Origin of the sequence: Pseudomonas sp. B16120 (genome assembly GCF_044218845.1) — a bacterium.
GTDB classification, from domain to species: Bacteria; Pseudomonadota; Gammaproteobacteria; order Pseudomonadales; family Pseudomonadaceae; genus Aquipseudomonas; species Aquipseudomonas paracarnis.
Genome location: NZ_CP162588.1, coordinates 2,736,233 through 2,793,271 on the forward strand (window position 1 = coordinate 2,736,233; position 57,039 = coordinate 2,793,271).

Genomic DNA, 57,039 nt, shown 5'->3' on the forward strand with positions numbered 1-57,039 from the left:
GTGCGCCAACTGGCCGAGGGTGTGGTTGCCACTGGGCATTCGCTGATGCCATTGCTGAGCGCCCTGCAAAAAAATTGCAGCCCCAGTGCCCGTGAATACGTGCATTACGGCGCTACCACCCAAGACATACAGGACACCGCCCAGTCCCTGGAGATGCGCGATGTGCTTGATGCGATGGACCAGGCCCTGGAGACTTTGCTGGGTAAGTTGTCGACCCTGGCCGATGCGCACCGTGACTCGCTGATGGTCGCCAGGACCCACTCGATTCCCGCCTTGCCGACCACCTTCGGGCTGAAGGTCGCTGGCTGGATCGATGAGCTGTTGCGCCACCAGCAGCGCTTGGCCGAAGCCCGCCAGCGTGTACTGGTGGTGCAACTGTTCGGCGGGGTCGGCACCATGGCGGCGTTCGGCCCGGACGCCATGCCGATGCTGGAGCGTTTTGCCCAGCGGTTGTCGCTGCAAGTGCCCCTGACGGGCTGGCATGTGTCCCGTGACCGCGTTGCGGAGTTCGTCAGCACCCTGGCCATGGTTACCGCTTCGTTGGCCCGCGTAGCCGATGAAATCCGTACGCTCAATCGCTGGGAAATCGCTGAAGTGGAAGTGGGCTGGAGCGACCAGCAGATCGGCAGCAGCACCATGCCGCACAAACGCAACCCCGAAGGCTGCGAGCAGGTGGTGGTGTTGGCGCGGCTGGCCAAGGCCCAGGTCATGCTCGCGCTGGACGCGATGATTCTTGAGCATGAGCGCGATTACCGCGGTACGCGGCTGGAGTGGTGCGCGGTCGCGGACGTTTCCCACTATGCATTGATGGCGCTCTCGATTCTGACCGAGACCATCGACGGGCTCACCGTGAATGTGCAGAAGATGGAAGGCACCGCCCAGGCGTATGGCGATGCCATCTGCACCGAAGCGGTGGTGTTCGAAATGGCGCGCAAGCTGGGCAAGAGCAGCGCCTACCAGATCATCTTCGAAGTATCCCAGGCCAGCCAGCGCAATCACGTGTCGATCCGCGAGGCAATCGAGGCCGATGCGCGGGTGCTTGCTGTCATGAGTGACGGCGCCCTGGCACGGCTGTTCGAGCCCAGGACCCACCTGGGCATGTCCGAGCGCATCGTTGACAACGTGCTGGCCAAACTCGCCGGCCATTGATCCCTTAACAGACTTGCAAATTCATCAAGGAGCGACAGATGTCCAACGTTATGGAAGTTGATAAAGCCAAGGTCCAACAGTTCTCGGCGCGGATCATGGAGGATTACGGCAACACGCTGCGCGGTGCCATGCTCTACATCGGCGACCAACTCGGCTTGTTCAAGGCATTGGCCGACGGCCAGGCGGTGACCCTGGAAGAGTTGGCGCACAAGACTGGCTACAACGCGCGTTACTTGCGCGAATGGCTGGGCAGCATGGCCACCGGCAATTATGTGACCTACGACGCGCAAACCCGCCGCTACCAGATGCCGGCTGAATTTGTGCCGGTGCTGGCCGATGAAGACTCGCCGTATTTCGCCGGCGGCATCATTCAGCTGAGCGTGCCGTTCGTGAGCATGGCGCCCAAGGTCATCGAAGCCTTCCGCCATGGTGGTGGCTGCGCTGAAGAGGCGTTCCCGCTGGAAACCTGGAAAGGCATGGAGCGCATGACCATGCCCTGGTACAAGCATTACCTGGTCCAGCACTGGATTCCATCCCTGGATGGCGTCGAAGAGAAGCTCAAGACCGGCGGCAGTGTCCTGGATTTTGGCTGCGGTGCGGGCCTGGCGGCGATCACCATGGCCAAGGCCTATCCTGAGGCGCGCATTGTCGGCTGCGATTTCCACCTGCCTTCCATCGAGTTGGCGCGGGCCAACGCCGAGGCGGCCGGCGTGGGTGACCGGGTGCAATTCGAGGTGAACGACTCCGATGCCTTGCGCGGCCAGCAATTCGACTTCGTGACCACCTTTGTGGTGATCCACGATGCCACCGACCCTCAGCAGATGCTCAAGGATTTGCGCGCCGCCACGGCCGAAGACGGTACCTACCTGATGGTGGAGCTCAACCTGTCCGAGGAACTGCACGAGAACATGAACCTGTTCGGGCGCGTCATGTACCCGCAGAGCACCCTCTATTGCATGACCTGTTCGCTGTCCCACGGTGGGGCAGGGCTGGGGGCGTTCATGGGCGAGAAGCGTGCCCGCCAGATGGCTGAGGCAGCCGGGTTCAGCCGCTTTCGTAAAGTGCCTTCGCAGTGGCCACCGATGCCGGCGCTGTTCGAACTCAAGCCTTGATAGAAAGCATCCGCGAGTCGCTTTGCGCAGTAAGGCAATTTAATGGCCCCTTTGTAACAAAATCCTCGCCAAAATCACTTTTATTTTCAGGTGGTTAGGTGAGGATGCAAATGCGCTCTGTGGGAATGATGCTGATTGCCTGCTCCCTGGCCGGCGGCGCGACTGTCGCGCAGGCCAGGGAATTGCGCGAGGGTGACAAGTACATGTGCAGTTGGGGCGCAGGCACGGCCGCCAGGGCCCAGGAACTCAAGTTATCCGGCGTTTCGCTGTACGCGGCCCGGCAGAAGATCCAGACCCTCAAGTTCAGCAAATCGTGGATGCGCATGATGGCCATGGGGATCACCGAGCAGACCTATGACAGCCGCTCAAGGCTCAAGCCCGAGGCGATTCGTCAGAGCTTTTATCAGGATTGCCTGCGCTACAAGGTGGCGCGCAAGTAATTCGTAGCCCCGCACCAGCCGTAGGGCCTTTACAAATCCACGACAAACCCCGTGTGAGTATTTGCATACAATTGCGCACTTCTTCTATGGAGGCCGGTATGCAAGTGCTGATTCGAACGGCGACGCCTGATGACGTCGACACGCTGTGCGCGATTCGCACCTCGGTGGTGCAAAACCACCTGAGCCTTGAACAGATGGCTGGCCTGGGGATTACCCCGCAGGTATTGAGCGACACGTTGCGCGCAGCACCTTGTGGCTGGATCGCGGAAGTGGACGGCCAGGCGGCGGGGTTTTCCATGGTCGACCTGGATGAAGGTGAAGTGTTCGCGATGTTCGTGCTGCCATCCCACGAGAAGCTTGGCCTGGGCCGTCAACTGATGGCGGTGGCCGAGGCGGCCCTGTTTGAGCGCCACGACACGGCGTACCTGGTGACTGATGGGCGTGATGAGATCCGGGCCAATGGGTTCTATCAGCGCCTGGGCTGGTCTGTCGTGGGCCCGGTCGATGGAGATGATGTGCGTTATGAAAAGAGCAGGGCGCCATAAGGCCATGAATGCCCCAGCGCCTTCATCGTCCAACAGCTTGCGCTACTTCGCGGCGGGCGTGCTGGTTGTCGCAGTGTTACTGGGGTTCTATTTTGTTCAGCTCAACGCCAAGGTCGACCGCCAACGTGAAGAAGCCGCTGAACGTTTGGCGCTGTGTCGTCACCTGGAGGCTGTGGTGGGCGCCACCGCTTCGAGTCGTGAGGCCCTTCAAGAAACGTGCAAGCAATTAAGTGAACAATTACTTAAAAGTACGGCACCGGATTAATAACCCTTTTTTATACGTGGGTTTATAACCGTTACTTGCACCAAAAAGTAGCACGACTGCCGCCTTCCACCTTAAAAAACATGTGGTTATTGAATGACTTACGACGCTTTCAATCCGACGAAAGGATTAAAATAATCTTGTTACATGTTTTTACAATCGCTACTATAGCCGGGCGTTCACCTCCCACGGTTTATGCATTTTTAAATCCCAAGTTTCCATCAGCTACTTGGGATTTTTTTTGCCCGCGATTTAATCTCGGCCTGTCGTTCATGGCCGGTTACGCCCGACAAAGTGAGGGCTGGTTAACACTGTTGCATTAAATGTCCGGTGGCCGGCAAAACCTTATCTATGCTGCTTGCATCGCCTCAATCGGGTAGAACCCAGGGACGGGGGGCTGATCATGATTTCCATCACCGAATTCAACCGCATCATGGCTTCAGGCTTCCTGCCGCTTGCGTGTGAGTGCTGCCTTAACAGCGACGGCTCACTGCGCATCAGCGTGTTCGAGCCTGCGTCCGGTCGTGTCGACTTGCTGCTGACCCGCGTATCGCCCGAGGGCCTGGACAGCATCCGTGCCATCGCCAACCTGATTGGTGAGTTGCGTGCCGAGATAAAGGCCGGGCGCCGCGGGTTCGCGGCGGTGGGTTAGCGGCTGTCCAGGGCGTCAGAGGCGCCGCAGGAAGGATTTGACGATGTGGCGGGTGGCGTCTGTGGTGTCCAGCTCGTCCAGGGCGCTGTAGGCATACCACTGGCAATCGACAATCTCATTGCACGGCCGTGCCTCGTCGATATTGACCACCGAGGCCTCAAACACATGGTGGACGGTGTCGCGGGCCTTGAGCTCTTGCAGGTACAGCAAGCCGTCCACGTTTAACCCGGTTTCTTCTTCCAGTTCGCGTTCCGCCGCGCCGACAGGGCGCTCGTGCGCTTCGACTTTCCCGCCGGGCAATGCCCATTTTGATCTGGCCTTGCGCACGAAGAGGATATGCCCCTCATGTTCGCAAATGACGGTTGCCCTAATTTTCATCGAATGTGCCCCCGCGCCGAATGAGTGTCATAAAAGTGTAATGCAATTGTCATGCTAAGTGGTTATGGCGCGCCAGGGCCGGTATGTGGATACTGCCCGATTGACGAATACGACCGAGGACATTAGATGAAGACCATACGCTGGGGCATGATCGGCTGTGGCAGTGTCACTGAATTGAAGAGTGGACCGGCTTTCTATAAAGCGCCAGGTTCGGCCTTGGTCGCCGTGATGGGGCGGCGTGCCGAGGCGGTGCGCGATTACGCGGCGCGCCATGGTATTGCCCGTTGTTATACCGATGCCCAGGCCTTGATCGACGACCCCGAGGTGGATGCGGTCTACATCGCCACGCCACCCGACAGCCATCTTGAATACGCCTTGAGGGTGGCGGCGGCGGGCAAGCATTGCTGCGTCGAAAAGCCGATGTCGCTGAATGCTGAACAGAGCGCGTTGATGCAGCGCACATTCGAGCGCGCCGGGCTGCATCTGTTTGTCTCCTACTACCGGCGTTCATTGCCACGCTTTCAGCAAGTGCGCACCTGGCTGCAGGAAGGCCGTATCGGTGAGTTGCGTCACCTGACCTGGACCTTGTGCAAACCCGCTGCCGTTACAGACACCGACGCCAGCAATTGGCGCACCGACCCGGCCATTGCCGGTGGCGGCTACTTTGCCGACCTGGCCAGCCATGGGTTCGACCTGTTCCAGTACCTGGCCGGGGACATCGTCGAGGTCTCAGGCTTTTCCGCACGACAGGCAGGACGCTACGCGGCAGAAGACGCAGTGACGGCCTGCTGGACATTTGCCAGCGGTGCATTGGGCATGGGCTGCTGGAATTTTGTGGCGGACCGCCGCGAAGACCGGGTCGAACTGATCGGCAGTCGCGGCCGTATTCAATTTTCGGTGTTCGACGACCAGCCGCTGCGTCTTGAAGGCGAGACCACCGAGGTGTTAGAGGTGCCGTGTCACACCCATATTCAATGGCACCATGTCCTGAACATGAACGCGCATATTCGTGGCGAGGCCGAGCATCCGTCGCTGGCCATCGAAGCGCTGAAGACCGATATCATCCTGGACAAGGTGTTACACCGTTATTCCCAGCATCCCTAGTCGTGGCAATAGCGTAAGGCTTCACTCTTTTAAAGGAATACCGGGATGAAATACTGGATGGTGGTGTGGCTGCTGATCGCCACCGCGACAACGGCGGCGCCACGCAGCCAAGGGCAGTCGGGCGAGTTTGATTTCTATGTGCTGTCGTTATCGTGGTCACCCACGTTTTGCCTGACGCACCCAGGCAACGAGCAATGCTCGGGTAAGGGCTACGGCTTTGTGCTGCATGGCTTGTGGCCGCAATACGCGCGGGGAGGGTGGCCGGCGTCCTGTACGCCGCAGACGCGCTTGAGCGAGGTAGAAATGGACAAGGGCGCTGCGCTGTTTCCCACCCGCGCGCTGCTCAAGCATGAGTGGGCCACGCATGGTACCTGCAGTGGGCTCGAACCGTTGGAATATCTGGAGAAGACCGATGTAGCGCTCGGTGCGGTCGCCATCCCGCAGCAGTTGCAACCGTTTAATACGCCGCCGTCATTGCCGGCCAGTGAGATCGAGGCGCTGTTTCGCGCGAGCAACCCGCGTATGGGTAACCACGGGATGGCGGTGATCTGCAAGGGAAAGGTGTTGTCGGAGGTACGGGTGTGCCTGACCAAGGACCTGGCCTTTGCCGGTTGCCCGCGCAGTGTGAAAAGCCAATGCCGTGGGGGCGGTATTCGTATTCCCGCGCAGCGTTGAGCCGTGCAATCGCCTAGAACTCGCCGGAATACTTCACCGCAGCTGCAGCGCGCGAGGGGACATTCAGGCTGCGCAACAATGACGACACATGGATACGTACGGTAAACGGCGAGATATTCAGGGCCTTGGCAATTTCCTTGTTGGTCTTGCCCTGGGCAATCAGGCGCAGCACTTCCTGCTGGCGGGTGGTGAGGGTGTGGGTGTCGAGGGGCAGCAGGCCTGAAGGGGCGAATTTGACCAGCACTTCGCCTTCGCGGATCGCCAGCAGGGCCTGGCCGATCTCGTCCGGGGCGATGTTCTTGCCGATAAAACCGTCGGCGCCCAAGGCCATGACCTGTTCGATCAGCGCGGGGTCATCGACCATCGACACCAGGACCAAGGTGGTGCGCTTCAGTTGCTGGCGCAGTTCGGCCAGTTGGCTGATGCAGGTCAGGCCGGGAAAGCGCAAATCGAGGATCAAGGTATCGACCTCGCCCGCTTCGCGCAGCAACGCATTCACGGTGGCCAGGTCGCCGGCCTCCTGCACCACCGCGCCCGGCAGCAGGCGCTGCACGGTGCGCGTCATGCCTTCGCGAAACATGGGGTGGTCGTCGGCGATGATGATTCGGCCGGTCATGGCGAGCTCCTTCCTGGGGCAAGGTTGTGTCGAGGCATGCTAATTTATTTACCGCCGATGTAGGAGCGAGCTTGCTCGTGAAGCACGCACAGGCACCGCGTACTCCCAGGTCAAACGCGTTATCGTTGACGTTTTTCGCGAGCAAGCTCGCTCCTTCAGATGATAGGTCAAGGATATGACGATGAGCCCCGAGACTAACTCCGAACTCGATCAGGCTAACCTGCGCATCGTGGTGGCCAGCATCGCTATCGTTTACATCGGCGTGCTGGGCTTTTTGCCTGGGCAGTCGCTGGACACCTATCTGCCGGTGATCCTGTATATCTTGCTGTTCCTGCTGGCGTCCATCGTGCTTCGCCAAGTGATCGCACGCTGGCCCGGGCATTATCCGGCGCGGCGGATCTTTGGCATGATCCACGACTACACGGGCACTTCGTTCGGCCTGGTGGTAGGCGGTGAGGCGGCATTGCCGCTGTATGCGGTGATGGTCTGGGTGAACCTGGGCAACGGCATGCGCTACGGTTCGCGCTACCTGGCAATTGCGACGGGGCTGGCGTTGCTGGCGCTGTTGATCGTGTACCAACTCACGCCGCTGTGGCAGGCACAACCATTCATGGTGCTGATGCTGATGATCACCAGCACGGTGATCCCGGTGTATGCCCATATCCTGTTGGAGCGCACGCGCAAGGCCTCCGAGCAGGCGATCGCCGCCAACCTGGAAAAATCCCGTTTTCTCGCCCAGGCCAGCCATGACCTGCGCCAGCCGATCCACTCCATTGGCCTGTTTACCGCCTGCCTGCGCGAAGCCCGTTTGGGCGAGGACGAACAGCGCTTGGTGGACAATATCGACCGCTCGCTGCTTAACGTCTCGCAATTGTTCCGCTCGATTCTCGACCTCTACACCCTCGACAACGGGCGCCTGTTGCCCAAATACCAAGTGATCCACCTGGGCGACTTCCTTGCCGACCTCGTGCGCCAGAACGCCGAGGCTGCTCGCTGGGCGGGCGTGGAGCTGCGCCTGCGCCCCTGTGCCCACTGGGTGCTGGTTGATCCGGCCATGCTGGCGACCATGGTGCAGAACCTGCTCTCCAATTGCTTCAAGTACGGGGCGCAACGACCGGTGCTGATTGGCGTGCGCATGCGTGATGACGGCGTGGTGGTGCAGGTGCACGACCAGGGGCGGGGGATTGCCAAGGAGCATCTGTCAAAGGTCTTCGAAGAGTTTTATCGCGTGCGCCAACTGCGTGACAAGGACGTCGAAGGTGTGGGCCTTGGGCTGTCCATCGTCAAGCGCCTGGGGCAATTGATGGGGTTGCAGGTGAGCCTGCGTTCGCGGGTCGGCCATGGCACCTCAGTAAGCCTGCATGGCCTAGCCTTGGCCACCGCGCCGCGTCAACCGGCCTTGCGCGACGATGCACGCCAAGCCGGGCTGCTCACCGGCCTTAAGGTGTGCCTGGTGGAAGATGACTACAACGTGCTGCTCGCCACCCAGGCCCTGCTGGAGCGCTGGGGGTGCCAAGTGCAGGCCGAGTCCACGGGGCAGGGTTTGGTCAGTGACTGCGACATCATCGTTGCCGACTATGACCTGGGCAACCACGCCACCGGCATCGAATGCATCGACCAGTTACGCCAGCAACGCGGCTGGGCGGTGCCAGCGCTGATCCTTACCGGGCACGACGTGGAGAAAATCCAGGCCGCGTTGCATGATCGTCAGATCGCTATTTTGTCCAAACCGGTACGCCCTGCGGAACTGCGCGGCACTCTGCGAGCGCTCAGCCAGGAAAATATTACTGCATGAACGGCGTCAACCCATTGCCTTTGGCGCCCTTGGGCATGCAGTAGGCCGCGGGCTTCATCAGGCCGAAGCTGGCAATCGCGAACGCGCCGCCGCTGGCACCACTGGGTACGGAGCAGTTGTACTCGCCGGAGGCTGTGTTAGCGACGTAGTAGGTGGTCATGGAGTCGCTGCGCACATTGGAGATACGTTTTACCGGCTCGCCCAGATTGGTTTCCGACAGCTTCTTGAGATGATCTTCGGTGGGCTTGATATTGCTGCAACCGGCGACGCCGATGATCAAGGCGCCCAGCAGGGCAAAGCGAGTGACAGGGGAGTAGAGTTTCATGGTGCTTCTTCCTTGGGGTTGTTTTGGTTTTTCCAACGCGCAACGAACCCGCGCGCACGGAATGCGCGGTGTGGGTGAGAACGTTGGAAGTGCCGCGGAATATAGCGCTGCCGTGAGGTAGGGTCGATTAGCACAAATGGGCTAATGGCAGTTTGAGGTCACGGAAGGAGCTTGCGATGCTGGAGATAAAACGTGCCACGCCGGACGACGCCGAGCGTGCGTTTGAGATTCGTCACGAGGCCATTCGCGGCCAATGCATTGGCGCCTATAGCGCTGAACAAATGGCGCTCTGGACCCGAGGTCGCGCCAGTGATGGCTACGGCGCGCTGATGGAAAAACAGTTCTACATGGGATGGTTCAATGGCAAACCAGTCGTCACTGGCATGCTGGATCTTGCCAGCCATGAAATCGGAGCCTTGTTTGTATTGCCCCTATTCAGCGGGCGAGGGTTTGGCAAAGTGATGCTTGCTCACTTGGAGCGTATGGCGCAGCAGCGGGCGATTGAACAGGTTGTGCTGGATGCGACACTGAACGCGGTGAGTTTTTATAGAGCGTGCGGGTATGTGGGCGATGAGCAGGCGGTGTACCGCTCGCCGTCCGGGTTGGTGCTGGCGTGTGTACCGATGGTGAAGCGGTTGCGGGTTATGAGTCCCGTTTGAATGCAGCGCGCAATTGCTCGATCACAGGCTCTATTCCTGGCCCTTGAATCGGCGGCGGGGTGAGGCTCTCGCCAAACTCGCGCCATACGAACAGGGTCAGTTCAGCGCCATCGGTCATGGGTTCGAGGGGGGGCGTCCCGAAAGCGTTCAGCGAGCGATAGCGTTCGTCCCGCCAGAACGCTTGCTCTACCCAGTCATAGACGGGAATGCAATGAAAATGCAGCGGTAAGCCCGGCATATGGCCGTAACGGCTGATATACAGCCATTTTGGCTGGAGCTGGGTTTGCATCACCCGCTGGATATTGGCGAGCAGGCCGCCCAGTTCGGCCAGTGCGGCTTCAGGCATGTCGGGGAGGGCGTCAATCGGCGCCCTGGCGCCCAGCATCAAGTAACCGGGCAGCTTCGAGGTCAGGTGGTGGTTGAGCTGCCAGTGCTCGGTCTGGTGAAGGATAAAGGCTGGGTTGATTTGCATGCGCACGGGTCCCTGTGGGTTGGAGTGGCAGGATACCAAGGGTGAGGCGGTGTCATCCCCTCCAAGTGGCCACGCGCTGTACCTGTGGCGAGGGCGCTTGCTCCCGTGACGCCCCACGGTCCAAATGTGGGAGCTGGCTTGCCTGCGAAAGCGGTGGTTCAGTTAAAGATGCAGTGGCTGACACGCCGCCTTCGCGGGCAAGCCCGCTCCCACTGGGGACCGGTGCCAGGCGTAGATCCTTTGGGCGATGCATGACCAATGTGGAAGCCAGCTCCCATAGTTTGATCGTGGGGGCATCCATCAGATCAGCGTTCGTTTCTGAAGCGCCCAGGGGCATTTTGTTCAATACGCTCATCGCCCGGCGCGTTACCGTGATCTCAACATCGTTGGCATCACACAAGGAACTGTAATGAGCTTGATCCTCTCCATGGCCGCTTTTGCCCTTGCCACGTCCATCACGCCCGGCCCCGTCAATGTGGTTGCTTTAAGTGCCGGCGCGCGTTTCGGTTTTGTCGCCAGCCAGAAACATGTGTTGGGCGCCGCCGTAGGTTTCACCTTGTTGTTGATACTGATCGGCCTGGGGCTGCATGAAGTGCTGGTGCGCTGGCCGATACTGATCCAATTGATCCGCTGGGGCGGAGTCGCGTTCCTGTTGTACATGGCGTGGAAACTCGCCGTGGACGATGGTCGGCTGGACGCTGACGGTACCGACACCGCGCCGTCGATGCTGTATGGCGCGATCATGCAGTGGCTCAACCCGAAAGCCTGGCTGGCGTGTGTGGCAGGCATGGGGTTGTTTGTGGCTGATGGCGATGCGGCGCAGGTGTGGTTGTTTGCCGCGCTTTACCTGGTGATCTGCTACCTGTCGGTGGCGTGCTGGGTGTATGCGGGGACGTTTTTACGCCGCTACTTGAACAACCCCAAAGGTGTACGGCTGTTCAACCGCTCAATGGCCGCGTTGCTGGTGGCCAGTGTGGGTTATTTGCTGATGGCTTGAGGTTCTCGCGGTATTGCCCCGGCGTGGCCGCGAAGTGTTGTTTGAAGGTGCGCTGGAAGTGCGCCTGGTCGGCAAAGCCCGCGGCCAGGGCGACGTCGGCAATCAGTGCGCCATTGCGCAGTTGGCTGCGGGCAAACTGGATGCGTCGGTTGACCATGAAGGCGTGGGGCGTCAAGCCGTAATACTGCTTGAACGCGCGGATCAGGTAAGACGGCGACAGGTCGGCCGCCTGGCAGATGTCTTCGAGTTTCAAGGCCAGAGTGCAGTAAGCGCGGATGTAGTCGGCGGCGCGTTCGAGTTTGTGGTTGACCTCGCGTACCGGTGCCAACGAAGGGTTCAGACGCTGTTGCACCTCGGTGAAGTAACTCACCAGCGTGCTCTGTTTTTGCAGCAGTTCGGCCTGTTCATCCACTAGCGTGCGGTACAGGTCGAGCAAGCCGTGGTACAGCGTGGTGTCGCGGGTATGGGGCGTGTCGAATGGCCGGTAGCCCTGGTCGGTACTGAACCCCAGCTGGTATTGCAGGTCGGTCAGCCAGGGCGTGTCCAGGTACAGCATGTGGTAGGACCAGGGCTGGTCATGGATGGGGTTGCACGCATGCACATCGCCTGGGTTCATCAGCACCACGGTGCCGGCGCTGATTTCGAAGGTGCGCGTGCCGTAGTGGTAATAGCTGCAGCCGGTGGTGATCGCACCGATGGAAAAATGCTCATGGGCGTGCCGGGTGTAGGTGACCTTGCGCCCGTCGGCGATGGTGCGCGCTTCGATGAACGGCAGGCGTTCGTCGCGCCAGAAGCGCGGCGTGTCTGCGGGACGGGCGATTGGGCTGAGCGACATGGCGTTATTTCTCCTGCATTTGCACCCGCGTGCCGTCAGGCCGGCACCAAAAAAGCCGCCTTGAGCAACTGCCGGGTATAGGCATGTTGCGGGTCAGCAAAAATAGCCTGGGCATCGCCTTGCTCCACCACCTGGCCTTGCTTGACCACCATCAACTGGTGACTCAGCGCCTTCACCACTGCCAGGTCATGGCTGATAAACAGGTAGGTCAGGTTGTACTTGGCCTGCAAACCGCGCAGCAACTCTACCACCTGGCGCTGTACCGTGCGGTCCAGGGCCGAGGTGGGTTCGTCCAGCAGGATCAGGCGCGGCTTGAGCACCAGCGCTCGGGCGATAGCGATGCGTTGGCGCTGGCCGCCGGAAAATTCATGGGGGTAGCGATGCCGGGATTCGGGGTCCAGGCCCACTTCCTTGAGCGCCGCGATAATCGCCGCTTCCTGTTCGGCGGGCGTGCCCATCTTGTGGATACGCAGGCCTTCGCCAACGATCTCGCTGACGCACATGCGCGGGCTCAGGCTGCCGAACGGGTCCTGGAACACCACCTGCATTTCCCGGCGCAACGGGCGCACCTGCTGTTGGCTGAGGCGGTCCAGTTGCTGGCCTTCGAAGCGAATCCCGCCCTGGCTGCCGATCAGGCGCAAAATTGCCAGGCCCAAGGTGGACTTGCCCGAGCCACTTTCGCCAACGATGCCCAGGGTTTGGCCCTGGGGCAGGCTGAAGTTGATGCCGTCCACAGCCTTGACGTAATCGACGGTATTGCGCAAAAAGCCTTTCTTGATCGGAAACCAGACTTTCAGGTCGTCCACTTCCAGCAGCGGAGGGCCGACATCATTGTTGGCTGGCCCACCACTGGGCTCCGCCGCGAGCAATTCCTGGGTGTAGGGATGCTGGGGCGACTGGAACAGTGTCTCGCAATCGGCCTGTTCAACGATGCAACCTTGCTGCATCACACACACACGATGGGCGATGCGCCGTACCAGGTTGAGGTCGTGGCTGATCAGCAGCAGGGCCATGCCCAGCCGCGCCTGCAGCTCCTTGAGCAATTCCAGGATCTTCAACTGCACGGTGACATCCAGCGCCGTGGTCGGCTCGTCGGCAATCAACAACTCCGGCTCGTTGGCCAGGGCCATGGCGATCATCACCCGCTGGCGCTGGCCGCCGGACAGCTCATGGGGCAGGGCCTTGAGGCGTTTGTGCGGTTCGGGGATACCCACCAGCTCCAGCAATTCCAACGTGCGCTGGGTGGCGACCGTGCCGGTCAGGCCCTTGTGCAGGCCGAGCACCTCGTTGATCTGTTTTTCGATGGAGTGCAGCGGGTTCAACGAGGTCATCGGCTCCTGGAAGATCATCGCAATCCGATTGCCGCGTATATGCCGCAGGGTCTTCTCTTTAAGCGTCAACAGGTCTTGCCCTGAATACTCGATAGTGCCCGACGGATGCCTGGCCAATGGGTAGGGCAGCAGGCGCAGGATCGAATGGGCGGTGACCGATTTGCCCGAACCGCTTTCACCCACCAGCGCCAGGGTTTCGCCGCGCTTAATGTCGAAGCTGACGTGGTTGACCACCCGGTGGTGGTGCTCGCCGGTGACGAATTCGACACTGAGGTCGCGGATTTCGATCAGATTGTCCGGATTCATCTCATTTCCTCGGGTCGAACGCATCGCGAGCGGACTCGCCGATAAACACCAGCAGGCTCAACATGATCGCCAGCACCGCAAAGGCACTCATGCCCAGCCACGGCGCTTGCAGGTTGGACTTGCCTTGGGCCACCAGCTCACCCAGCGACGGCGAACCTGCCGGCAGCCCGAAGCCGAGAAAGTCCAGGGCGGTGAGGGTGCCAATGGCGCCGGTGAGGATGAAGGGCAGGAAGGTCATGGTCGAGACCATCGCATTGGGCAGGATGTGACGAAACATGATCGCGCCGTTCTGCATGCCCAGCGCCCGCGCCGCGCGCACGTACTCCAGGTTGCGCCCGCGCAGGAACTCGGCGCGCACCACATCCACCAGGCTCATCCAGGAAAACAGCAGCATGATCCCCAGCAGCCACCAGAAGTTGGGTTGCACGAAGCTGGCCAGGATGATCAGCAGGTAGAGCACCGGCAAGCCGGACCAGATCTCCAGGAAACGTTGCCCGGCCAGGTCGACCCAGCCGCCATAAAAGCCCTGCAAGGCGCCGGCAATCACGCCGATGATCGAGCTGAGTATGGTCAGGGTCAGGGCGAAGAGCACCGATACACGAAAGCCGTAGATCACCCGCGCGAGCACATCGCGCCCCTGGTCATCGGTGCCCAGCAGGTTGACCGAGGACGGCGGCGCCGGGGCCGGGACTTTCAGGTCGTAATTGATGCTCTGGTAGCTGAACGGAATCGGCGCCCACAAGGTCCAGGCGTCCTTGGCCTTGAGCAGTTCCTGGATATACGGGCTCTTGTAGTTGGCTTCCAGCGGGAATTCACCGCCGAAGGTAGTCTCCGGGTAGCGCTTGAGCGCCGGGAAGTACCAGCCGCCGTCGAAGTGCACCGCCAGGGGCTTGTCGTTGGCGATCAACTCGGCGCCCAGGCTCAGCACGAACAGCACCAGAAACAGCCACAGCGACCACCAGCCACGCTTGTTGGCCTTGAACCGCTCGAACCGGCGGCGATTGAGGGGGGACAGGTTCATCTCAATGCTCCCGGCTGGCAAAGTCGATTCGCGGATCGACCAGGGTGTAGGTGAGGTCGCCGATCAGTTTCACGATCAGCCCCAGCAGGGTGAAGATAAACAGCGTGCCGAACACCACTGGGTAGTCACGGTTGATCGCCGCTTCAAAGCTCATCAGGCCCAGGCCGTCGAGGGAGAAGATCACCTCCACCAACAACGAGCCGGTAAAGAAGATGCCAATGAAGGCCGAAGGGAAACCGGCGATCACCAGCAGCATGGCGTTGCGGAACACGTGGCCATACAGCACGCGGCGGTTGGTCAGGCCCTTGGCCTTGGCGGTGACCACGTACTGCTTGTTGATCTCGTCGAGAAAGCTGTTCTTGGTCAGCAGGGTCATGGTCGCGAAGTTGCCGATCACCAGGGCGGTGACGGGCAGCGCCAGGTGCCAGAAGTAATCGAGGATCTTGGCGCCCCAGCTCAACTCCTCGAAGTTGTTGGAGGTGAGCCCGCGCAAGGGGAACCAGTCGAAATAACTACCACCGGCAAACACCACGATCAGCAGAATCGCAAACAGGAATGCCGGTATCGCGTAGCCGACGATGATCGCCGAGCTGGTCCACACATCGAAATGGCTGCCGTGGCGCGTGGCCTTGGCGATCCCCAGGGGGATGGACACCAGGTACATGATCAGGGTGCTCCACAACCCGAGGGAAATGGACACCGGCATCTTCTCCTTGATCAGGTCGATGACCTTGGCGTCCCGGAAAAAGCTGTCACCGAAGTCCAGCTGGGCGTAGTTCTTGACCATGATCCACAAGCGTTCCGGCGCCGATTTGTCGAAGCCGTACATCTTTTCGATTTCCTTGATCAGCGCCGGGTCCAGGCCCTGGGCGCCACGGTAGCTGGAACCGGCCACCGCAACTTCGGCCCCGCCGCCAGCAATGCGGCTGGTGGCGCCGTCGAAGCCTTCGAGTTTGGCGATCATTTGCTCCACCGGGCCGCCGGGAGCGGCCTGGATGATGACAAAGTTGATCAGCAAGATCCCGAACAGCGTGGGGATGATCAGCAACAGGCGGCGAACAATATAGGCCAGCATTCAATCGCCTCCGCTCGCCGCATCGGCGTTCTGCGTGGTGTCGAGGGATACCGCCGGTTTGACGTCGGGTTTAGCCCACCAGGTGGCGGTGCCGACGTCGTAGCGTGGCGAGACCTTGGGGTGGCCCAGGTGGTCCCAGTACGCCACGCGGAAGGTCTTGATGTGCCAGTTGGGTATCACGTAGTAGCCGAACTGCAGCACGCGATCCAGCGCCCTGGCGTGGGCGATCAGGCTTTGCCGCGAACCGGCGTCGATCAACTCTTCCACCAACTGGTCGACGGCGGGGTCCTTGAGGCCCATGTAGTTGCGGCTGCCGGGCTTGTCGGCGCTGGAGGATTTCCAGAACTCGCGCTGCTCGTTACCCGGCGAGGTGGATTGCGGGAAGCTGCCCACCAGCATGTCGAAGTCGCGGGAGCGCAGGCGGTTGACGAACTGCGAGACGTCCACCCGACGAATCACCAGGTCGATGCCCAGGTCCGCCAGGTTGCGCTTGAACGGCAGCAGGATGCGCTCGAACTCGGTCTGGGCCAGCAGGAACTCGATGGTCACCGGTTTGCCGGTATTGTCGACCATTTTGTCGTCAACGATCTTCCAGCCCGCTTCTTGCAGCAGTTGGTAGGCCTCGCGCTGTTGGGTGCGAATCATGCCGCTGCCGTCGGTGTGGGACGGTTCGAATGCCTGGGTGAAGACTTCGCCAGGGATCTTGTCGCGCAGCGGCTCGAGAATCGCCAGCTCGTCCGGACCGGGTAGGCCGGTGGCGGCCATTTCCGAGTTTTCGAAATAGCTGCGGGTACGGGTGTAGGCACCGTTGAACAGCTGTTTGTTGCTCCATTCGAAATCCAGCAACAGGCTGATGGCCTTGCGCACCCGCACGTCCTGGAACATCGGCTTGCGCATGTTGAACACGAAGCCCTGCATGCCGGTGGGGTTGCCGTTGGGGATTTCTTCCTTGATCAAACGGCCTTCTTTCACCGCTGGAATATTGTAGGCATTGGCCCAGTTCTTGGCGCTGAACTCCAACCAGTAGTCGAACTGCCCGGCCTTCAAGGCTTCCAGGGAGACGGTGCTGTCGCGGTAGTAATCGGTGATGCGGGTATCGAAGTTGTAGAAGCCCTTATTGACCGGCAGGTCCTTGGCCCAATAATCCTTGACCCGCTCGTAGCGAATCATACGGCCTGGCTTGACCTCCGCCACTTGGTAAGGCCCGCTGCCCAAGGGGACTTCTAGATTGCCCTTGGAAAAATCCCGGGTCGCCCACCAGTGTTTAGGCAGCACTGGCAACTGCCCCAGGATCAGCGGCAATTCGCGGTTGTTGGTGCGCTTGAACTTGAACAGCACGCGCAACGGGTCTTCAGCCACGACTTCATCGACGTCGGCGTAGTAGTTGCGGTACAGCGGGTTGCCTTCCTTGATCAGGGTCTGGAAGGTGAACACCACGTCTTCAGCGCGGATCGGGTGGCCATCATGGAAGCGCGCTTCGGGGCGCAGGTAGAAGCGCACCCAGCTGTTGTCCGGGGCTTTTTCGATTTTGCCAGCCACCAGGCCGTATTCGGTGATGGGTTCGTCCAGGCTTTGCATGGCCAAGGTGTCGTAGATCAGCGGCAGGTTGTCTGCCGGCACGCCCTTGCTGATATAGGGGTTGAGGCTGTCGAAGCCGCCCATGGCCGATTCGCGGAAGGTCCCGCCCTTGGGTGCGTCGGGGTTTACGTAGTCAAAATGCTTGAAGTCGGCGGGGTACTTGGGGGGCTCGTTGTAGAGGGTCAGCGCATGTTGCGGCGCGGCGTGCGCCGCGGTGCACAGCAACAGGCTAGCGAGCAGGGTAGTACGCAAGGACATCATTGGGCTTTCTCCGAAGCTTTCAGCCACCACGCGCTCAGGCCCAGGCTGTAGGGCGGCGTGGTGACGAAGGCGAACCGGTTGCGGTACGCCAGGCGATGATAGTTGAGGTACCAGTTGGGAATGCTGTAGTGCTGCCACAGCAGCACCCGGTCCAGGGCGCGGCCGGCAGCCAGTTGTTCGTCGCGGGTCTGCGCCGCCAGCAGTTGGTCCAGCAGGTGGTCGACCACCGGGTTGGCGATACCGGCGTAATTCTTGCTGCCCTTGATTGCGGCCTGGCTGGAGTGGAAGTACTGCCACTGCTCAAGACCGGGGCTCAAGGTCTGGTTGAGAGTCATCAGAATCATGTCGAAATCGAATTGATCGAGGCGCTGTTTGTACTGTGCGCGGTCAACGGTGCGCAAGCGGGCGTCGATGCCGATGCGGGTCAGATTTTCGACATAAGGTTGCAGGATGCGCTCAAGGTTCGGGTTGACCAACAGGATTTCCAGGCGCAGCGGTTGCCCGCCCTTGTCCAGCAGGCGCTGCCCCGACAGTTTCCAGCCGGCCTCGCTGAGCAGGGCCAGGGCCTGGCGCAGGGTTTCGCGGGGAATGCCACGGCCATCGGTGTGCGGCAGGCTGAACGGTTGGGTAAACAGCGCGGCCGGCAGTTGGTCGCGGTAGGGCGAGAGCATCAACCACTCATGGCCCACGGGCAGACCGGTGGCCGAGAATTCACTGTTGGGGTAATAGCTCACCGAACGCTTGTAGGCGCTGCTGAACAGCGTGCGGTTGGTCCATTCAAAATCGAACATCAACCCCAGGGCTTCACGCACCTTGGCCTGGCTGAACGCCGGTCGCCGGGTATTCATGAACAGGCCCTGGCTCTGGGTGGGGATCTGATGGGCGATCTGCGCCTTGATCACATCGCCGCGGTTGACCGCCGGGAAGTTGTAACCGGTGGCCCAGTTCTTGGCCTGATGCTCGATATAAATATCGAATTCACCGGCCTTGAAGGCTTCAAAGGCCACGTCGCTGTCGCGATAGAATTCCACTTCAACCTTGTCGTAGTTATAGAAACCCTGGTTGACCGGCAGGTCTTTGCCCCAGTAATCCTTGACCCGTTCAAACACCAGTTGCCGCCCAGGCGCAACCTTGGTGATGCGATAAGGCCCACTGCCCAGGGGCGGCTCGAAGGTGGTGGCCTTGAAATCACGGTTTTTCCAATAGTGCTGGGGCAGCACCGGCAACTCGCCCAGGCGCAGGATCAGCAAGGGGTTGCCGGCGCGCTTGAACACAAAGCGGATACGGTGAGGGTTGAGGATATCGACCCGTGCCACTTCTTGCAGATTGGTGCGGTACTGCGGGTGGCCTTCGGTCAGTAGGGTGCGATAGGAGAACGCCACGTCATCGGCTGTGATCGGCTTGCCGTCGTGAAAGCGTGCTTCGGGGCGCAGGTTGAACACCACCCAACTGCGGTCCTCGCTGTATTCCACCGACTGGGCAATCAGGCCATAACTGGAGGTGGGTTCATCGCCCGACGGCGCGTATTGCCCGGTGCCCACCATCAAGGGCTCATTGAGCTCGTTGACGCCGTACTGCAGGAAGTTGGCGGTGGAAACCGGGCTTGAACCCTTGAAGGTGTAGGGGTTGAGCGTATCGAAGGTGCCAAATGCCATCACCCGCAGCGTCCCGCCTTTGGGCGCTGCAGGGTTTACCCAATCGTAATGGGTGAATTTGGCCGGGTACTTGAGTGTGCCGAACTGCGCATAACCGTGGCTCTCGGTGATCGTCGCGTTCGCCGCAAAGCTCAAGGCCAGGCTTATTAGTAGAAGGAGGGGACGCTTCAAGTCAGAGATCCGATCCAGGCGGCTTGGGCTTTATGATCGGTACAGTAACAGCTTGTTCCGGTTGGAAAAAGGCTGTCGGGAAGGCCATGTTGCGCACTGCGAGCTATTGGACGGTGTGAAGGTCAAATGTGGGAGCTGGCTTGCCTGCGATAGCATCACTGCGGTCTGACTGATAGACCGAGGTGCCTGCATCGCAGGCAAGCCAGCTCCCACACAAGCCAGCTCTCCCCGAGGTATTAGCGCGGCCCGGAAACCACCAGCATCTGCCCTGGCTTCAATGCCTGGCCGGTGCGCGGGTTCCAACGCTTGAGGTGTTGCATCTCAACGTTGAAGCGCTTGGCCACCATGTACAGCGAGTCACCTTTCTTGACCTTGTACTGCACCGGTTTTTTCGCCGCGACTTTACGCGTGTCCTGCATCACCAGGGTCTGGCCGACCTTGAGCGCCTGGCCGTTGAGCTTGTTCCAGCGCTGCAGGTCATGCACGTCAACCTTGTTGGCCTTGGCGATCAGCGTGAGGTTATCGCCACTGCGTACCTTGTAGCTGCGGGTACGCCCGGCAACCGCCTTGGTCTCGACTTCGTCGAACACCGGCTTCTTGGGGCGCATGCTCAGCAATTCTTCCGGCTTCATCGTCGAAAGGGTGCTGGTCAGCAGTTGGGCCTTGGAGGTTGGTACCAGCAGATGCTGGGGGCCATCCAGAGTGGTGCGTTGTTTCAAGGCCGGGTTGAGCTGGAACAGTTCGTCTTCGTCGATCTCGGCCAGCGCGGCAACCCGTGACAGGTCCATGCTTTGCTTGACTTCAACTACTTCGAAGTACGGTGTGTTGGCAATCGGGTTCAGGTTGACGCCATAGGCCTCGGGCGCCAGTACCACCTGGGACAAGGCCAGGAATTTGGGCACATAGTCCTTGGTTTCCTGAGGCAGGGGCAGGTTCCAGTAGTCAGTGGGCAGGCCGAGCTTTTCGTTGCGCTCGATTGCCCGGCTGACCGTGCCTTCGCCGGCGTTATAGGCCGCCAGGGCCAGCAGCCAGTCGCCGTTGAACATGTCATGCAGACGCGTCAGATAGTCCAGGGCGGCGGTGGTGGAGGCGGTGATGTCGCGGCGGCCATCGTAGGCGCGGGTCTGGCGCAGGTTGAAGTAGCGCCCGGTGGAGGGAATGAACTGCCACAAGCCGACCGCATCGCTGCGCGAATAGGCCATTGGGTTGTAGGCACTTTCAATCACTGGCAGCAGCGCCAGTTCCAGGGGCATGTTGCGTTCTTCAAGGCGTTCGACGATGTAATGAATGTAGAGGCTGCCGCGTTCGCCGGCATTCTCCAGAAAGGAGGGGTTACTGGCGAACCACAGGCGCTGTTGCTCGATGCGCGGGTTGACGCCGACACCGTCCTGCAATTGAAAGCCCCGACGCATGCGTTCCCAGACGTCCTGGGGTACTTCGGGGCTGGGCTTCTCTGATAGCCAAATAGGTTTTTGCTTGATCTTGGCAGCAAGATTCGGTTTGGGTTGCACGGTGGATTGTGCAGCGTAATTGGTCGATTGGCAGCCCGCCAGAGTCGCGGAAACGGCCACCGCCACGGCTTGAGCCAGGCGGGTCAATGCGTCTGAAGAAATGGATTTACGAATAGATGACGACATTGGCTGGAAGTAAGTTCCGGGCAAAAATGTCGGGCGATTCTAGAAAGCGCTTTGGTTCCGGTCAACCATTCAGAAATTACGTATCAGATTGCATCTGGTTAGAACTTATCTTTCCAAGCCCTCAAGCTAGCAAACACCTCGGCCCCAGAGCGGTTGTCGCGGCCGTTCCGTTCGTCCGCTTTTTGTTTAACGGATGTTTCAGCGGTGCGCAGAAAAGGGTTAGTACGTTTTTCCAGGGCCAGGTTGGATGGCAGCGTCATCTGGCCACGGGCGCGAAGTTGGGCGACATTTTCCACCCGTTCGGCGATGTCGGCGTTGTGCGGTTCCACGGCCTGGGCAAATTTCAAGTTACTTTGCGTGTATTCGTGGGTGCAGTACACCTGCGTATCGGCGGGCAGGGCGGCCAGGCGTTCCAGAGAGTTGTACATCTGTTCGGGTGTGCCTTCGAACAGGCGACCGCAACCCGCGGCGAACAAGGTATCGCCACACAGCAATACGCCCTGGTGGTAAAAGGCGATGTGGCCGAGGGTGTGGCCAGGCACGGCGTACACGTCGAAGTCCCAGCCCAGCACGCTGATACGGTCGTTATCCTGCAAGGCCACATCCCGCGCCGGGATCTTTTCGTTGGCCGGGCCGTAGACCGTGGCGCCGGTGACAGTTTTCAGTTGCTCCACACCGCCCACATGATCATGGTGATGATGGGTGACCAGAATGTCGCTGAGGCGCCACTCGGCATTCTGCTTGAGCCAGGCCAGTACTGGCGCGGCATCGCCGGGGTCGACCACGGCGCAGCGCAGGGTCGTGGGGTCTTGTAACAACCAGATGTAGTTGTCGGTGAAGGCGGGTAGGGCACTGATCTGTATCATTCTTCGATTCGCCAAGCTGAACACATTGGTGCATCTTAGAACGTCTAGGCGAGTTGGAGAATGCAATGACTGATAAAGCGTTCGCCCAGGCCGATCCTGAGTGGCTGGCCCTGATCAGCGCCGCCCGCGAATGGTTGTCCGGGCCGATTGGGCAGTTTTTGCTGGAAGAAGAGCGGCGCATGCTCGAAGACGAGCTGGGCCGGTTCTTTGGGGGCTACCTGGTGCATTACGGGCCGTCGGCCGACACGCCGCCCTCGGCACCGCAGGTGCAACGCAATGTACGCCTGGGCGCGCCATTGCCAGGTGTGGAAATCGTCTGCGAGGAACAGGCCTGGCCGTTGAGCGAACACGCCGCCGATGTGGTGGTGTTGCAGCATGGCCTGGATTTCTGCCTGTCGCCCCACGGTTTGTTGCGCGAAGCGGCAAGCAGCGTGCGCCCTGGTGGCCATTTACTGATTGTCGGCATCAACCCCTGGAGCAGTTGGGGCCTGCGCCGTGTGTTCGCCCATGACGGACTGCGTCAGGCGCGTTGCATCGCGCCATCACGGGTGGGCGACTGGCTCAACCTGCTGGGCTTCGCGCTGGAGAAACGCCGCTTCGGGTGCTATCGTCCGCCGCTTGCGACGGCCAAGTGGCAGGGCCGCCTGGCCGGTTGGGAACGCCGCGCAGGGGCCTGGCAGCTGTCGGGTGGTGGCTTCTATTTGCTGGTTGCACGCAAGATCGTGGTCGGGCTGCGACCGGTGCAACAAGTGCGCCGCGAGCCGATCGGCAAGCTCGTGCCGATGCCGTTGGCCAAGGTCAACCGCGAACAACGCGAACCGTAAAACCTCTTTTTGATTTCAGGCCGAATAACCGATGACCGATAGCGTAGAACTCTTCACCGATGGCGCCTGCAAGGGCAACCCCGGCCCGGGCGGCTGGGGCGCCTTGCTAGTGTGCAAGGGCGTGGAGAAGGAATTGTGGGGCGGCGAAGCCAATACCACCAATAACCGCATGGAACTGATGGGCGCGATTCGCGGCCTCGAAGAACTCAAGCGGCGCTGCAACGTACTCCTGGTGACCGACTCGCAGTACGTGATGAAGGGCATCAACGAGTGGATGGTCAACTGGAAAAAACGTGGCTGGAAGACAGCGGCCAAGGAGCCGGTCAAGAACGCCGACCTGTGGCAATTGCTCGATGAACAGTGCAACCGTCACGACATCACCTGGAAATGGGTACGCGGGCACATTGGGCACCCTGGCAACGAGCGCGCCGACCAGTTGGCCAACCGTGGCGTGGATGAAGTGCGCGGCTACAAGCAGAGCTGAGTCAGCGACACCGCAGCGGCCGCTCGAGCCGCTGCTTCACCGCCGCCATCGCGTGTGGCGAATCTACCAGCACGGCATTGAGCTTCAGGCAGGCAGACGTTGGCCTGATCACAAACATCCCGTGATTGTTGTCGCTTACAGAGCCAGGATCGCACGGGCGAGTTGTTCGTCCGTGTATCGCAGATCCACTCTCGTCTGGCGAATATGCCGCAAGGCTGACTCTAGTTGAGCACCGCGTATTGCACCTTCGCTTGCGACAAACGAGGCGGCATCGGCCTTGGCTGCCAGCACAATCTTGTCGTCCTTGAAGCTGCTGCTGGTGCCGCCCGTGGCACTCATCGACAGGCTCACCAAGGCGTCAGTGGTCATCACGAAACTGGTGGCTTGCGCACCGGCAGCGCTGAACAGGCAGGGGATGAACAGCCATTTCAGGTTGAACATGAGTCAGGGAATTCAGTATCTGGAGGAGGCGCGCAGGTTAGCGATGAGGGGCGTAGCAATCCGCAGCAAGTTTGCGAAATCTTGTAAATAACTGTTGGGTGTCCACCGGTGGCTGGGTGCCATGGGCGCTTCGTTTACAGAGCGTGCTAATATCCCGCCCCTTGAACTGTACCGAACCGTTGAGAGCTGAACCCTGATGGCCATCCGATCTGTTGTACTCGATACCGAAACCACCGGCATGCCGGTGACCGATGGTCACCGGATCATCGAAATCGGCTGTGTCGAATTGATGGGGCGCCGCCTGACCGGCCGCCACTTCCACGTCTACCTGCAACCGGACCGCGACAGTGATGAGGGCGCGATTGGCGTCCACGGCATCACCGACGAATTCCTCAAGGGCAAGCCGCGCTTCGCCGAAGTGGCCGATGAGTTCTTCGAATTCATTAATGGCGCCCAGTTGATCATCCATAACGCGGCGTTCGACATCGGCTTCATCAATAACGAATTTGCCCTGATGGGGCAGACCGACCGTGCGGACATCTCCCAGCACTGTACGATCCTCGATACCTTGATGATGGCCCGCGAGCGTCACCCGGGCCAACGCAACAGTCTCGATGCCTTGTGCAAGCGCTATGGCGTCGACAACTCCGGCCGTGAACTCCACGGCGCCTTGCTCGACTCCGAGATCCTGGCCGACGTTTACCTGACCATGACCGGCGGGCAGACCAGCCTGTCCCTGGCCGGTAATGCGTCAGATGGCAGCGGTTCGGCGGAAGGCTCGGGCAACCGCCCTTCGGAAATCCGCCGCTTGCCAGCTGATCGCAAACCGACGCCGATCATCCGTGCCAGCGAGCAGGACCTGGCCGAGCATGCGGCACGCTTGGAAGCGATCGCCAAGGCAGCCGGTGCGCCGGCGTTGTGGACTCAACTCACTCAGCAATAACCGCTCATGTAGGAGGAGCAGGCTTGCAGTCATGGGTACTTACACAGTTGCATCTGTGGCGAGGGAGCTTGCTCCCGTGGCGGCCTGCCAGCCAATACCTATCTACCTGACGCTGCGCGATCAAACTGTGGGAGCTGGCTTGCCTGCGATAGCGGCCTGCCAGCCAACGCCTATCGACCTGACGCCCCGCGATCAAATTGTGGGAGCGGGCTTGCTCGCGAATGCGGCCTGACAGTCAACACGGTTGGATTGGGTACATCTCCATTCCTGCGGTGACGGCCACTTAGCGTTGCGCTCTGACAGCGGGTCACTTTGGAAAAGCCGGAATGCCGGCCCAGCCCACCCACATTTGGATTGCGGAGCCTCAGGTAGATAAGTGTCGGCTGGCAGGCCGCATTCGCAGGCAAGCCAGCTCCCACAGTTTGATCGCGGGGTGTGAGGCAGGTATGGCCCGGCAGGCGGGCCGTCACGGGAGCAAGCTCCCTCGCGACTTATGTAGATACCTCTCGACCACCTGTGAAATCTTCATTCGCCACATCTGCTTCCAGCTTCTACCCTTTGTGCAAAGCCTCCGGAGTAAGAGTGCTCATGTACAAAGACCTGAAGTTCCCCGTTCTGATCGTGCACCGTGACATCAAGGCCGACACCGTTGCCGGTGACCGGGTTCGAGGCATCGCCAGGGAGTTGGAACAGGAGGGCTTCAGTATTTTTTCTGCGGTGGACTACGCCGAGGGGCGGCTAGTGGCCGCTACCCATCACGGCCTGGCCTGCATGCTGATCGCCGCCGAAGGCGCTGGGGAAAACACCCATCTGTTGCAAAACATGGTTGAGCTGATTCGCCTGGCGCGTCTGCGTGCACCCAACCTGCCGATCTTTGCGTTGGGCGAGCAAGTCACCTTGGAAAACGCGCCCGCCGATGCCATGAGCGAGCTCAACCAACTGCGCGGCATCCTATATCTGTTCGAAGACACCGTGCCGTTTCTGGCGCGCCAGGTCGCCCGCGCCGCACGCACTTACCTGGATGGCCTGTTGCCGCCGTTCTTCAAGGCGCTGGTGCAACACACCGCCGACTCCAATTATTCCTGGCACACCCCCGGTCATGGCGGTGGCGTGGCCTATCGCAAAAGCCCGGTGGGGCAGGCCTTTCATCAGTTCTTTGGGGAAAACACCCTGCGCTCTGACTTGTCGGTGTCGGTGCCCGAACTGGGCTCGCTGCTCGATCACACCGGGCCTTTGGCCGAAGCCGAGGCCCGCGCCGCGCGCAACTTTGGCGCCGACCATACGTTCTTCGTGATCAACGGCACGTCCACCGCCAACAAGATCGTCTGGCATTCCATGGTGGGGCGCGATGACCTGGTGCTAGTGGACCGCAATTGCCACAAGTCGGTGTTGCATTCGATCATCATGACCGGCGCGATCCCGCTGTACCTGTGCCCGGAGCGCAACGAGCTGGGGATCATCGGCCCTATCCCCCTGAGCGAATTCAGCCCTGAGTCGATCCGCGCCAAGATCGACGCCAGCCCCTTGACCCGTGGGCGACCACCGAAAGTGAAATTGGCGGTGGTGACCAACTCCACCTATGACGGCCTGTGTTACAACGCCGAACTGATCAAGCAGCAACTAGGCAACAGTGTCGAGGTGCTGCACTTTGATGAGGCCTGGTATGCCTATGCTGCCTTTCACGAGTTCTTCGCCGGGCGTTATGGCATGGGTACCTCGCGCACGCCGGACAGCCCCTTGGTGTTCACCACCCACAGTACGCATAAATTGCTGGCCGCATTCAGCCAGGCGTCGATGATCCACGTGCAGGACGGCGGCGCACGGCAACTGGACCGTGACCGCTTCAATGAAGCCTTCATGATGCATATCTCCACCTCGCCGCAATACAGCATCATCGCGTCGCTGGATGTGGCCTCGGCAATGATGGAGGGCCCGGCCGGACGCTCGCTGCTTCAGGAAATGTTCGACGAGGCCTTGAGTTTTCGTCGCGCCCTGGCCAACTTGCGCCAGCATATCGCGGCCGAAGACTGGTGGTTTTCCATCTGGCAGCCACCCTCGGTCGCGGGCATCGACCGGGTCGCCACAGCGGATTGGTTGTTGCACCCTGGGGATGAGTGGCATGGCTTTGGCGACGTGGTAGAGGACTACGTGCTGCTGGACCCGATCAAAGTCACGCTGGTGATGCCTGGCCTCAACGCCGGTGGGGCCTTGAGCGAGTGTGGGATTCCCGCTGCAGTGGTCAGCAAGTTCCTCTGGGAGCGCGGGCTGGTGGTGGAGAAGACTGGGCTGTATTCGTTTCTCGTGCTGTTTTCCATGGGCATTACCAAAGGTAAATGGAGCACCTTGCTCACCGAGCTGCTGGAGTTCAAGCGTAGCTACGATGCCAATGTCAGCCTGGCCAGTTGCTTGCCGTCGGTGTATGCCCAAGGCCCGGTGCGTTATCAAGGCCTGGGGCTGCGCGACCTTTGCGACCAGTTGCACAGCTGTTACCGTAGTAATGCCACAGCCAGGCACCTCAAACGTATGTATACGGTATTGCCGCAAATCGCGATGAAACCCGCCGATGCCTACGACCAACTGGTCAGGGGCGAGGTGGAGGCGGTCTGCATCGATGCCTTGGCCGGACGCATCGCCGCCGTGATGCTGGTGCCTTACCCGCCGGGCATACCTCTGATCATGCCCGGCGAACGCTTCACCGAGTCAACCCGTTCAATCATCGATTACCTGGCATTTGCCCGCACGTTCGATAGCAGTTTCCCCGGTTTTGTCGCGGATGTGCATGGGCTGCAACACGAAGATGACGGCAGTGGCCGTCGTTACACCGTCGATTGCATCAAGGGTTAAGGAAGTTTATGCAAGCTGTGATGAACCCGAAGTATCCAGGGCTCAGTGTGCGAGTCGCCGACGAAGGTTTTGACGCCTATGTGTGGGGCAACGATTTCAGCTTTGAAGTCAGCGCCTATGGGGTGCCGCAAATGGGCCAGCGCGTCGACCAATGGCCGGTGGAAAAAGTGCTGCCGTACCGCAAGTGCTATGGCATCGACCCGGAAGAATTCGCCAGTTTTCGTGATGCCGCCGACAGCTCGATCTTCATGGCGTACCTGGATGACCGCGCAGTGGGGCATATCGTGGTCAGCACCAACTGGAACGGTTTCGCCCATGTTGACGAGTTGGCTGTGGCGTTACCGGCGCGTCGACATGGCGTGGCCAAGTCGTTGTTGGACGTGGCGCAGTTCTGGGCTCGCAAGAAGAACCTGCCGGGCATGATGCTTGAGACCCAGAACAACAACCTCGGCGCCTGTCGCCTGTATGAGCGTTGTGGCTATGTAATGGGCGGCATCGATCAACTGCGTTATCGCGGGATTGACCCGCAAACCCGCGAGGTCGCGATTTTCTGGTATCGGTTGTTCAAGGCGCAAGTGGAGGCGGTCTGACCTCCTACAGGGGCTTGGTGTCGTTACCAAGCAGGCTTTCGGCTTTCTGGATGACGATCTCCAGCAGCGCATTCAATGCAGGGGAGGCCGCAGCGTCTTTCAAGGTCAGCGCATACAGGCTGACCACTATCGGTGGTGACACCGGGCACGCATCAAGCCCGGACTCGCGTGCACCCAAGGCGGTGAACGGGTCGACAATCGCCAGGCCTTCCCCGGCTTCCACCAGGCCGCGCATCATCGGGTAGGTTTGTACGCGCGTCTGCACCACGGGCACCGGCCGCAGGGCATGCAGCTTGGCGTCCAGCAAACGGCTGAGCGGATCATGGCCTTCAAGGCCGATCAACGATTGGCCGGCCAACTCCTGCAGCGCAATGTACTTTTGCTTGGGCTTGAGCCAGCCATGGGGGGCCAGCAACTGCAATTTGCCTTGGGCCAGCACCGTGCTCTGGATATGGGGGTGTTCTGGGTCATGCAGGCTCAGGCCCACATCGGCTTCATGTAGCAGCAGGCTGTTGATGATCTCGCCAACTGGCCGGCTCGACAGGTTACACGGCATGTCCTGGAAGCGTCGACGCAGCGCGGCAATGCTCTGCGGCAACAGTTGGTTGGCCAACGGCGGTGTGCAGAGGGCGCGCAGGGGCGGAGCATGATGGTGTTTCAAGCGGCTGGCAAGGCGTTGCAACGGCTCCAGGGCTTCATACAGAGTTGTGATTTGTGCCTGCAACTCCAGGGTTTCCCGCGTGGCCTGCAAGCGCCCGCGCACGCTGGCGAACAGCATGAAGCCCAGTTGCTGCTCGGCATCCTTGAGGGTGGCGTCTACATCGCCCACGGGGAGTTGCAACCACTCGGCGGCGGTGCCGAGGTGGCCGGTCTGCAAGATGGCCTGAATCACTTCGATATGACGTAAACGCATGGCCGGAGTCTATGTGCAGTGCGCAGGGGATTCAATGGCGCAGGCCTTCGTGCGCAAAAAAGACTGCCGGGGTCGTCCCGGCCTATGGCGCTCAGCCAGGACCCCATTAGAATGGCGGGTCTGATCAGCAACGACCCCTGCCGGTTTGCCGGTACTTAAAATAAAAAACAGGTCTGGTCTCATATGCCTCTACCCTCGACTTTCTTCGGGGTAACGGCCAAGCAACTCGTGGTCCTGGTGACCGTGGGAGGCCTGGCGGCTTACTTCTTCAATCATCAGGATGAACCGACGCCGGACAATCTCGCACTGGAAGCCTTTATTCGCTCCCAGCAACAGGTGGGCGAGCAGGTGGGCGCAGTCGTGGGGATCAGCCTGATCAGGGAGGTGGAGGCTTACCCCGCGTACAACGCAGCAGGTTACAAGCGCTCGATGTTTACCGTGCAAGGGGAGCACGGCCAGGTGCTGGTGACGCTCAAGCAAGACGAACAGGGCATAGAGATGACGCAGATCCGCCGCCCATGAGCTTCCCCAGCCCAGCCCCCAGGACTGAGCAGGTGAACAAGGCAAGCGCTTACGATGCCAGAGTGGTTTCGGACTCGCGCACGAGAATGGTGCCCGACTGGATCAGTTTGAATTCATCACCTTCCAGCTTTTCTACACGGTCGCCAATGGCCAGCTTGTAGGTCGTGGTGGGCGTCGATCCGGCCAGGTCGCCTTGCGCCGGGTTGGATTCCTGAAACTCATGCACCGAATACACGCGGCCTTCCGCGTCTCTGGCATGAAACTGTCCAACAAGTACTGCAGCCATCTGTTTAGAACCTCTGGAGATAAACACTCGATTTGCGGTTCTGTAGACCGTCAGGGAGCGGGGTAGTTTACCTATAAGAAAAAAATACTATTCGCTGATATTTTCAGACGCTTCCTACGCAAGTGCTTGCAAGGAAAACGTCGAGGGAATCCGCACAACCCTCTGGTGAACGCGTCGCGAAGCCTCTATAACTACAAGCTCCTTTATTCAGAAGTCGGGAAACCTCAATGAGCAAGGTCTACACGATTGCCGTCCTGGTGGGCAGCTTGAGAAAAGAGTCGATCAACCGCAAGGTCGCCCTGGCCCTGGCCGAACTGGCCCCCGCCAATCTCAAGTTGAACATTGTTGAAATCGGCGACTTGCCGCTCTACAACGAGGACATCGACGGTGCAACACCGCCCGCAGCCTACAGTACTTTTCGCAAACAAGTGAGTTCATCCGACGCGGTGCTGTTCGTCACCCCCGAATACAACCGCTCCGTGCCGGCGGCCTTGAAAAATGCCATTGACGTGGGCTCGCGCCCATACGGGCAAAGCGCCTGGAGTGGCAAGCCCGGGGCGATCATCAGCGTGTCGCCGGGTGCCATTGGCGGTTTTGGCGCCAACCACCATTTGCGCCAGTCCCTGGTGTTCCTGGATGTGTGGTGCATGCAACAGCCGGAAGCCTACCTGGGCGGGGCGGGCAATGTGTTCGATGAGGCGGGGAAGGTGTCCGAAAAGACCAAGCCGTTCCTGCAGGCATTCATCGATGCCTACGGTAAGTGGGTAGAAAAACAGAAGGATTGATTTGGCAATGCGCTCAAATGTGGGAGCGGGCTTGCTCGCGAAGGCGGTGGTTCAGCAGAGACATCATCGGCTGAACCACCGCCTTCGCGAGCAAGCCCGCTCCCACAATGGGGTTATCGCAACCAGTTGGTGCGTGCCAGTTCGATAACCTCATCGCCACGCCCGCTCATCACCGCCTTGAGCATGTACAGGCTGAACCCCTTGGCCTGTTCCAGCTTGATGCTCGGCGGCATCACCAGTTCCTGAGTCGCGGTCACCACATCCACCAACACCGGGCCATCGTGGGCCAGGGCACGGCGCAGTGCCGGCTCCAAGTCTTCGGATTGCTCCACACGTATGCCCAAAATGCCCATGGCATTGGACATGGCCGCAAAGTCCGGGTTTTTCAGCTCGGTGCCGGTGTCCAGGTAACCTGCAGCCTTCATCTCCATGGCGACAAAGCCCAGGGACGAATTGTTGAACACCACAAGTTTGACCGGCAATTGCAGTTGCGCCAGGGAAATGAAATCCCCCATCAACATGGTGAAACCACCGTCCCCAGACATCGAGATCACCTGCCGTCCAGGGAATGCCGCCTGGGCGCCGATAGCCTGAGGCATGGCGTTGGCCATCGAGCCATGGTTGAACGAGCCGATCAGCCGGCGCTTGCCGTTCATCTTCAGATAACGCGCCGCCCACACGGTGGGTGAGCCGACATCGGCGGTAAAGATCGCATCATCATCGGCCAGCTCGCTGAGCAAGCGCGCCACATACTGGGGATGGATCGGCCGGCCGGCCTTGGACGGTTGCGCCAGGTCATCCAGGCCTTGGCGGGCCTTTTCGTAGTGCTTGAGGGAGGTATCGAGGAAGCTGCGATCGGTCTTGCGGGTCAGGCGCGGCAACAGCGCGTCGATGGTTTCACTGACGTCGGCGGCGATGCCCAAATCCAGGGTCGCACGACGCCCCAGGGCTTGGGGGTTGCGGTCCACCTGGATGATCCTGGCGTCGGTCGGGTAGAACTGGCGATAAGGGAAGTCGGTGCCGAGCATGACCAAGGTGTCGCAATCGAGCATGGCGTGGTAGCCGGAGCTAAAACCGATCAGGCCGGTCATGCCGACGTCGAACGGGTTATCCCACTCCACATGCTCCTTGCCCCTCAGTGCGTGCACCACCGGCGCGCCGAGGGCGTCGGCCAGCGCCACCACTTGATCGTGGGCACCGGCACAGCCGCTGCCACACAGCAGAGTGACTTTCTCGCTGCTCTGGAGCATGTCGGTGAGGCGCTGCAAGTCCTGCTCAACCGGCAGGGTGCGCGGTGCGTGCAAGGCCGGCCACGGCTTGAGCTTATCTTCCACCTCCAGCAGCGACACATCCCCCGGAATCACCACCACCGCCACGCCTCGGTTAAGAATCGCCGAACGCATGGCACGGTGCAGGACATGGGGCATCTGCTCGGGGTTGCTCACCAGCTCGATAAAATGGCTGCACTCCTTGAACAGTTCCTGGGGATGGGTTTCCTGAAAGTAATTCAGGCCAACCTCCGATGACGGAATCTGCGCGGCAATCGCCAGCACCGGCACATGGTTGCGATGGCAATCGAACAAACCATTGATCAAATGCAGGTTGCCCGGCCCGCAACTGCCGGCGCACACCGTCAACTCGCCGGTGGCCGCCGCTTCGGCACCGGCAGCGAAGGCGGCGACCTCCTCGTGGCGCACATGCATCCACTCGATGCTGTCCATGCTGCGCAGGGCGTCGGTCAGGCCATTGAGGCTGTCGCCGGTGAGCCCCCAGATACGCTTGATACCCGCTTGTTCCAGGGTGGTCGCCAACTGCTGGGCCAGGTTGATTTTCGCCATGAGGAACTCCAATCGTCAGTGAGGTTGAAAAACTGCTGATCAGTAGGGGACAGTTCAATCACGGCGAATGCTCCGCCTTTAATGTGAAGATTGCGTCATGCTTGCGCGGTATTGCCGCGTACGCCGCGCGATAAACCACTGGTCACAGGCCAGTGCCAGCCAGGGCGCAACGTTGGGGTTGGGCAGGCGGCCGCGGCTCAGACGGCGCATCTGGTCGCGCACCACGGCGAGGGTGGCGAGGGCGGCCAGGGGTTTGCGCTTCCATTCCATGGGCCGCAGTTGTGGGTTGAGGTCGCGACCTTCACGCCACTGTTTGATCAGTTGCGGCTCCAGGGTCAGGGCGGTGGCGATGCCGGCCATGGCGATGCCGCTGTCCAATACTTGCTGGACCACCGGCAAGCGGCGAATACCTCCGGTCACCATCAGTGGCATGGTGGCGATGCTCGCCATTTGTGTGGCGAAATCCAAAAAGTAGGCTTCACGGGCCAAGGTGCGGCCGTCCCGCGCCTCACCTTGCATGGCCGGCGCTTCATAGCTGCCGCCGGACAATTCAAGCAAATCGATCGGCAGTGTATTGAGCATCTCCACTACTGCGCGCGCATCGGTCTCATCGAAGCCGCCGCGCTGGAAGTCTGCGGAATTGAGCTTTACCGACACACAAAATGAAGGGCTGACGCTGGCACGTACGGCACGGACGACCTCCAGCAACAGGCGTGCGCGGTTTTCCAAGGGGCCGCCCCAGCGGTCGGTACGGTGGTTGCTCAAGGGCGAGAGGAACTGACTCAACAAATAGCCATGGGCGCCGTGGATCTGCACCCCGGTGAACCCGGCTTGCTCGGCCAGGCGGGCGCTGGTGGCGAAGCGCTTGATGACGTCCTGGATGTCGTCTTCGGTCATGGCCTTGGGTTTGGCGAACATCTTGGAAAAACTGCCCACATCCAGCGCAATAGCCGAGGGGGCCAACGCTTGTTGACCGAGGTTGGCCATGGTCTGGCGGCCCGGATGGCTGAGCTGTACCCAGAAGTGCACACCTTTGGCCCGGGCTACGTCGGCCCATTCACGAAAACTGGCCAGGTGTTGCTCGTTTTCTAGCGCGACACCGCCAGGGCCGGTCATGGCGCGGCGGTCGACCATCACGTTACCGGTCAGCAGCAGGCCGGGCTCGCCGTCGGCCCAGGTCTTGTACAGCTGCTTCAAGGCTTTGGACGGTGCCTGATGCAGGTCCGCCATGTTCTCTTCCATCGCGGCCTTGGCGATGCGATTGGCGATGACTTGGCCGTTAGGCAGTTGCAGCGATTCGAACGGTGACATGGGTTAACTCCTGAGCAGGGGAGGTCTCAGGCTAAGCTTAAAGTTAACTTTAATGTCAAGCGGGAGTCGATCACACAGGATTGACGGGCGATGGAACGGTAGGAGCGAGGCGTTCCCCTCGCTCCTGCAGAGTGTCAGCGGCGGCGGAACAGCGGCAAAGGTTCATCGGTGGCCGCTTGATAGGTCACCGAGAAATCCTTGAGGCTTTCCAGCGCTTCGTACGGGTCTTTGTCCGCGCGCAAGGCGAAGGCATCGAACCCGCAGCGGTGCAGGTAGAACAGTTGGTCACGCAGCACGTCGCCAATGGCCCGCAGTTCACCCTTGTAGCCATAACGGTCACGCAGCAGGCGGGCATTGGAGTAGTTGCGCCCGTCGGTGAAGGCCGGGAAGTTAAGGGCGATGACCTGAAAATGCTGCACGTCATCACCGATTTCTTCGGCTTCTTCATCGGCGTCCAGCCACACACCCAGGCCGCCATCGCGGGCCTTGAGGGCATGGCCGTGCTCGCGCCACAGTGCCAGCGGCACGATCAGGTCGTCGCAGTTGGAGATGCCGTCGAAGCTCGCGTCCTTGGGCAGCAGGTGCCAGGTTTCGTCGACGACTGCGTTGTTCTTAATGATTCGCTGCATAGACACGCTCCTTGAACAGGTCGATGCCGATGCGCTGGTAGGTGTCGATGAAGCGCTCATCTTCGGTACGCTGTTCGATATACACGTCGATCAGCTTGCCGATCACCTCTGGCATGGCTTCCTGGGCGAAGGATGGGCCGAGGATCTTGCCCAGGCTCGCATCGCGGCTGGCGCTGCCACCCAGGGACACTTGGTAGAATTCTTCGCCTTTCTTGTCCACGCCCAGGATGCCGATGTGGCCGACGTGGTGGTGACCACAGGCGTTCATGCAACCGGAGATGTTCAGGTCCAGCTCGCCGATGTCGAACAGGTAATCCAGGTCGTCGAAACGGCGTTGGATCGACTCGGCAATCGGGATCGACTTGGCGTTGGCCAGGGAGCAGAAGTCGCCGCCCGGGCAGCAGATGATATCGGTCAGCAGGCCGATGTTCGGCGTAGCAAAGCCGCCTTCGCGCAGTTCGCCCCACAGGGTGAACAATTGGCTTTGTTCAACGTCCGCAAGAATGATGTTCTGCTCGTGGGAGGTGCGCAGTTGGCCAAAGCTGTAGCGCTCGGCCAGGTCGGCGACGGCATCCAGCTGCTTGTCGGTGATATCGCCAGGGGCAACACCGGTGGGCTTGAGCGACAGGGTCACTGCCACGTAGCCGGGCTTCTTGTGCGCCAGGGTATTGCGCGTGCGCCAGCGAGCGAAACCTGGGTGTTGCTGGTCGAGTGCGGCCAGCTCGGCGTCCTGATTGCTCAGGGCCTGGTACTCCGGGTCGACGAAGTGCTTGGCGACGCGGTGCACTTCGGCTTCGGTCAGGGTGGTCTGGCCGCCGCGCAGGTGTTCCATTTCGGCATCGACTTTCTGGGCAAACACCTCAGGGGTCAGCGCCTTGACCAGGATCTTGATCCGGGCCTTGTACTTGTTGTCGCGACGGCCATAGCGGTTGTAGACCCGCAGGATGGCGTCGAGGTAGCTCAACAGGTCCTGCCACGGCAGGAACTCGTTGATAAAGGCGCCGACCACCGGGGTACGGCCCAGGCCACCGCCGACCAATACGCGAAAACCCAGCTCGCCGGCGGCGTTGTACACCGGCTCCAGGCCGATGTCGTGCACTTCGATGGCGGCACGGTCCGAGGTCGAGCCATTGATGGCGATCTTGAACTTGCGCGGCAGGTAGGCGAATTCGGGGTGGAAGGTGGTCCACTGGCGCACGATTTCACACCATGGCCGTGGGTCGATCAGCTCATCGGCAGCGACGCCGGCAAATTGGTCGGTGGTCACGTTGCGCAGGCAGTTACCGCTGGTCTGAATGGCGTGCATCTGCACGGTAGCCAGTTCAGCCAGGATGTCCGGCACATCTTCCAGGGCTGGCCAGTTGAACTGCACGTTCTGGCGGGTGCTGATGTGGGCATAGCCTTTGTCGAAGTCGCGGGCGATCTTGGCCATCATTCGCGTCTGGCGCGACGTCAGTTGGCCATAGGGCACGGCCACCCTCAGCATCGGTGCAAAGCGCTGCACATAAAGGCCATTTTGCAGGCGCAGAGGGCGGAACTCTTCTTCGCTCAGTTCACCTGCTAAGTAGCGTCGGGTCTGATCACGGAACTGCTTGACGCGGTCCTCGATGATGCGCTGATCGTATTCGTCGTATACGTACATATAGGTCCTGTTCTCGGCAAATCTGCGCGCACGGCCGCGCACTCCCAACGGAGCCGGCGCACGATACCAGTTTGCGTATATGCGCAAAAGTGATGTTTGGGTATATGTAAATAACCAAACTGACTAATGAGAACCGTTATCGCCATACCCACATTTGTCATAGGGAAAACTCTGGTCTTTACTGTGATCGAGTCTTAGTGCAGTCACCTATAAAACCGACAAGAGGCGATGCGATGAGCAATTCCACCAAAGCCCGTAAACCCGACAGTACCGTGGATGCCTGGGCCATTTTATTTTTGATCATCCTGGTGGTGGGAACCGCCGTGTTCTGGGTTAGCCACCAGTAAAGCAGCGGGTTGATTGAACCTCGATTGAATATCTAATTGCCACTATCATGGCGCTCTATGTTCAAGGTTCAGACAACCATGTTGAAGGTTCTGATGGCGTGTGTGTGGTTGCTGGGGTCGGCGTACGGGGCAATCGCCCAGGCTGCGTCGGTGGTGTTTCTCAACCCTGGCCGGTCTTCGGAAACCTTCTGGGTCAGTTATGCGCAATTCATGCAGGCCGGCGCCAAGGACCTCGGCCTGGATTTGCGTGTGCGCTATTCCGAGCGTGACAACCAAGTCACCCTGGCCCATGCGCGAGAGGCATTGCTGGGCACTGAACGACCTGATTACCTGGTGCTGGTGAATGAGCAATACGTTGCCCCGCAAATCATGCGCATGGCCCAGGGCAGCGGGGTGAAATTACTGATCGTCAACAACGCCCTGACGCCCGACCAGACGCAGCTCTTGGACGCCTACCACGACACCCGGTTGATCGGCAGCATGGTCGCGGACGACGAGCAGGCCGGCTACCTGATGTTGACCGACTTGTTGCGCCAACACGGGCCGATAGCTTCTGGCGCAACGCTGGACCTGCTGGCATTTTCCGGTGCCAAGACCACACCGGCGGCGCAGTTGCGTGAACAGGGCCTGCGCCGCGCCCTGGCCGAACATCCGCAAGTGCGCCTGCGCCAGTTGGTCTACGGTGAATGGAACCGCCAGCGCGCCTACGAACAAGCCACGCAGATGCTCAAGCGCTATCCACAATCGGCCCTGGTGTGGTCGGCCAATGATGAGATGGCATTGGGCGCCATGCAGGCCCTGCAAGACAGCGGTCGGGTACCGGGCAAGGATGTGTTGTTCAGTGCGGTCAACAGTTCGCCGCAGATCCTTGCAGCACGCCTGGACGGGCGCCTGAGTACGCTGGTGGCGGGGCACTTCACCCTGGGCGGCTGGGCAATGGTGTTGATCCATGATGAGGCCAAGGGTGTCGATATCGGCGCCCTTGGCGGTCGCAACCGCCAACAGGCCTTGTTCCAATTGATCGATGTTGCCCAGGCACGGCGCCTGATGGGGCCCATGCGGTCGGTGGAATTTCGCGCACTGTCGGCGGTGGGCAAGCCCCCGTCCTACCGTTACCCGTTCAGCTTGCAACTACTGCTGCGTTAAACCCCGGCCAGGTGCAGCACCAATTTGACGATGCCAAATAAGGTCAAGGCAAACACCACCGTAAACAGGATGCCCAGCATTACAAAGTGGCTAGGCTTGCCGTGGGTAAAATCGCGGGCGCGGTTCTTGCCGCTTTGCACACCAAAAGCCGCCGCCATCACGCTGTGCAGCATCTGCCAGAAGGTCGGCGGCTTGTTATCGATTGGGTCGTCCATACAGCCCTCGTCAACGGGGTCATCGTACAGAGCATAGACAATCGGTTACGGCTTATCTTGGGCTGAGCACCTCCAGACCCAGGAATAGCTGTTGGTCCAGCGGCGGCTTGATCTCGGCTTTCTCCAGGTTGACCACGGCCCGGTTGTCGGCACGTGCCCGCTCGATCAGGTCCTTGCGGGTATACAGCCGTTCAGCTTTGGTTTTCAGATGCCCGAAGTCAGGGCTGGCAGGCGGCTTGTCGGCCGTCGCGTAGTGGAAGTGGGCGTACCACAGCACGGCATCCTCACCTTGTTTGCCTTCCCTGATTTTGCTTTTATCGCGTATCGCATACTCGGTCAGGTAGTCCCCCGCTTTTAACGGGACACGGCTGCGGACCAGGTTGATGTCGACAAAACCGTGTCGCCATAAATAGGCCACATGGGCTGCCCTGGGGCGCTGCAACTTGTAACCGAGGCTGCATGCCTCGCGTGCTTGCCGGGTGGCGGCGGCGGCCTCTTCCTGGTAACGGTCGATCAGCTCGGTGGCACGGGCGTCTGTGGCATGGTCGCGCTTGAGTTCTTCAGCCAGGGTTGTGAATTTTTGCGCATGTTGCGTCAGCATGACATCCCATTCATGGGGGGCCAGGCTTTCCAGTCGGCTGGGGTCGTTGAGTTTGCGTTGTTGAAAATGAATACTGCGATCAATTCCCGCGCGCTCGTCTTTGACCGTTTGTGCCTGTGCCTCTATTGCCCTCAGTGGGCGCTTAAGCGCCACCTCAGCAGGCGGTGCGGCGCGGGCTGGCTCAACGACATTCCAGAACCCCTCACTGGCGTGTTCAAGGTAGGTGGCGAGCGTCTTGCCGGTCAGCGGGTCTTTGATATCGACGAAATTGCCTGGCGCATCCGGCTGGCCGACACGCAAGTCTCCTACCAGGGTCCTCCTGTCGCGGGTGGTGATGACTCTGCGACTCGAGGCTTTGAGTCGCGTGGCGCTGTCGGGGGGCGTGACAGGGGCAAAACCCTCCTCGACCAAAATCGAATGGGCCAGTTGGGTTTCAAGGCTGCTGCGGGCTTGGGCCAGATGTTGCAGGAAGGGCTCGCGGTATTCTTCGCGAATAAACCCTGAACCCATTTCAGTCAATGAGTTGACGGCGTTTTCCAATTGCTCATAGCGCTCCAGGACACTCTTGAGTACATCGATCTGCTCTAGGGTCGAGTAGCCGCTGGTCGTCATCATTTCCGTATGCGCCGACAGGCTGGTTGCCGTGCGTGGGTCGGTCAGTTCACTGACGAAAGGATACTCCGCCAGCTCCCTTGAGCCGTGCGCACGGTTTAATACCAAGTCGATAAACACCAGCAGCGCATGTTGCTTGATGATCACTGAGTGGATGTTTTGATCGGTGGGTCTGTCTTGCAGTAAAAACTGACGTGTTGCCGGGGTAGCTTCCTTGAGCAGTGTCTCGATTTTTTCTGCGGGCTCGATCATGTGTTCGAGCGCCTGGACCTGGCGTTTCTGCAGGTTGATGTAGTCGTCGTAGGCGTCGGTGATGCCATCGGGCAATTCCTGTTTGGTGCGCGCATTCAGCTCGTCATAACTTTCGCCGCGCTCGGTCTCAAGGGTGTCTGACATTCGTTGGGAGAGAGACTCATAAAGCCCGCCCCAGAAGCTGTAAAGGGTTTTGATGGCCCTGTCCCGCGCGCGCTCGTGGGCCGGGTCAGTCCTATCCAGGCTCATCAGCTCGTTGGCCTTGGCCTGGATTTTTTTCATCAGTTCGACAACGGGTAGCCCGTGTCGGCGCTGGTTGTCCAGGGCAATATCCCACTGGATCCTGGCCTGTGCGGTTGCAATGCGGCGTTGCTCATGACGCTTGACCACTTCGGCGTGCAGTTTCGGAATGCTCTTGGAACTGGCCAGCAGCAACCAATCCTTGCGCAGGTTCTTACTCTGTTCGACCAGATTGGTACGGGCGATCGTCAGGGCTCTTTCAGAGGTAAAAGAGGCACCCATCAAGGAAAACATCGTGGCGTTGAGCGCAGTGAGCTCTGAATTCAGAGTCCGCAGGCGTTCGGCACGTTCCTTTTGCCAGGTACTCAATCGGTCACGGGGCATGCCGCCGTTGAGCCTCGCGTGGCGGTCAAGGCGCCAATGTCCTTGGCCGTCGCTTATCAGCCTGAAGCCTGGATGTTGAGGATGTTTGGGGTGCACCAGGTAGACCTCGCCGAACCCCGGTGTCACGCTGACCTGGAACAGCAGCCCGCCAAGGCTGGCGTGCCAGACGCCGTCGATGCGGTAGAGGCCCTTGAGTGCACCGCTCGCTTGCGGGGCCGGCAGTGACGAGGGCCAGGGCACCTGAATATCGAGCATCGCTCTGAGCCGTTCACTGGCTTGAGGGCTGGCCAGGGACCGGCTGAAGTCCAGCACCGTATCACCCGTCGCGGGCGGCTCACCGGGCAGCGACACCACGCCCTCGCGTATCGCTGGCAGTTGTTCCGCTTCCGGCATGCCCGGGGCACGGCGCCAGACTGCCAGTCGCAAACCACGGGCCTCTGTATCAGCTTCCAGTAACGGCGTGCCAGACGCGGATGCGCCATGCAGCAACACCATGGCGGTATTGAGCAGCAGATCGATCAATGCCGATTCACGCGTAATCGGGTCCGTGCTGTCCAACCCCGCCAGATCCTGCTCCAGGCTGGCGACCAGCACCAGGAACCAGCCCGCCAACATGGCTGGGCCGCGTACCAGCGGCAGCAACAAGGTGTTGAACAGCAACCACGCACCTTCCATCAAGACGGCCCAGCGGCTTTCGGTGTTGGAGACTGATTCACGGTCCGCCAAATCGACCAGCGCCCGCGCTGTACTGCCGAACAGATGATTAAGCAGTTGGCCGTTGACCTGCGATTGCAGCCATTCACCGGCACCCTCATCAACCGCCAGGGTCGCCGGGGCGGGTTTCTCGGCCAGGCTGTATTCATCGCCGGGCAGGAAGCGAATGATGTGCGGTTCCTTGATACCGCCGTGGGCATAGATGGGGCGGGCTTTCTCCGATAACCAGTCCAGCACGCTGTTTTGCAACTCGCCTGGCTGGGCAATGGCCTGCAACAGCGCCTGGCGGCTGGGGTATTGATGCAGGGCGTCGGCATACAACGGTCGATACAGCAAATGTGGGCCCGCACTGATATCGCGTGGCTCGATGATGAAAATATTGCTGGCTTGATCCGGCGCAGCCCCGGTCTTGCGGCACAGGGCCAGCGGGCGCAAGACGATCTCCTGGCCATCAACGATCCTGTCGGCAGGCATTTGCGCCATCAGCGCCTTGACGTACCGATAACCGGTGACGGTCATGCCGTGTTGCTGGCGGATCTTGTATTCCAGTGCCTGCATCGGCAGATGAACCTTGAGTTCACGAGTAAACAGCGACTCCCTGCGCTGGGCATCGGCGGTGTCGGATAACAACAGCTCTTTGAGAGCGTCAGGGTAGGTAGTGCCAATATCAACGCGCTGGATCAGGCCGCTGCTGCCCAACAGGTAATCTTCGTTCAACCAGCCTGGCAACGGTGTTGTCGTGCTGGAGGATAGCTTCAGCGTGCCAGAGGGCTTGCCAGCGAGGTTCTTCAGAGCCAGTTCCGTCAGCGACATGCGCACATGCTCGACAATTCCGGCTCCCCCTGGATAACCGGCGGCCACAGTGAAATCCAACAGCACGGCATCGGGGTCGACGTCGCCGTGATCAGCCTGCATCTGCTTGCGTAGCGCGGCCCGGCTGAACGTGTGGATGTTTTCAATGCCTTCGTTGAACGCGCGGCCCTGGTTTTTTTGCAGCACCTGCGCCATGTCCTGCAGATGGCGATGGTAGGCAAATCGATCAGCGTTGCTGGCTTGTGCGAGCCATGCCGGCAGTCGCTGGCTCACGGCATCGAGCCGTTCGGCGGCGGCGATCGGGACGTCGGTGAAACAGCGTGCCGGATCGGTGATCTTCTCCAGGTGCTGCTCAAGGGCTTTTTCGTCTTGACCCTGGAAAGACAGGGTCTCCAGGTCTTCCAGGTGTGTATTGAGGATCAGCCCCGCCTGTTGCTCAAACACATTGGCGACCGGCTCGTTGCGCCGCCAGGTCAGGCTGTCGAATCGGAACTGCTCCTGCATCTTCGCGCCCCAGGCCTGGCTGAACGCCGCCAGTGAGTCGAACGCGTCGATCTTGCCGGCCACGCTGTACAGCAGCAGCTGTTTTTCACGTACCAGCAGCAGATCTGGGGTGAGTACGCGCACGGTTTCGCCGGCGTCGGCGAGCGTGGTTTCTATGAAATACACATAGGTGGCAGGTGAAGAGCGGGGCAGGCGCTCACGTTGTGCCGGCCAGGCGGCGACCACCGCCAACATGTCACGCTGCGTGTCGGTCAGGGTTGAAGGACCCGCCGCCGCGGCGGTCATCCGACCGTTGAGGAACTCGCTGAGCCACTGCCAGCGACTGTTGCCATGCTCGTCAACCTGGCTCCAATAGTCGGCCAGCTCATGCTGCATGTACAGATAAAGCGAGGCTGGCAGCTCGTCGATGATCTGTGCGATGACTTGCATGTCGAGCCCCGGCAGGCCCTCGGGCTTGATCACTTCGGGTGGCGTCTGGGTGAGGAAGTAGGGACGCTCGCGCACGGAGTGCAGGTCAAGCGTCCGCGGGTTCAGCACATGGGCGATAGCCACTTCCATCAATGCAGGATAGGCGTAACCGCCGGATGGCTGAGGGCTTGCCAGTTTGACCGTCTGCCAGTCCAGCTTCAACGACGGGTAGCGTTCCAGAATACGCTCGCGCAGGGCGTTCAATAGCACTGAATACAGGGCTGGGCGGGTGGCGAAACGCGCATGTACGGCCTGGGCGGGTAATTGGCGAAAGGCCAGGGTTGACGCGGGTGTAATGGGTTCGGGCATGACGAAATCCGTTTCCTGTGTAAAACCGGTTGTTCTGAGCTGCCGGCCCAGCTGACCGGGAATCGGTCCGGCACAGGAAATCGCATTTGGTCATTGCGGGTGCGGTAGGTGATTACCGCGAGCCTATCAGTTGGGGTGCTAACGACCCTGCACCGTATATATTCACCACCGAGCAGCGTCTGGAGGGTGATGTTCTGTCATTCCCAATCACAGGAATGACCGAATGTCTGATCTACCCACCCAGCGCTTCGTTGACAAGCAACCGGCAGCGACTTCAGGTTATGTGCGGGAATGAGCCTGATGAAAATCAGGCTGACAGGCTGTGTGTATTTTGCCATTGGCGACAAGTACAGCGACCACCGCAGGACCTGGCCGTCCCCAGGCGGCAGTTATGGCAACAACTGGCCGATGAGCCGGGGCATGAGCGGTTTTTCCATCTGCTCGAACCACTGCACGATACCCAGGCGTACCGGTATGCGACGGCTGATCAAGGGCCAGCGTTTGCTGGGGCTGTCCCGACAATTGTTAAGGAGGTGCAGGCATTACAGGCAACTGTCACCGTAGCGCCACGGCCCGGTCCGGCATCGCCGCAACCGGGGCCGTCGACACGGCGGTAACGAGCCGGACAGGCCTTCAGTTGTCGTAACCCAGGTTCGGCGCCAGCCAGCGCTCTGTCACGCTCAGGTCCTGGCCTTTGCGTGCGGTGTAGCTGGTCACCTGATCCTTGTCGACTTTGCCCACCGCAAAATACTGCGCCTGTGGGTGGGCAAAGTACCAGCCACTGACCGCCGCCGCCGGGAACATCGCGTAGTGCTCGGTCAGGAATACGCCGCTGCGCCCGGCGTGCATTTCACGCGCCTCTGGGTCCAGTAGTTGAAACAGCTGGGCCTTTTCTGTGTGGTCCGGGCACGCCGGGTAGCCGGGGGCAGGGCGTATGCCGCTGTACTGCTCCTTGATCAGTGCTTCGTTGTCCAGTTGCTCGTCCTTGGCATAACCCCAGTGCTCTTTACGCACTTGCTGGTGCAGCCATTCGGCGCAGGCTTCGGCGAGACGGTCGGCGAGGGCCTTGACCATGATCGAGTTGTAGTCATCGCCGGCGTCCTGGTAAGCCTTGGCCACTTCTTCGGCACCGATGCCGGCGGTGGTGATGAAACCACCGATATAGTCGGTCACGCCGCTGTCCTTGGGCGCGACGAAGTCGGCCAGGGAAAAGTTCGGCTTGCCGTCGGTCTTGATGATTTGCTGGCGCAGGTGATGCAGTTTGGCGATGGGCTGGCCGTCGTCACCGTAGACTTCCAGATCATCGTCCTGCACCTGGTTGGTCGGCCAGAAACCGAACACCGCACGGGCGCTGATGAGTTTTTCGTCGATCAACTTCTTGAGCATTTCCTGGGCATCGGCGTACAGCGCGGTGGCGGCTTCACCCACCACTTCATCGGTGAGGATGCGCGGGAACTTGCCGGCCAGGTCCCAGGAGATGAAGAACGGCGTCCAGTCGATGTATTCGGCGAGGACGTTGAGGTCGATATTGTCCAGCACCCTGGCGCCGGTAAAGGTCGGTTTGACCGGGGTGTAGCTGCTCCAGTCGAACTGCGGCTTCTTGGCGATGGCCGCCGGGTAGCTCAGGCGCTCGGTGCGTGCACTACGGTTGGAGGTGCGCTCACGTACGTCGATGTATTCCAGACGGGTCTTTTCGACGAAGCCGGCCTTCAACTCCTTGGACAGCAACTGGGTGGCCACGCCCACGGCGCGGGAGGCGTCGGTGACGTAGATCACCGCGTCATTGCTGTACTTGGGCTCGATCTTCACCGCCGTGTGCGCCTTGGAGGTGGTGGCGCCCCCGATCATCAGCGGCAGGTGGAAATCCTGGCGCTGCATCTCGCGGGCCACATGCACCATTTCATCCAGAGACGGCGTGATCAGGCCGGATAGACCGATGATGTCGCACTTCTGCTCCTTGGCCACCTGCAGGATCTTCTCCGCCGGTACCATCACCCCCAGGTCGACGATGTCATAGCCGTTGCAACCCAGCACCACGCCGACAATGTTCTTACCGATGTCATGCACGTCGCCCTTGACCGTGGCCATCAGGATCTTGCCCTTGGCTTCGGGCTTGTCGCCTTTTTCCAGCTCGATGAACGGGATCAAGTGCGCCACCGCCTGCTTCATCACCCGGGCGGATTTCACCACCTGGGGCAGGAACATCTTACCGGCGCCAAACAGGTCGCCGACGATGTTCATGCCGGACATCAGCGGGCCTTCGATCACTTCGATCGGGCGCGCAAACGACAGGCGCGATTCTTCGGTGTCTTCGACAATGTGCGTGGTGATGCCCTTGACCAGCGCGTGTTCCAGACGTTTGTTGACCTCCCAGCCACGCCATTCCTCGGTCTCGGCTTCCTTGACGCTGCCGTCGCCCTTGTACTTGTCGGCAATCGCCAGCAGGGCGTCGGTGCCGTCCGGCGTACGGTTGAGTACCACGTCTTCGACGGCGTCACGCAGCTCGGCGGGGATCTGGTCGTAGATCTCCAACTGGCCGGCGTTGACGATACCCATGGTCAGGCCCGCACGGATCGCATGCAGCAGGAACACCGAGTGGATCGCTTCGCGCACCGGGTTGTTGCCCCGGAACGAGAACGACACGTTGGACACGCCACCGGAGGTCAGCGCATACGGCAGTTCGTCGCGGATATAGGCACAGGCGTTGATGAAATCGACGGCATAGTTGTTGTGCTCTTCGATACCGGTGGCGACCGCGAAGATGTTCGGGTCGAAGATGATGTCTTCCGGCGGGAAACCGACATCATTGACCAGGATGTCGTAAGAGCGTTTGCAGATTTCTTTCTTGCGCGCTTCGGTGTCAGCCTGACCGGCTTCGTCGAACGCCATCACCACCACCGCCGCGCCGTAGCGCTTGCACAGCTTGGCGTGGTGAATGAACTGCTCTACGCCTTCCTTCATGCTGATGGAGTTGACGATGCCCTTGCCCTGGATGCACTTGAGCCCGGCTTCGATCACTTCCCACTTGGAAGAGTCGATCATGATCGGTACGCGGGAGATGTCTGGCTCACCGGCGATCAGATTGAGGAAGGTCACCATGGCCTTCTTCGAATCCAGCATGCCCTCGTCCATGTTGATATCGATCACCTGGGCGCCGGCTTCCACCTGCTGCAGGGCGACTTCCAGGGCTTCGGTGTAGTTGTCTTCGCGGATCAGGCGGGCGAACTTGGCTGAGCCTGTGATGTTGGTACGTTCGCCGACGTTGACGAACAGCGAACGGCGATCAATGGTGAACGGCTCCAGGCCTGATAGGCGGCAGGCCTTGGGAATGTCCGGGATCGGGCGCGGCGCGTAGCCAGCCACGGCCTTGGCGATGGCTTCAATATGGCCCGGTGTGGTACCGCAGCAGCCGCCGACGATGTTGAGAAAGCCGCTCTGGGCGAACTCTTCGATGACCTTGGCCGTTTGCGATGGCAGCTCGTCGTACTCGCCGAATTCGTTGGGTAGGCCAGCATTAGGGTGCGCCGAAACGTGGGTGTTGGCCTTGTTCGACAACTCCTCCAGGTAGGGGCGCAGCTCGCTGGCGCCGAGGGCGCAGTTCAAACCGACCGAGATCGGCTTGGCGTGTGCCACGGAGTTCCAGAACGCTTCGGTGGTCTGGCCCGACAGGGTTCGGCCGGAGGCGTCGGTGATGGTGCCGGAGATCATGATCGGCAGTTCCACGCCCAGTTCCTCGAACACCCCTTGCACGGCGAAGATCGCGGCCTTGGCGTTAAGGGTGTCGAAGATGGTTTCGATCAGGATCAGGTCGGCGCCGCCTTCGATCAGGCCCTTGGTGGCTTCGGTGTAGTTTTCCACCAGCTCATCGAAGGTCACGTTGCGGTAGCCGGGGTTGTTGACGTCTGGCGACAGCGAGCAGGTACGGCTGGTCGGGCCCAGTACACCGGCTACAAAACGCGGCTTGGCCGGGTTCTCGTGGGTTTTGGCGTCGGCCACCTTGCGCGCCAGGCGTGCGCCTTCCACGTTCAGTTCATAGGCCAGTTCTTCCATGCCGTAATCGGCCATGGAGATACGCGTGGCGTTGAAGGTGTTGGTTTCAAGGATGTCGGCGCCGGCGTCCAGGTAGGCTTTTTCAATGCCGCCGATCACGTCTGGGCGGGTCAGCACCAGCAGGTCGTTGTTGCCCTTGACGTCGCTTGGCCAATCGGCGAAGCGTTTGCCACGGTAGTCTTGCTCCTCAAGCTTATAGCTCTGGATCATCGTGCCCATGCCACCATCAAGGATCAGGATGCGTTCCTTGAGGGCTTGGTGAAGGGCTTGCAGGCGAGCGCTACGATCGGGCATGGGACTACTCTGGTCAGGTATTACGGAGGGCGTGAATCATAGCAAACCTGTGCCGATTTGGAGCATGTCCGGGTTATGCATGAATATCGCTCATGTTGCTGGCGGTCATGGCCCGGTAGAATCACCGCCACTTCACAGACCGCACGCCTTGAATCGGGACCCGATACATGTCACTTCGTTTGATCGTCAGCGCCGTCCTGGCCTTGATAGCCAGTACTGCGCAGGCAGAAGGTCCCGCTTCGGCGATTTCCTATACCCGCGATATCCAACCGATCTTCACCGAGAAATGCGTGGCCTGCCACGCCTGCTACGACTCCGCCTGCCAGCTCAACCTGGGCAGTGCCGAGGGCGCCGTGCGCGGTGCAAGCAAAATGCCGGTGTATGACGGCGAGCGCGGCCAGGCCACGCCAACTACGCGGTTGTTTTATGACGCATTCGGGAAGCAGGCGTGGCAGCAAAAGGGCTTCTATTCGGTGCTGGACGCCCAGGGCAGCCAGGCTGCGCTGATGGCGCGCATGCTGGAGCTGGGGCACAACGCGCCGCTGGCGCCCAATGCCAAGCTGCCCGACAACATTGTGCTGGGGCTCAACCGCGAAAATATGTGCGCAACGCCCGGCGAGTTCAGTGCCTATGCCGGCGCTCACCCCAAGGAAGGTATGCCGCTGGCGGTCACCGGCCTGACCGATCAGCAATACCAGACTTTGCAACGCTGGCTGGCCTCCGGCGCGCCGATTGACGAGCAGGGCCTGGCGCCGAGTGCCAGGGAAGCGTTGCAAGTGCAACAGTGGGAAAACCTGTTCAACCAGCCGGGCGCCCGGGATAGCCTGGTGGCGCGCTGGCTGTTCGAGCATTTGTTCCTGGCGCATATCTATTTCGAGAACGGCGAGCCGGGGCATTACTTCCAGTGGGTGCGTTCGCGTACGCCCAGTGGCCAGCCGATTGACTTGATCGCCACACGTCGCCCCAACGACGACCCAGGCACCCAGGTGTACTACCGCCTGTGGCCAGTGCAGGGCGTGATCGTGCATAAAACTCACATCACTTACCCCTTCAGCGCGGCGAAGATGGCGCGGATCAAGGCGTTGTTCTACGCCGGCGACTGGCAGGTCACGGCCTTGCCAGGCTATGGCCCCGGCAGCCGGGCCAATCCGTTCGCGACATTCGAAGCCATCCCGGCTAAAGCGCGCTACCAATTCATGCTCGATAACGCTGAGTACTTCGTGCGTACCTTCATTCGCGGGCCGGTGTGCCGTGGGCAGATCGCCACGGACGTGATCCGCGATAACTTCTGGACGCTGTTCCAGGACCCCGACCACGATCTGTACATCACCGATGCGCGTTATCGCGGCCAGGCCACGCCGTTGCTGGCCATGCCCGGGCAGAATGACGACGTGGGCAGTGTGCTGAGCCTGTGGCTGGCCTATCGCGACAAGCGCAACCAGTATGAAGCCTTGCGCCGTGACAACTATGCAGACCTGCCGGCGCCGAGCTGGTCGACATTGTGGGCGGGCAATGACAACGCCTTGTTGAGCATTTTCCGCCATTTCGACAGCGCCTCGGTAACCAAGGGCCTGATTGGCGAGGTTCCGCAGACGATGTGGCTGTTCGACTACCCACTGCTGGAACGCACCTATTACCAGCTGGCGGTGAATTTCGATGTGTTTGGCAACGTCTCGCACCAGGCCCAGACCCGCCTGTATTTCGACCTGATCCGCAACGGCGCCGAGCAGAACTTCCTGCGCGTGATGCCCGCCGACACCCGTGAAGACTTCATGGACGATTGGTACCAGAACAGCGGCAAGCTCAAGCTGTGGCTGGACTACGAAGCGATTGACGATGACAAGGCCAGTGGTTTGCACCTGAGCGAGAAGGACCCCAAGCGTGACTTCGCCAACCAGTTGCTGACCCGCTACGGCCATTTGAACGCCAGCCCCGACCCGATCAACCGCTGCAGCGGCGCGTTCTGCTCCCGCGACGGCATTGACCCGGCCTTGCAGGATGCCGAGCAAGCCCTGAGCCGCCTGACCTCGCGGCCGGCGGCGGGGCTCAAGGTGATCGAGCAATTGCCCGAAGCCACGATGCTGCGCATCGAAACCGCCAGCGGCAAGCGCGAGGTCTACAGCCTGCTGCGCAACCGTGCCCACAGTAACGTGGCGTTCCTGCTGGGAGAGGCGTATCGCTATCAGCCGGGGCTGGACACGGTGACGATCTACCCAGGCGTGCTCAGCAGCTACCCGAACTTCATGTTCAATATCCCGGCCCGGCAAGTGCCTGAGTTTGTCGCGCAGATGGAGCAGGCCAAGGACGCCAAGAGCTTCGAGAAAATCGTCGACCGCTGGGGTGTGCGCCGCAGTCACACGCTGTTCTGGCAGTACTTCCATGACTTGTCGCGGTACATTCACGAAACCACGCCGGTGGAAGAGGGCGTATTGGACATGAACCGCTATGAGAACCTATAACTGCTCGCGTTGCGCTGGGCCATCGAGCACAGGGCAATGATAGCGGTGTGCATCGCCGTCATTGCGCTGGGCGTATTGGCCAGTTACCAGGTGTTGTATAAGGCTACGCATCGCAGGCTCAAACATTGGTTTGGCATTGATGATGCGTTACCCATCAGGCAAAAGCATTAGGACCGCCGTTTGGCGGCTCAGGGCCTCACGTACTTCCAGTAGGCTTTACCATAGTCCATCAGCAACTCGGTCCCGGCAGGGATATCCCGCCAAGCGACTATGAACACCATGTATTTGCCTACATACACGGCGCCGACATTTTCGATGCCAACGTCGGGCAGATTGGGCACCTTGACCGCATTGATCAGGCTTAGCGTGTTGCTGTTACCGTGGCCGCTGATAGTCGCGCCATGAGTGTGGGTCTGGAATAAATACGTGCCGACGGCCGCTTCACCTTTTTCCAGTATCTCGGTATTGATCGAGGCTTGATCCAAGTGCAGCTTGCCGGTATACGGCCCAAGGACATCGAAGCGTTTTATATCGGTTCTGGCTACGACCGACAGGCCACGCTCTGGGCCCTCCTGCAGTTTCTTGACCTCCAAAAGGCGATCAAGCCGGCGATGATGATTGCCTTCCTTGGCGATCCATTCACGGATACTCTTGGTTGCAGCCTCTTTGACTTCGACGTATTGCAGGCCGGTGAACTCGTCAAAAAACTGGTTGGCGTCGGTGATCTCTATTTTTTGCAACGGACCTTCAAGTTCAAGGGTCAAGCTGCGCCTGACGTCGTTGGGGTCTTGCAGAATTGGCGCATTATTGTTGATTTTATGATCAAAAGACGCCGTGATTGAAGTGGATCGGCGCCGCGTGGGTGTGGCGTCATCGTCCAGCCGCGGACGTTTTGAGCTACCTGCCGTGGGGGGCGCAGGCCGCTTCCTGGCCACGGGCTCGTCCACCGGGCTTCGTTGTCCGAACAGCCACCTTTCTCTACCGGCGCGGGTCATGCTGCCATTGTCATTGACGTAGTCACTCCAGATAACCGGGTTGAGGTTGTTCTGCTCGACAAATGCGTGCATGGACACCCTTGAGTTGGTGGCGTTGTAGTGCTTGTTCCACTCTTGCAGGTGTTCGGGTTTCAGGTCGTCGAATTGTTCACCTCTGGCGTATTTGGCGAGTACTTTGCCTGCCGCTCGATAGGTGCCATCAATGTTTACATGCTCGGCAAAGGCCACCGGGTCCAGGTTATGGTCGGCGGCGAAGCCTTCAAGGGTGAGGCTGTTGCGCTCGCGCTGGGACGCCTTGCTCCAGTGCTCCATATGCTCGTAAGTGACGCAGGTGCGGGCGGTCCCTGCACGGTCCAGCATCTTTCGCCCTCGGGGTGTCAGGGTGTTGCGGCTGTTGACGAACTGCCGAAAGGCGCTGGGGTCCAGGTTGTAAGTGCTGACGAAGTTGTCCATGGTTTTTTTCAGGGCGTCTTCACTGGCCTCGGTCCATTTCAACAGCACTGAGGGCGTTACCACGCTTGGCGCATCCGGCGCGCCGCCCGCGAGCTTGATCGGGCCTGAATACCAATGACCAGGCTCCACCGACGACAGCGTGATCGACAAATCGCGATTGCTCCTCGGATTGACCAGTACGATAGAAAAGCTGGTGTCGGCGCCCGCGGCGGCCTCCTGAATGAACCCATAGGAATTGTCGCGGACCTGGTACACCGCGATTTTGCCCTTGTCATCAACATTACAGATGAACTTCTGGTTGTAGTCCGCTCGGGAGAAGATACCGCGTGCGTCGGGCTTGAGGCCTCTGATCAACTCCGGGTCAACCGCGTACTGACGAATCAACGGGCTGCTGTTGCTGATGACCGTGATCGGCTCTCTAAAGCGCGGCCCGAAGGCTTTATTGGAGGCGGTATCGATCAAGCGATAATCCGGCGCCTCGAGGCTGCCGACGTTGCGCATCGGGACATTGGCGAAGCCGTCCACGGTAAACAGTTGATCGCCCGCCTGCAGCGGCTTCCAGCTGTCAGGGTCAACCGAGCGTATGTGCCTTGCGGCGATCGTCCCATCGCGCAGCTGGGCAATACCCCGTTTTGCCTGGCGCATCAATTTATGTCCCAGCTTGAGCAAACCAAAGCGCGCGAGCCTGAGCAGGCTGGGCAGGGCGGCCAGGGGGTTGAGTTCGTGGAGCGTGGCAATTACCAGCTTCCCGGTCAGTTTCGCGAGCTTAGGCAGCGCCAGGCGCAGCCCGGTCTTGCCTGCGTGGATGAGCAGGCGGGTGGAGCCGGCCACATACCGCCCTACCGGCAACGCGAAAGCTACGATGTCAATGAACAGGCCGGCGACGCCTGACTTGATGCGCTGGGGATCACCGGAGGCGATGTCGTCGATACCGCCCCAAAACGGGATAAAAATCTTGCCCCAGAACGCCAAGTCTTCGAGTACCTCAGCGGGAATGTCTACCTCCCGCGTGTCTTTGCGGGTTTTTTCCAGGAGGGCTTGCTCATCGCAGAAAAACAGCTCGCGGGCAATCATGCTTGCCAGGGTTTCACTGCGCGGCGCATACAGCGTGTTGGGCGCGAACGATGGGATGCGCGGCCCTGCGTCGATGCCAGGCAGTGTCTCGCCGACTTGTTCAACGATCAACTCAGCTTTTTTGCCTGGTCTGGGCGCTTTGTTCTCGCGGTAAGCCTCTCGATCAAACGGTACTTCGGTGGCCAGCCTGTACTTGTCCCAGCTCATGGCGTCGCGTAGCTCTACCACTTTGCCGTTTAGCGGTAGGCTTTGCAGGTCTTTGCGTCGACGCAGCAGGCCGGCGAAGGGGAATACCTCGATGTAGATGGCATGGAGGGGCGAGCGGGGCTTGGCGATGCGTAGGATAAAACCTGTCCGGTAACGAACGGCATCGGTCTTGGCTTTGGTTTCATATTCGATGGGCACCTTGTCCAGGGCTTCTCTTAATGAATACACGGTGATCTCGTCCTGATCCACATCCAGGGTCGCATTGCCCAGGTGCGCAAGCAGTGACTGGATTAAGGTCTTGTAGGCGTTTCTCGGCATCTCAAGGGCGTCGCGAAAGGCTTTGTCGTACTCCATGTCCGAGACAAAGCGCCAACGGCTGGGCAGTTTGAGTTTGAGGTTCTGAATTGCGTTGAACATCTCATATTCATGCTGCTCCAGGGCGGTGACGGCCTGGGTGAGCTCATCCCGTGAGTGGCCCGACGATCGGCTGGCGATCAGGCCGTTGGCCTGTGCCCATTGCACGGTGGGGCCCAACTTGGCCGCTGCGACCAGTGCCTGTTGTTTAATGTCATCGCCGCTGGCGCGAAAGTGTTCCGCCGCCAGGTTGAGCAATTGTTCGAAACTCATGTGGCGCGATGAACCCGGTGCAATCGTTTCGGCCAGCAGAAAGCCGCTTCTGAAATTGACCCAGGTACTGGTGGCAGCGTAGGGGAGGTCATCGGGAATATCGGCCACCCAGACTTCGCTGGCAACATTGGCCTTGAGGACGCACACCGCCAATTGTGCCGCGTCAGCGCTGATCGACAAGCTATGTTCATAGCGGCTGATCAAGGATTGGCGGACCGACGAATAAGACGCGCCAGGCGCGATGAATAGTTTCAATTCGTTGTCGATCAGCGAGTCGGTGCTGGGAATGATCGTCAGCCACAACGCGCGCCACAGTAATTTCACCCGTACCGGGTCTGGGCAGATTTCGTCCTTCTGGCTGCCATACCAGTCCAAGGCCTTGGCAATCCGTTCGCCCAGTGCCAGGTTATCGGGGCTATTGAGCAATTGATCGAGCAGCACGGTGGGGGTGGTGGTGAGCATGTCCTGTTGTGAGGCGGTGAATGTTTCGGGCAATACATGACGGAACAGCGATTGACGGGTTTGTGTTTCGATCTGGCGGATAATCTCCTTGATTTTCTGGTCGGCAGGCGCATCCAGCAAGTGCTGCAAATCGCTGAGGTTGCCTTCGTGTCCGAGTTTTTTCAGGGTGTGATGTTCCTGCAAGACAGCGAGAACCGCTTTCCACTGCTCGCGGGTTTTGGGCTGTGCCGGGATGATCGAGTAATACTTGAGCACCAGATCAAACCGCACCGAACCGTCGCTTTTGAGGCCGTTACCCACACGCCGGTTGATATCCAGCAACACGTCGGCGTCGATGTACCAATAGGTGGGCATATGGCGCAGGATGACCGAATGGTCGGCAATGCTGAACGTTTCGGCAGGGTCGGGTATCGGTGAGCGCGTGCTGCTGAACAAGGTGGAGAGCAGGTCGTAAAGGAAGTCCCGGCCGATAATGGAATCATCCGGTTCGGGCTTTTCCCGCAGGAAGCGCTGAAAGTCTTCATCGGCTTCCAGCTTTGCCAAGACTCGAAAGGCTTCCTTGCACTCGCGATGCAGTTCGCTGTTGTGCGGGGGGCAGTAGTACACCTCGGCGGCGGATGCCGTCAGCGAGCCTTGTGTCGTCACGAAATCAATCAGATGGTCCAAATGCACTTGCTGTTCCGGCAAGCCCTTGAAATAGAAGCTCTGCAATGCGTTATTCATTCAATCCTCACAATCCGTAGTCGAAGAGGATTCACTCTATTGAGCCGGGGTTTGCGGGGGGGGCTATATAGGTAGGCACAGGTTTTCGCAGAAATGGCCAGGTGTCACGATGCGTCAGGCCAACAGGAACAGGTCTTTCCCGACAAAAATACTCGGACTTTGTACCTGCGTAATAATTTGGCGTAAACTGCGGGCAAGCCTGTGAGGAGTTTCCATGACTGCCATAACCATTACCGACGCCGCCCACGATTACCTGGCTGACCTGCTGTCCAAGCAGAACACCCCGGGTATCGGCATCCGCGTCTTTATCACCCAGCCCGGCACCCAGTATGCCGAGACTTGCATTGCCTACTGCAAGCCCGGCGAAGAGAAGCCTGAAGACACCGCCCTGGGGCTCAAAAGCTTCACCGCGTACATCGATGCCTTCAGCGAAGCCTTCCTGGACGACGCCGTGGTCGACTATGCCACCGACCGTATGGGCGGCCAGTTGACCATCAAAGCGCCCAACGCCAAGGTGCCGAACGTCAACGCCGACAGCCCGGTCAACGAGCGCATCAATTATTACCTGCAAACCGAGATCAACCCGGGGTTGGCCAGCCACGGCGGCCAGGTGAGTCTGATCGACGTGGTGGATGACGGTATCGCCGTGCTGAAATTCGGCGGCGGCTGCCAGGGCTGCGGCCAGGCGGACGTGACCTTGCGTGAGGGCATCGAGCGCACGCTGCTGGAACGTATTCCTGAACTCAAGGGTGTGCGTGACGTGACTGATCACACGCAGAAAGAAAACGCCTACTACTGAGTAAGGTGTTCACTGCGAACATAAAAGACGGCGCCTCGTGAGCGCCGTTTTTTATTATTTAAATTCATAGAGTTGCAAAATATATCTGATAAAGCAGATCAAGTTTGGGAGCTGGCTTCAGGGGCGATAGAGGTGCGCATGCCCTGCGCGGTACAGCGACGACTCGCTGAAGCTGTCACTGGCCAACACCTGCCCCACCACAATCAACGCTGTCCGCCGAAACCCCTTCGCCGCAACTTTCTCGGCAATGTCACTCAGCGTACCGACCACCCAATCCTGATCCGGCCAGGTGGCACGGTGTACCACGGCAATCGGGCAGTCCGAACCGTAATGCGGCAGCAGCTCGGCAACGATTTTCTCCAGATGATTGACCCCCAGATGAATCGCCATCGTGGTGCCATGTCGCGCCAGGCTGTCGAAGTCTTCACCGGGAGGCATGCTGGTTTTATCGGCGTAACGGGTCAGGATCACGCTTTGGGCGATGTCCGGCAGGGTCAGTTCGGTCTCCAGCAGGGCCGCGCACGCGGCGACCGCCGTGACCCCTGGAATGATCTGGAAAGGGATGCCCAGCTCACGCAAATGGCGTATTTGTTCACCAATCGCCCCATACAGGCTGGGATCACCGGAGTGCACCCGCGCCACGTCCTGGCCTTGGGCATGGGCCGTCTTGATCAGCTCGATGATCTGCTCCAGGTGCAGTTCGGCGCTGTTGACCACCTGGAGCGCCTGATGACCTTCCAGCACGGCGGCGGGCACCAGCGAGCCGGCGTAGATGATCACCGGGCAACTGCGGATCAGCCGCTGGCCCTTGACGGTGATCAATTCCGGATCACCGGGGCCGGCGCCGATAAAGTAGACGGTCATGGAGAAATCCTGTTGAAAAACGGGCGAGCATGAACACGGCTCATGCTCAAGAGCGGAAATTATCGGGTTTTTAACCCGCGCAGGCTAACGCAAAGGTGGCCTGCGCGCTTTTTTGACGGGTGATCAGCAGGCGGGCAGGGCTGTCGGACAGCTGTTCGGCCAGGGCCAGGGCGGCGCTTTCGGCCACGCCGTAACAGCCGGTGTGAGCAAAAGCCAGCGCTGAGCGATGGCTCAGCCGATGTTCATAGCCCGCCAGGTGCTCGGCGCTGAAGCACTGCAAGGGCAGGTTCAATCGCTGGGCCAGTGCCAGCAGCCCAGGTTCATCGCGTTTGTGGTCAATGCTTGCCAGCGCGGTCACGCGTGAGCGATCAATGCCGGCCTCGGCCAGGGAGCTGTCGAGCAACGCCAGCAGGCTGTGAACCTCACAGCCTCGCTGGCAGCCCAAGCCGACAACCAGGATCATGCCGAGTATTGGTCGTCGCGGTTGCGGCGGAACAACCAGGCGCTGATCAGGCCCAAGGCCAGCCAGAAAGCGACGTTGGTCAATTGCGAGGCGATCTTGAACTGCGCTTCGAGCGCCTCGGGGGCCAACATCGAGTGCAGTTGCGGCTGCGGCGCGCCGATGACGTGGGGAACGGCAAGAATCGCCAGCCCAAGCGCTTTCAACAGCCAGTTGCGACCGAACACGATCAGCGCCAGGCCGGCGGCGGTGGACGCTGCGGTGCCGATCCACCAGGTCTGGCGTAACGTCAGGTCAGCCGCCGCGGTGCCAGGCAGCTCCGGGGGCAGGCCCAGGGTGGGTGCCAGTACAAAGGTCGCGTAGCCGGCCAGGCCCCAGAGCAGGCCTTGCGCGGTGCGGGTCGGCGCACGCAGCGTGTAGAGGCCGGCGAGCATCAGTGCAAAGCCTACGGCCACCACCAGGTTGCCTCCAGTGGTGGACAACACCCGCTGCCAGCCATCTTCCGGCTCCCAGGCTTGGGCATCGTGGCTGTGGGCTGCAGCGCCAGCGGCGTGCTCATGCACCATTTCGGCGGCTGGCGGGGCTTTTTCAAAGCTTTCCGCCTGCAGAATCAGCGGTGCCACCCAGAAACTTTGCAGCAGGGTCAGCAGCAAGGCAGCCAATAGCCCAGTGAAACCTGCGGTTTGCGCAATACGCTTGATCATGTCGGCAGCTCTCAATGGCACGGGAACGCGGCGCTGTGGCGGGTATCGTGGGCGGCGTTGTGCACTGCCTCGATATGCGAGAACCCGGCGAAATACACCAGGCACGCGCCAAGGATCGACGCACCGATGGCGGCGGTCAGGCGTTGGCTGAGGGTGGCGGTGCTAGTGGCGGTGTGCGAAGTGCTGCTGATGATCGACATGGCGCGTCCCTTTCAGGTGTCAGGGTGAAACGAGCGCATGAAAACCCCACGCGCCAGGCACGCAGGGTTCGAACAGCGCCCGCCCACCGCGGGT

Annotated in this window: 48 protein-coding genes (1 of these 48 running past the window's edge); 21 read left to right on the forward strand and 27 right to left on the reverse strand. The window is 60.2% G+C overall.

Annotated elements, in window-relative coordinates; all coding sequences use genetic code 11:
- The 6 genes from AB4P90_RS12880 to AB4P90_RS12905 form a co-directional block, all read left to right on the forward strand.
- On the forward strand, positions 1–1,149 hold the 3' portion of the coding sequence (locus AB4P90_RS12880) for an adenylosuccinate lyase family protein (RefSeq protein ID WP_014718236.1). It extends 300 nt beyond the left edge of the window; only the last 1,149 of its 1,449 coding nucleotides appear in the window; its start codon lies off the left edge, out of view; the stop codon is at positions 1,147–1,149.
- Between the two features lie 38 nt (positions 1,150–1,187).
- Positions 1,188–2,261, forward strand: a complete 1,074-nt coding sequence (locus AB4P90_RS12885; protein ID WP_014718237.1) for a class I SAM-dependent methyltransferase — start codon at positions 1,188–1,190, stop codon at positions 2,259–2,261.
- A gap of 110 nt (positions 2,262–2,371) precedes the next feature.
- Positions 2,372–2,701 carry a hypothetical protein gene (locus tag AB4P90_RS12890; protein WP_003191756.1) on the forward strand — a complete coding sequence of 110 codons (330 nt, stop codon included), beginning with the start codon at positions 2,372–2,374 and terminating at the stop codon, positions 2,699–2,701.
- Positions 2,702–2,799: 98 nt separating this feature from the next.
- A complete protein-coding gene (locus tag AB4P90_RS12895; protein ID WP_014718240.1) occupies positions 2,800–3,246 on the forward strand; it encodes a GNAT family N-acetyltransferase in 447 nt (148 codons plus the stop codon).
- 4 nt (positions 3,247–3,250) lie between these two features.
- The gene (locus AB4P90_RS12900) at positions 3,251–3,511 is read left to right on the forward strand and encodes a hypothetical protein (protein WP_019820299.1); all 261 of its coding nucleotides are present in this window, start codon (positions 3,251–3,253) and stop codon (positions 3,509–3,511) included.
- Between the two features lie 400 nt (positions 3,512–3,911).
- Positions 3,912–4,160, forward strand: a complete 249-nt coding sequence (locus tag AB4P90_RS12905; protein WP_014718242.1) for a DUF1652 domain-containing protein — start codon at positions 3,912–3,914, stop codon at positions 4,158–4,160.
- A 15-nt stretch (positions 4,161–4,175) separates the two neighbouring features.
- Here the strand turns inward: AB4P90_RS12905 and AB4P90_RS12910 are convergent, their stop codons facing one another.
- Positions 4,176–4,538 carry an NUDIX hydrolase gene (locus AB4P90_RS12910; protein ID WP_014718243.1) on the reverse strand — a complete coding sequence of 121 codons (363 nt, stop codon included), beginning with the start codon at positions 4,536–4,538 and terminating at the stop codon, positions 4,176–4,178.
- Positions 4,539–4,664: 126 nt separating this feature from the next.
- Between AB4P90_RS12910 and AB4P90_RS12915 the strand changes: the two genes are divergently transcribed.
- Both AB4P90_RS12915 and AB4P90_RS12920 read left to right on the forward strand, forming a co-directional pair.
- Positions 4,665–5,642, forward strand: a complete 978-nt coding sequence (locus AB4P90_RS12915) for a Gfo/Idh/MocA family protein (RefSeq protein WP_014718244.1) — start codon at positions 4,665–4,667, stop codon at positions 5,640–5,642.
- A gap of 45 nt (positions 5,643–5,687) precedes the next feature.
- Positions 5,688–6,317 (forward strand): ribonuclease T2, encoded by a 630-nt coding sequence (locus AB4P90_RS12920; RefSeq protein ID WP_038449954.1) that lies wholly within the window; start codon positions 5,688–5,690, stop codon positions 6,315–6,317.
- A gap of 13 nt (positions 6,318–6,330) precedes the next feature.
- Here AB4P90_RS12920 and AB4P90_RS12925 read toward each other — a convergent pair whose 3' ends face one another.
- A complete protein-coding gene (locus AB4P90_RS12925) occupies positions 6,331–6,933 on the reverse strand; it encodes a response regulator transcription factor (RefSeq protein ID WP_168223790.1) in 603 nt (200 codons plus the stop codon).
- A gap of 181 nt (positions 6,934–7,114) precedes the next feature.
- On the opposite strand from AB4P90_RS12925, the gene AB4P90_RS12930 reads away from it, so the two are divergent.
- Entirely contained in the window at positions 7,115–8,728 is a 1,614-nt protein-coding gene (locus tag AB4P90_RS12930; RefSeq protein ID WP_032903839.1) for a hybrid sensor histidine kinase/response regulator, read from the forward strand.
- On the opposite strand, the gene AB4P90_RS12935 is transcribed toward AB4P90_RS12930, so the two are convergent.
- Positions 8,718–9,053 (reverse strand): hypothetical protein, encoded by a 336-nt coding sequence (locus AB4P90_RS12935; RefSeq protein WP_014718248.1) that lies wholly within the window; start codon positions 9,051–9,053, stop codon positions 8,718–8,720. The genes AB4P90_RS12930 and AB4P90_RS12935 overlap by 11 nt on opposite strands.
- Positions 9,054–9,229: 176 nt before the next feature.
- On the opposite strand from AB4P90_RS12935, the gene AB4P90_RS12940 reads away from it, so the two are divergent.
- Positions 9,230–9,712, forward strand: coding sequence for a GNAT family N-acetyltransferase (locus tag AB4P90_RS12940; RefSeq protein WP_058410580.1), 483 nt, complete (start codon positions 9,230–9,232; stop codon positions 9,710–9,712).
- On the opposite strand, the gene AB4P90_RS12945 is transcribed toward AB4P90_RS12940, so the two are convergent.
- Positions 9,696–10,184 (reverse strand): hypothetical protein, encoded by a 489-nt coding sequence (locus AB4P90_RS12945; RefSeq protein ID WP_058410579.1) that lies wholly within the window; start codon positions 10,182–10,184, stop codon positions 9,696–9,698. The genes AB4P90_RS12940 and AB4P90_RS12945 overlap by 17 nt on opposite strands.
- A 409-nt stretch (positions 10,185–10,593) precedes the next feature.
- Here AB4P90_RS12945 and AB4P90_RS12950 point away from each other — a divergent pair, with 409 nt between their 5' ends.
- A complete protein-coding gene (locus AB4P90_RS12950; RefSeq protein ID WP_019820289.1) occupies positions 10,594–11,181 on the forward strand; it encodes a LysE family translocator in 588 nt (195 codons plus the stop codon).
- Here AB4P90_RS12950 and AB4P90_RS12955 read toward each other — a convergent pair.
- The 8 genes from AB4P90_RS12955 to gloB form a co-directional block, all read right to left on the reverse strand.
- Positions 11,123–12,016, reverse strand: a complete 894-nt coding sequence (locus AB4P90_RS12955) for an AraC family transcriptional regulator (RefSeq protein ID WP_395605953.1) — start codon at positions 12,014–12,016, stop codon at positions 11,123–11,125. The two genes, AB4P90_RS12950 and AB4P90_RS12955, sit on opposite strands and share 59 nt — an antisense overlap.
- A 35-nt stretch (positions 12,017–12,051) precedes the next feature.
- Positions 12,052–13,653, reverse strand: coding sequence for an ABC transporter ATP-binding protein (locus AB4P90_RS12960; RefSeq protein WP_020301569.1), 1,602 nt, complete (start codon positions 13,651–13,653; stop codon positions 12,052–12,054).
- Between the two features lies 1 nt (position 13,654).
- A complete protein-coding gene (locus AB4P90_RS12965) occupies positions 13,655–14,674 on the reverse strand; it encodes an ABC transporter permease (protein ID WP_003190688.1) in 1,020 nt (339 codons plus the stop codon).
- A gap of 1 nt (position 14,675) precedes the next feature.
- The gene (locus tag AB4P90_RS12970; RefSeq protein ID WP_014718253.1) at positions 14,676–15,749 is read right to left on the reverse strand and encodes a microcin C ABC transporter permease YejB; all 1,074 of its coding nucleotides are present in this window, start codon (positions 15,747–15,749) and stop codon (positions 14,676–14,678) included.
- Complete coding sequence (locus AB4P90_RS12975; RefSeq protein WP_014718254.1) at positions 15,750–17,588, reverse strand: extracellular solute-binding protein; 1,839 nt, start codon at positions 17,586–17,588, stop codon at positions 15,750–15,752.
- Positions 17,585–19,414 carry an extracellular solute-binding protein gene (locus AB4P90_RS12980; RefSeq protein ID WP_014718255.1) on the reverse strand — a complete coding sequence of 610 codons (1,830 nt, stop codon included), beginning with the start codon at positions 19,412–19,414 and terminating at the stop codon, positions 17,585–17,587. Before AB4P90_RS12980 ends, AB4P90_RS12975 begins: the two co-directional genes overlap by 4 nt.
- A 236-nt stretch (positions 19,415–19,650) precedes the next feature.
- Entirely contained in the window at positions 19,651–21,051 is a 1,401-nt protein-coding gene (locus AB4P90_RS12985; RefSeq protein ID WP_020301567.1) for a transglycosylase SLT domain-containing protein, read from the reverse strand.
- 98 nt (positions 21,052–21,149) lie between these two features.
- Positions 21,150–21,917, reverse strand: coding sequence for a hydroxyacylglutathione hydrolase (gloB, locus tag AB4P90_RS12990; RefSeq protein WP_014718257.1), 768 nt, complete (start codon positions 21,915–21,917; stop codon positions 21,150–21,152).
- 65 nt (positions 21,918–21,982) lie between these two features.
- Between gloB and AB4P90_RS12995 the strand changes: the two genes are divergently transcribed.
- Complete coding sequence (locus AB4P90_RS12995; protein WP_003190694.1) at positions 21,983–22,741, forward strand: class I SAM-dependent methyltransferase; 759 nt, start codon at positions 21,983–21,985, stop codon at positions 22,739–22,741.
- Between the two features lie 31 nt (positions 22,742–22,772).
- Positions 22,773–23,225 carry a ribonuclease HI gene (gene rnhA, locus AB4P90_RS13000; protein WP_003173571.1) on the forward strand — a complete coding sequence of 151 codons (453 nt, stop codon included), beginning with the start codon at positions 22,773–22,775 and terminating at the stop codon, positions 23,223–23,225.
- A 135-nt stretch (positions 23,226–23,360) separates the two neighbouring features.
- Here rnhA and AB4P90_RS13005 read toward each other — a convergent pair whose 3' ends face one another.
- Positions 23,361–23,666 (reverse strand): DUF2388 domain-containing protein, encoded by a 306-nt coding sequence (locus AB4P90_RS13005; protein WP_014718258.1) that lies wholly within the window; start codon positions 23,664–23,666, stop codon positions 23,361–23,363.
- 202 nt (positions 23,667–23,868) lie between these two features.
- Here AB4P90_RS13005 and dnaQ point away from each other — a divergent pair, with 202 nt between their 5' ends.
- The 3 genes from dnaQ (at position 23,869) to AB4P90_RS13020 (ending at position 28,043) form a co-directional block, all read left to right on the forward strand.
- The gene (gene dnaQ, locus AB4P90_RS13010) at positions 23,869–24,609 is read left to right on the forward strand and encodes a DNA polymerase III subunit epsilon (protein ID WP_164692278.1); all 741 of its coding nucleotides are present in this window, start codon (positions 23,869–23,871) and stop codon (positions 24,607–24,609) included.
- A 588-nt stretch (positions 24,610–25,197) separates the two neighbouring features.
- Entirely contained in the window at positions 25,198–27,453 is a 2,256-nt protein-coding gene (locus AB4P90_RS13015) for an Orn/Lys/Arg decarboxylase N-terminal domain-containing protein (protein ID WP_395605954.1), read from the forward strand.
- A 20-nt stretch (positions 27,454–27,473) separates the two neighbouring features.
- Complete coding sequence (locus AB4P90_RS13020; RefSeq protein ID WP_032903567.1) at positions 27,474–28,043, forward strand: GNAT family N-acetyltransferase; 570 nt, start codon at positions 27,474–27,476, stop codon at positions 28,041–28,043.
- 4 nt (positions 28,044–28,047) lie between these two features.
- On the opposite strand, the gene AB4P90_RS13025 is transcribed toward AB4P90_RS13020, so the two are convergent.
- Positions 28,048–28,956: a LysR substrate-binding domain-containing protein gene (locus AB4P90_RS13025; RefSeq protein WP_073843191.1), complete on the reverse strand. Its 909-nt coding sequence runs from the start codon at positions 28,954–28,956 to the stop codon at positions 28,048–28,050.
- Between the two features lie 183 nt (positions 28,957–29,139).
- Between AB4P90_RS13025 and AB4P90_RS13030 the strand changes: the two genes are divergently transcribed.
- Positions 29,140–29,478, forward strand: a complete 339-nt coding sequence (locus tag AB4P90_RS13030) for a hypothetical protein (protein ID WP_020301563.1) — start codon at positions 29,140–29,142, stop codon at positions 29,476–29,478.
- 49 nt (positions 29,479–29,527) lie between these two features.
- Here the strand turns inward: AB4P90_RS13030 and AB4P90_RS13035 are convergent, their stop codons facing one another.
- Complete coding sequence (locus AB4P90_RS13035) at positions 29,528–29,764, reverse strand: hypothetical protein (protein WP_032874044.1); 237 nt, start codon at positions 29,762–29,764, stop codon at positions 29,528–29,530.
- A gap of 227 nt (positions 29,765–29,991) precedes the next feature.
- On the opposite strand from AB4P90_RS13035, the gene AB4P90_RS13040 reads away from it, so the two are divergent.
- Positions 29,992–30,549, forward strand: coding sequence for an NADPH-dependent FMN reductase (locus AB4P90_RS13040; protein WP_032903539.1), 558 nt, complete (start codon positions 29,992–29,994; stop codon positions 30,547–30,549).
- 113 nt (positions 30,550–30,662) lie between these two features.
- Here the strand turns inward: AB4P90_RS13040 and poxB are convergent, their stop codons facing one another.
- The 4 genes from poxB to AB4P90_RS13060 form a co-directional block, all read right to left on the reverse strand.
- Positions 30,663–32,387, reverse strand: coding sequence for a ubiquinone-dependent pyruvate dehydrogenase (poxB, locus tag AB4P90_RS13045; RefSeq protein ID WP_395605955.1), 1,725 nt, complete (start codon positions 32,385–32,387; stop codon positions 30,663–30,665).
- A 78-nt stretch (positions 32,388–32,465) separates the two neighbouring features.
- A complete protein-coding gene (locus AB4P90_RS13050) occupies positions 32,466–33,698 on the reverse strand; it encodes an NADH:flavin oxidoreductase/NADH oxidase family protein (protein ID WP_032903541.1) in 1,233 nt (410 codons plus the stop codon).
- Between the two features lie 134 nt (positions 33,699–33,832).
- A complete protein-coding gene (locus tag AB4P90_RS13055) occupies positions 33,833–34,327 on the reverse strand; it encodes a DUF934 domain-containing protein (protein WP_003190711.1) in 495 nt (164 codons plus the stop codon).
- The gene (locus tag AB4P90_RS13060; protein WP_032903543.1) at positions 34,311–35,969 is read right to left on the reverse strand and encodes a nitrite/sulfite reductase; all 1,659 of its coding nucleotides are present in this window, start codon (positions 35,967–35,969) and stop codon (positions 34,311–34,313) included. The genes AB4P90_RS13055 and AB4P90_RS13060 overlap by 17 nt, the downstream gene beginning before the upstream one ends.
- 425 nt (positions 35,970–36,394) lie before the next feature.
- On the opposite strand from AB4P90_RS13060, the gene AB4P90_RS13065 reads away from it, so the two are divergent.
- Positions 36,395–37,462, forward strand: a complete 1,068-nt coding sequence (locus AB4P90_RS13065; protein ID WP_288855954.1) for an ABC transporter substrate-binding protein — start codon at positions 36,395–36,397, stop codon at positions 37,460–37,462.
- Here the strand turns inward: AB4P90_RS13065 and AB4P90_RS13070 are convergent.
- The 3 genes from AB4P90_RS13070 to metH all read right to left on the reverse strand — a co-directional run bounded on the left by AB4P90_RS13070 (position 37,459) and on the right by metH (position 46,918).
- Positions 37,459–37,677 carry a DUF2970 domain-containing protein gene (locus AB4P90_RS13070; protein WP_019820265.1) on the reverse strand — a complete coding sequence of 73 codons (219 nt, stop codon included), beginning with the start codon at positions 37,675–37,677 and terminating at the stop codon, positions 37,459–37,461. The two genes, AB4P90_RS13065 and AB4P90_RS13070, sit on opposite strands and share 4 nt — an antisense overlap.
- Before the next feature lie 52 nt (positions 37,678–37,729).
- A complete protein-coding gene (locus AB4P90_RS13075) occupies positions 37,730–42,574 on the reverse strand; it encodes a dermonecrotic toxin domain-containing protein (RefSeq protein WP_395605956.1) in 4,845 nt (1,614 codons plus the stop codon).
- A gap of 633 nt (positions 42,575–43,207) precedes the next feature.
- On the reverse strand, positions 43,208–46,918 hold the full coding sequence (gene metH, locus AB4P90_RS13080; protein ID WP_014718271.1) for a methionine synthase: 3,711 nt from the start codon (positions 46,916–46,918) through the stop codon (positions 43,208–43,210).
- Positions 46,919–47,085: 167 nt separating this feature from the next.
- On the opposite strand from metH, the gene AB4P90_RS13085 reads away from it, so the two are divergent.
- Positions 47,086–49,377 carry a fatty acid cis/trans isomerase gene (locus AB4P90_RS13085; RefSeq protein WP_395605957.1) on the forward strand — a complete coding sequence of 764 codons (2,292 nt, stop codon included), beginning with the start codon at positions 47,086–47,088 and terminating at the stop codon, positions 49,375–49,377.
- A 188-nt stretch (positions 49,378–49,565) separates the two neighbouring features.
- Here the strand turns inward: AB4P90_RS13085 and AB4P90_RS13090 are convergent, their stop codons facing one another.
- Entirely contained in the window at positions 49,566–53,918 is a 4,353-nt protein-coding gene (locus AB4P90_RS13090; RefSeq protein ID WP_060767532.1) for an SET domain-containing protein, read from the reverse strand.
- 214 nt (positions 53,919–54,132) lie between these two features.
- Here AB4P90_RS13090 and nfuA point away from each other — a divergent pair, with 214 nt between their 5' ends.
- Positions 54,133–54,717, forward strand: a complete 585-nt coding sequence (gene nfuA / locus AB4P90_RS13095; RefSeq protein WP_003190728.1) for a Fe-S biogenesis protein NfuA — start codon at positions 54,133–54,135, stop codon at positions 54,715–54,717.
- A 117-nt stretch (positions 54,718–54,834) separates the two neighbouring features.
- Here nfuA and cobM read toward each other — a convergent pair whose 3' ends face one another.
- The 4 genes from cobM to AB4P90_RS13115 all read right to left on the reverse strand — a co-directional run bounded on the left by cobM (position 54,835) and on the right by AB4P90_RS13115 (position 56,945).
- Entirely contained in the window at positions 54,835–55,581 is a 747-nt protein-coding gene (gene cobM / locus AB4P90_RS13100) for a precorrin-4 C(11)-methyltransferase (protein ID WP_020301554.1), read from the reverse strand.
- 70 nt (positions 55,582–55,651) lie between these two features.
- A complete protein-coding gene (locus AB4P90_RS13105) occupies positions 55,652–56,044 on the reverse strand; it encodes a cobalamin biosynthesis protein (protein ID WP_395605958.1) in 393 nt (130 codons plus the stop codon).
- Positions 56,041–56,745 carry a CbtA family protein gene (locus tag AB4P90_RS13110; RefSeq protein WP_395605959.1) on the reverse strand — a complete coding sequence of 235 codons (705 nt, stop codon included), beginning with the start codon at positions 56,743–56,745 and terminating at the stop codon, positions 56,041–56,043. Before AB4P90_RS13110 ends, AB4P90_RS13105 begins: the two co-directional genes overlap by 4 nt.
- Positions 56,746–56,756: 11 nt before the next feature.
- On the reverse strand, positions 56,757–56,945 hold the full coding sequence (locus AB4P90_RS13115) for a CbtB-domain containing protein (protein WP_003190735.1): 189 nt from the start codon (positions 56,943–56,945) through the stop codon (positions 56,757–56,759).
- Between the last annotated feature and the right edge of the window lie 94 nt (positions 56,946–57,039).

What these genes read in the sequence shown, in the direction of transcription:
- AB4P90_RS12885 (WP_014718237.1), top strand. Translation starts at nt 1,188, where the DNA reads ATGTCCAACGTTATGGAAGTTGATAAAGCCAAGGTCCAACAGTTCTCG.
- AB4P90_RS12890 (WP_003191756.1), top strand. Translation starts at nt 2,372, where the DNA reads ATGCGCTCTGTGGGAATGATGCTGATTGCCTGCTCCCTGGCCGGCGGC.
- AB4P90_RS12895 (WP_014718240.1), top strand. Translation starts at nt 2,800, where the DNA reads ATGCAAGTGCTGATTCGAACGGCGACGCCTGATGACGTCGACACGCTG.
- AB4P90_RS12900 (WP_019820299.1), top strand. Translation starts at nt 3,251, where the DNA reads ATGAATGCCCCAGCGCCTTCATCGTCCAACAGCTTGCGCTACTTCGCG.
- AB4P90_RS12905 (WP_014718242.1), top strand. Translation starts at nt 3,912, where the DNA reads ATGATTTCCATCACCGAATTCAACCGCATCATGGCTTCAGGCTTCCTG.
- AB4P90_RS12910 (WP_014718243.1), bottom strand. Translation starts at nt 4,538, where the DNA reads ATGAAAATTAGGGCAACCGTCATTTGCGAACATGAGGGGCATATCCTC.
- AB4P90_RS12915 (WP_014718244.1), top strand. Translation starts at nt 4,665, where the DNA reads ATGAAGACCATACGCTGGGGCATGATCGGCTGTGGCAGTGTCACTGAA.
- AB4P90_RS12920 (WP_038449954.1), top strand. Translation starts at nt 5,688, where the DNA reads ATGAAATACTGGATGGTGGTGTGGCTGCTGATCGCCACCGCGACAACG.
- AB4P90_RS12925 (WP_168223790.1), bottom strand. Translation starts at nt 6,933, where the DNA reads ATGACCGGCCGAATCATCATCGCCGACGACCACCCCATGTTTCGCGAA.
- AB4P90_RS12930 (WP_032903839.1), top strand. Translation starts at nt 7,115, where the DNA reads ATGAGCCCCGAGACTAACTCCGAACTCGATCAGGCTAACCTGCGCATC.
- AB4P90_RS12935 (WP_014718248.1), bottom strand. Translation starts at nt 9,053, where the DNA reads ATGAAACTCTACTCCCCTGTCACTCGCTTTGCCCTGCTGGGCGCCTTG.
- AB4P90_RS12940 (WP_058410580.1), top strand. Translation starts at nt 9,230, where the DNA reads ATGCTGGAGATAAAACGTGCCACGCCGGACGACGCCGAGCGTGCGTTT.
- AB4P90_RS12945 (WP_058410579.1), bottom strand. Translation starts at nt 10,184, where the DNA reads ATGCAAATCAACCCAGCCTTTATCCTTCACCAGACCGAGCACTGGCAG.
- AB4P90_RS12950 (WP_019820289.1), top strand. Translation starts at nt 10,594, where the DNA reads ATGAGCTTGATCCTCTCCATGGCCGCTTTTGCCCTTGCCACGTCCATC.
- AB4P90_RS12955 (WP_395605953.1), bottom strand. Translation starts at nt 12,016, where the DNA reads ATGTCGCTCAGCCCAATCGCCCGTCCCGCAGACACGCCGCGCTTCTGG.
- AB4P90_RS12960 (WP_020301569.1), bottom strand. Translation starts at nt 13,653, where the DNA reads ATGAATCCGGACAATCTGATCGAAATCCGCGACCTCAGTGTCGAATTC.
- AB4P90_RS12965 (WP_003190688.1), bottom strand. Translation starts at nt 14,674, where the DNA reads ATGAACCTGTCCCCCCTCAATCGCCGCCGGTTCGAGCGGTTCAAGGCC.
- AB4P90_RS12970 (WP_014718253.1), bottom strand. Translation starts at nt 15,749, where the DNA reads ATGCTGGCCTATATTGTTCGCCGCCTGTTGCTGATCATCCCCACGCTG.
- AB4P90_RS12975 (WP_014718254.1), bottom strand. Translation starts at nt 17,588, where the DNA reads ATGATGTCCTTGCGTACTACCCTGCTCGCTAGCCTGTTGCTGTGCACC.
- AB4P90_RS12985 (WP_020301567.1), bottom strand. Translation starts at nt 21,051, where the DNA reads ATGTCGTCATCTATTCGTAAATCCATTTCTTCAGACGCATTGACCCGC.
- gloB (WP_014718257.1), bottom strand. Translation starts at nt 21,917, where the DNA reads ATGATACAGATCAGTGCCCTACCCGCCTTCACCGACAACTACATCTGG.
- AB4P90_RS12995 (WP_003190694.1), top strand. Translation starts at nt 21,983, where the DNA reads ATGACTGATAAAGCGTTCGCCCAGGCCGATCCTGAGTGGCTGGCCCTG.
- rnhA (WP_003173571.1), top strand. Translation starts at nt 22,773, where the DNA reads ATGACCGATAGCGTAGAACTCTTCACCGATGGCGCCTGCAAGGGCAAC.
- AB4P90_RS13005 (WP_014718258.1), bottom strand. Translation starts at nt 23,666, where the DNA reads ATGTTCAACCTGAAATGGCTGTTCATCCCCTGCCTGTTCAGCGCTGCC.
- AB4P90_RS13015 (WP_395605954.1), top strand. Translation starts at nt 25,198, where the DNA reads ATGTACAAAGACCTGAAGTTCCCCGTTCTGATCGTGCACCGTGACATC.
- AB4P90_RS13020 (WP_032903567.1), top strand. Translation starts at nt 27,474, where the DNA reads ATGAACCCGAAGTATCCAGGGCTCAGTGTGCGAGTCGCCGACGAAGGT.
- AB4P90_RS13025 (WP_073843191.1), bottom strand. Translation starts at nt 28,956, where the DNA reads ATGCGTTTACGTCATATCGAAGTGATTCAGGCCATCTTGCAGACCGGC.
- AB4P90_RS13030 (WP_020301563.1), top strand. Translation starts at nt 29,140, where the DNA reads ATGCCTCTACCCTCGACTTTCTTCGGGGTAACGGCCAAGCAACTCGTG.
- AB4P90_RS13035 (WP_032874044.1), bottom strand. Translation starts at nt 29,764, where the DNA reads ATGGCTGCAGTACTTGTTGGACAGTTTCATGCCAGAGACGCGGAAGGC.
- AB4P90_RS13040 (WP_032903539.1), top strand. Translation starts at nt 29,992, where the DNA reads ATGAGCAAGGTCTACACGATTGCCGTCCTGGTGGGCAGCTTGAGAAAA.
- poxB (WP_395605955.1), bottom strand. Translation starts at nt 32,387, where the DNA reads ATGGCGAAAATCAACCTGGCCCAGCAGTTGGCGACCACCCTGGAACAA.
- AB4P90_RS13050 (WP_032903541.1), bottom strand. Translation starts at nt 33,698, where the DNA reads ATGTCACCGTTCGAATCGCTGCAACTGCCTAACGGCCAAGTCATCGCC.
- AB4P90_RS13055 (WP_003190711.1), bottom strand. Translation starts at nt 34,327, where the DNA reads ATGCAGCGAATCATTAAGAACAACGCAGTCGTCGACGAAACCTGGCAC.
- AB4P90_RS13060 (WP_032903543.1), bottom strand. Translation starts at nt 35,969, where the DNA reads ATGTACGTATACGACGAATACGATCAGCGCATCATCGAGGACCGCGTC.
- AB4P90_RS13065 (WP_288855954.1), top strand. Translation starts at nt 36,395, where the DNA reads ATGTTGAAGGTTCTGATGGCGTGTGTGTGGTTGCTGGGGTCGGCGTAC.
- AB4P90_RS13070 (WP_019820265.1), bottom strand. Translation starts at nt 37,677, where the DNA reads ATGGACGACCCAATCGATAACAAGCCGCCGACCTTCTGGCAGATGCTG.
- AB4P90_RS13075 (WP_395605956.1), bottom strand. Translation starts at nt 42,574, where the DNA reads ATGCCCGAACCCATTACACCCGCGTCAACCCTGGCCTTTCGCCAATTA.
- metH (WP_014718271.1), bottom strand. Translation starts at nt 46,918, where the DNA reads ATGCCCGATCGTAGCGCTCGCCTGCAAGCCCTTCACCAAGCCCTCAAG.
- AB4P90_RS13085 (WP_395605957.1), top strand. Translation starts at nt 47,086, where the DNA reads ATGTCACTTCGTTTGATCGTCAGCGCCGTCCTGGCCTTGATAGCCAGT.
- AB4P90_RS13090 (WP_060767532.1), bottom strand. Translation starts at nt 53,918, where the DNA reads ATGAATAACGCATTGCAGAGCTTCTATTTCAAGGGCTTGCCGGAACAG.
- nfuA (WP_003190728.1), top strand. Translation starts at nt 54,133, where the DNA reads ATGACTGCCATAACCATTACCGACGCCGCCCACGATTACCTGGCTGAC.
- cobM (WP_020301554.1), bottom strand. Translation starts at nt 55,581, where the DNA reads ATGACCGTCTACTTTATCGGCGCCGGCCCCGGTGATCCGGAATTGATC.
- AB4P90_RS13105 (WP_395605958.1), bottom strand. Translation starts at nt 56,044, where the DNA reads ATGATCCTGGTTGTCGGCTTGGGCTGCCAGCGAGGCTGTGAGGTTCAC.
- AB4P90_RS13110 (WP_395605959.1), bottom strand. Translation starts at nt 56,745, where the DNA reads ATGATCAAGCGTATTGCGCAAACCGCAGGTTTCACTGGGCTATTGGCT.
- AB4P90_RS13115 (WP_003190735.1), bottom strand. Translation starts at nt 56,945, where the DNA reads ATGTCGATCATCAGCAGCACTTCGCACACCGCCACTAGCACCGCCACC.